This window comes from Agrobacterium larrymoorei (genome assembly GCF_037722385.1).
Lineage (GTDB): Bacteria > Pseudomonadota > Alphaproteobacteria > Rhizobiales > Rhizobiaceae > Agrobacterium > Agrobacterium larrymoorei_C.
The window spans coordinates 1-57,181 of the sequence record NZ_JBBKAQ010000002.1 but is presented as its reverse complement, the minus strand read 5'-3'; the positions used below and the strand labels follow the sequence as shown (position 1 = coordinate 57,181).

Annotated in this window: 54 protein-coding genes and 1 tRNA gene (1 of these 55 cut by a window edge); 43 read left to right on the top strand and 12 right to left on the bottom strand. The window is 58.3% G+C overall.

Annotation, left to right across the window (positions count from 1 at the left end; genetic code table 11):
- Window positions 1-114, top strand: partial view of a styrene monooxygenase/indole monooxygenase family protein gene (locus WKI41_RS04715; protein WP_340192368.1) — the final stretch only. The gene continues 1,119 nt to the left of window position 1, outside the view; the window shows 114 of its 1,233 coding nt (coding positions 1,120-1,233); its start codon lies beyond the left edge, outside the window; it ends in the stop codon at window positions 112-114.
- Between the two features lie 41 nt (window positions 115-155).
- Here WKI41_RS04715 and WKI41_RS04710 read toward each other — a convergent pair whose 3' ends face one another.
- On the bottom strand, window positions 156-737 hold the full coding sequence (locus WKI41_RS04710) for a winged helix DNA-binding protein (protein WP_340192367.1): 582 nt from the start codon (window positions 735-737) through the stop codon (window positions 156-158).
- Window positions 738-856: 119 nt separating this feature from the next.
- Here WKI41_RS04710 and WKI41_RS04705 point away from each other — a divergent pair, with 119 nt between their 5' ends.
- The 13 genes from WKI41_RS04705 (at window position 857) to WKI41_RS04645 (ending at window position 13,404) form a co-directional block, all read left to right on the top strand.
- Window positions 857-1,981 carry an LLM class flavin-dependent oxidoreductase gene (locus WKI41_RS04705; protein ID WP_340192366.1) on the top strand — a complete coding sequence of 375 codons (1,125 nt, stop codon included), beginning with the start codon at window positions 857-859 and terminating at the stop codon, window positions 1,979-1,981.
- Between the two features lie 240 nt (window positions 1,982-2,221).
- Window positions 2,222-4,534, top strand: a complete 2,313-nt coding sequence (locus WKI41_RS04700; protein WP_340192365.1) for a bifunctional salicylyl-CoA 5-hydroxylase/oxidoreductase — start codon at window positions 2,222-2,224, stop codon at window positions 4,532-4,534.
- A gap of 7 nt (window positions 4,535-4,541) precedes the next feature.
- Window positions 4,542-5,330 (top strand): 3-oxoacyl-ACP reductase FabG, encoded by a 789-nt coding sequence (locus WKI41_RS04695; RefSeq protein ID WP_340192364.1) that lies wholly within the window; start codon window positions 4,542-4,544, stop codon window positions 5,328-5,330.
- Window positions 5,331-5,348: 18 nt separating this feature from the next.
- Window positions 5,349-5,768 (top strand): acyl-CoA thioesterase, encoded by a 420-nt coding sequence (locus WKI41_RS04690; protein WP_296022326.1) that lies wholly within the window; start codon window positions 5,349-5,351, stop codon window positions 5,766-5,768.
- A complete protein-coding gene (locus tag WKI41_RS04685; RefSeq protein WP_162723217.1) occupies window positions 5,761-6,156 on the top strand; it encodes a RidA family protein in 396 nt (131 codons plus the stop codon). The genes WKI41_RS04690 and WKI41_RS04685 overlap by 8 nt, the downstream gene beginning before the upstream one ends.
- A 43-nt stretch (window positions 6,157-6,199) precedes the next feature.
- Window positions 6,200-6,625, top strand: a complete 426-nt coding sequence (locus WKI41_RS04680; protein ID WP_296022329.1) for a cupin domain-containing protein — start codon at window positions 6,200-6,202, stop codon at window positions 6,623-6,625.
- A complete protein-coding gene (locus WKI41_RS04675; protein WP_340192363.1) occupies window positions 6,625-7,473 on the top strand; it encodes a fumarylacetoacetate hydrolase family protein in 849 nt (282 codons plus the stop codon). The genes WKI41_RS04680 and WKI41_RS04675 overlap by 1 nt, the downstream gene beginning before the upstream one ends.
- A gap of 2 nt (window positions 7,474-7,475) precedes the next feature.
- Window positions 7,476-8,258: a glucose 1-dehydrogenase gene (locus WKI41_RS04670; protein WP_340192362.1), complete on the top strand. Its 783-nt coding sequence runs from the start codon at window positions 7,476-7,478 to the stop codon at window positions 8,256-8,258.
- 212 nt (window positions 8,259-8,470) lie between these two features.
- Window positions 8,471-9,112, top strand: coding sequence for an HAD-IA family hydrolase (locus WKI41_RS04665; RefSeq protein WP_340192361.1), 642 nt, complete (start codon window positions 8,471-8,473; stop codon window positions 9,110-9,112).
- A gap of 19 nt (window positions 9,113-9,131) precedes the next feature.
- Window positions 9,132-10,202, top strand: a complete 1,071-nt coding sequence (locus WKI41_RS04660) for a sn-glycerol-3-phosphate ABC transporter ATP-binding protein UgpC (RefSeq protein WP_340192360.1) — start codon at window positions 9,132-9,134, stop codon at window positions 10,200-10,202.
- Between the two features lie 41 nt (window positions 10,203-10,243).
- Window positions 10,244-11,482, top strand: a complete 1,239-nt coding sequence (locus WKI41_RS04655; protein WP_279872987.1) for an extracellular solute-binding protein — start codon at window positions 10,244-10,246, stop codon at window positions 11,480-11,482.
- Between the two features lie 156 nt (window positions 11,483-11,638).
- A complete protein-coding gene (locus WKI41_RS04650; protein ID WP_340192359.1) occupies window positions 11,639-12,559 on the top strand; it encodes a carbohydrate ABC transporter permease in 921 nt (306 codons plus the stop codon).
- On the top strand, window positions 12,556-13,404 hold the full coding sequence (locus WKI41_RS04645; RefSeq protein WP_062445176.1) for a carbohydrate ABC transporter permease: 849 nt from the start codon (window positions 12,556-12,558) through the stop codon (window positions 13,402-13,404). The genes WKI41_RS04650 and WKI41_RS04645 overlap by 4 nt, the downstream gene beginning before the upstream one ends.
- A gap of 6 nt (window positions 13,405-13,410) precedes the next feature.
- On the opposite strand, the gene WKI41_RS04640 is transcribed toward WKI41_RS04645, so the two are convergent.
- Window positions 13,411-14,259: a MurR/RpiR family transcriptional regulator gene (locus tag WKI41_RS04640; protein WP_340192358.1), complete on the bottom strand. Its 849-nt coding sequence runs from the start codon at window positions 14,257-14,259 to the stop codon at window positions 13,411-13,413.
- Between the two features lie 119 nt (window positions 14,260-14,378).
- Between WKI41_RS04640 and murA the strand changes: the two genes are divergently transcribed.
- The 9 genes from murA to WKI41_RS04595 all read left to right on the top strand — a co-directional run bounded on the left by murA (window position 14,379) and on the right by WKI41_RS04595 (window position 24,870).
- The gene (murA, locus tag WKI41_RS04635; protein WP_340192357.1) at window positions 14,379-15,635 is read left to right on the top strand and encodes a UDP-N-acetylglucosamine 1-carboxyvinyltransferase; all 1,257 of its coding nucleotides are present in this window, start codon (window positions 14,379-14,381) and stop codon (window positions 15,633-15,635) included.
- The gene (locus WKI41_RS04630) at window positions 15,635-16,516 is read left to right on the top strand and encodes a BadF/BadG/BcrA/BcrD ATPase family protein (RefSeq protein WP_340192426.1); all 882 of its coding nucleotides are present in this window, start codon (window positions 15,635-15,637) and stop codon (window positions 16,514-16,516) included. The genes murA and WKI41_RS04630 overlap by 1 nt, the downstream gene beginning before the upstream one ends.
- A 108-nt stretch (window positions 16,517-16,624) precedes the next feature.
- On the top strand, window positions 16,625-17,548 hold the full coding sequence (gene murQ / locus WKI41_RS04625; protein ID WP_340192356.1) for an N-acetylmuramic acid 6-phosphate etherase: 924 nt from the start codon (window positions 16,625-16,627) through the stop codon (window positions 17,546-17,548).
- Between the two features lie 67 nt (window positions 17,549-17,615).
- Window positions 17,616-19,130, top strand: a complete 1,515-nt coding sequence (locus WKI41_RS04620; protein ID WP_340192355.1) for an ABC transporter substrate-binding protein — start codon at window positions 17,616-17,618, stop codon at window positions 19,128-19,130.
- 24 nt (window positions 19,131-19,154) lie between these two features.
- A complete protein-coding gene (locus WKI41_RS04615; RefSeq protein WP_340192354.1) occupies window positions 19,155-20,117 on the top strand; it encodes an ABC transporter permease in 963 nt (320 codons plus the stop codon).
- A complete protein-coding gene (locus WKI41_RS04610) occupies window positions 20,114-20,956 on the top strand; it encodes an ABC transporter permease (RefSeq protein WP_340192353.1) in 843 nt (280 codons plus the stop codon). The genes WKI41_RS04615 and WKI41_RS04610 overlap by 4 nt, the downstream gene beginning before the upstream one ends.
- Window positions 20,953-22,713, top strand: a complete 1,761-nt coding sequence (locus WKI41_RS04605) for a dipeptide ABC transporter ATP-binding protein (protein WP_340192352.1) — start codon at window positions 20,953-20,955, stop codon at window positions 22,711-22,713. Before WKI41_RS04610 ends, WKI41_RS04605 begins: the two co-directional genes overlap by 4 nt.
- Window positions 22,714-22,726: 13 nt before the next feature.
- Window positions 22,727-23,743, top strand: coding sequence for a serine hydrolase domain-containing protein (locus WKI41_RS04600; RefSeq protein ID WP_340192351.1), 1,017 nt, complete (start codon window positions 22,727-22,729; stop codon window positions 23,741-23,743).
- A gap of 11 nt (window positions 23,744-23,754) precedes the next feature.
- Window positions 23,755-24,870: an anhydro-N-acetylmuramic acid kinase gene (locus tag WKI41_RS04595; protein WP_340192350.1), complete on the top strand. Its 1,116-nt coding sequence runs from the start codon at window positions 23,755-23,757 to the stop codon at window positions 24,868-24,870.
- 22 nt (window positions 24,871-24,892) lie between these two features.
- On the opposite strand, the gene WKI41_RS04590 is transcribed toward WKI41_RS04595, so the two are convergent.
- Window positions 24,893-25,312: a GNAT family N-acetyltransferase gene (locus tag WKI41_RS04590; protein WP_340192349.1), complete on the bottom strand. Its 420-nt coding sequence runs from the start codon at window positions 25,310-25,312 to the stop codon at window positions 24,893-24,895.
- 27 nt (window positions 25,313-25,339) lie between these two features.
- Window positions 25,340-26,941 (bottom strand): exodeoxyribonuclease VII large subunit, encoded by a 1,602-nt coding sequence (gene xseA, locus WKI41_RS04585; RefSeq protein WP_340192348.1) that lies wholly within the window; start codon window positions 26,939-26,941, stop codon window positions 25,340-25,342.
- Between the two features lie 184 nt (window positions 26,942-27,125).
- Between xseA and WKI41_RS04580 the strand changes: the two genes are divergently transcribed.
- From WKI41_RS04580 to WKI41_RS04555, 6 genes are all read left to right on the top strand, one after another.
- The gene (locus WKI41_RS04580; RefSeq protein WP_340192347.1) at window positions 27,126-27,341 is read left to right on the top strand and encodes a hypothetical protein; all 216 of its coding nucleotides are present in this window, start codon (window positions 27,126-27,128) and stop codon (window positions 27,339-27,341) included.
- A gap of 63 nt (window positions 27,342-27,404) precedes the next feature.
- On the top strand, window positions 27,405-27,761 hold the full coding sequence (locus WKI41_RS04575; protein ID WP_340192346.1) for a hypothetical protein: 357 nt from the start codon (window positions 27,405-27,407) through the stop codon (window positions 27,759-27,761).
- 183 nt (window positions 27,762-27,944) lie between these two features.
- Window positions 27,945-28,502 (top strand): isochorismatase family protein, encoded by a 558-nt coding sequence (locus tag WKI41_RS04570; protein WP_340192345.1) that lies wholly within the window; start codon window positions 27,945-27,947, stop codon window positions 28,500-28,502.
- Window positions 28,499-29,494 carry a GlxA family transcriptional regulator gene (locus WKI41_RS04565; protein ID WP_340192344.1) on the top strand — a complete coding sequence of 332 codons (996 nt, stop codon included), beginning with the start codon at window positions 28,499-28,501 and terminating at the stop codon, window positions 29,492-29,494. The genes WKI41_RS04570 and WKI41_RS04565 overlap by 4 nt, the downstream gene beginning before the upstream one ends.
- A gap of 107 nt (window positions 29,495-29,601) precedes the next feature.
- A complete protein-coding gene (locus tag WKI41_RS04560; RefSeq protein WP_340192343.1) occupies window positions 29,602-30,552 on the top strand; it encodes an aldo/keto reductase in 951 nt (316 codons plus the stop codon).
- Between the two features lie 8 nt (window positions 30,553-30,560).
- Complete coding sequence (locus tag WKI41_RS04555; protein WP_340192342.1) at window positions 30,561-31,004, top strand: GNAT family N-acetyltransferase; 444 nt, start codon at window positions 30,561-30,563, stop codon at window positions 31,002-31,004.
- 38 nt (window positions 31,005-31,042) lie between these two features.
- Here WKI41_RS04555 and WKI41_RS04550 read toward each other — a convergent pair whose 3' ends face one another.
- The gene (locus WKI41_RS04550; protein ID WP_340192341.1) at window positions 31,043-32,506 is read right to left on the bottom strand and encodes a PAS domain-containing sensor histidine kinase; all 1,464 of its coding nucleotides are present in this window, start codon (window positions 32,504-32,506) and stop codon (window positions 31,043-31,045) included.
- A gap of 493 nt (window positions 32,507-32,999) precedes the next feature.
- On the opposite strand from WKI41_RS04550, the gene WKI41_RS04545 reads away from it, so the two are divergent.
- A tRNA-Ser gene (locus tag WKI41_RS04545) sits at window positions 33,000-33,089 on the top strand.
- 395 nt (window positions 33,090-33,484) lie between these two features.
- Here WKI41_RS04545 and WKI41_RS04540 read toward each other — a convergent pair.
- Window positions 33,485-34,801 carry an MFS transporter gene (locus tag WKI41_RS04540; protein WP_340192340.1) on the bottom strand — a complete coding sequence of 439 codons (1,317 nt, stop codon included), beginning with the start codon at window positions 34,799-34,801 and terminating at the stop codon, window positions 33,485-33,487.
- Between the two features lie 534 nt (window positions 34,802-35,335).
- Window positions 35,336-35,665 carry a DUF2322 family protein gene (locus WKI41_RS04535; RefSeq protein ID WP_340192339.1) on the bottom strand — a complete coding sequence of 110 codons (330 nt, stop codon included), beginning with the start codon at window positions 35,663-35,665 and terminating at the stop codon, window positions 35,336-35,338.
- Window positions 35,666-35,958: 293 nt separating this feature from the next.
- On the opposite strand from WKI41_RS04535, the gene WKI41_RS04530 reads away from it, so the two are divergent.
- Window positions 35,959-36,318 (top strand): hypothetical protein, encoded by a 360-nt coding sequence (locus WKI41_RS04530; protein WP_340192425.1) that lies wholly within the window; start codon window positions 35,959-35,961, stop codon window positions 36,316-36,318.
- A 39-nt stretch (window positions 36,319-36,357) separates the two neighbouring features.
- On the opposite strand, the gene WKI41_RS04525 is transcribed toward WKI41_RS04530, so the two are convergent.
- The gene (locus WKI41_RS04525) at window positions 36,358-38,853 is read right to left on the bottom strand and encodes a methyl-accepting chemotaxis protein (RefSeq protein ID WP_340192338.1); all 2,496 of its coding nucleotides are present in this window, start codon (window positions 38,851-38,853) and stop codon (window positions 36,358-36,360) included.
- Between the two features lie 445 nt (window positions 38,854-39,298).
- Here WKI41_RS04525 and WKI41_RS04520 point away from each other — a divergent pair, with 445 nt between their 5' ends.
- The 7 genes from WKI41_RS04520 (at window position 39,299) to WKI41_RS04490 (ending at window position 47,205) form a co-directional block, all read left to right on the top strand.
- Window positions 39,299-41,164 (top strand): glycoside hydrolase family 15 protein, encoded by a 1,866-nt coding sequence (locus tag WKI41_RS04520; protein ID WP_340192337.1) that lies wholly within the window; start codon window positions 39,299-39,301, stop codon window positions 41,162-41,164.
- A gap of 225 nt (window positions 41,165-41,389) precedes the next feature.
- Window positions 41,390-42,505 carry an ABC transporter ATP-binding protein gene (locus WKI41_RS04515; protein ID WP_340192336.1) on the top strand — a complete coding sequence of 372 codons (1,116 nt, stop codon included), beginning with the start codon at window positions 41,390-41,392 and terminating at the stop codon, window positions 42,503-42,505.
- A complete protein-coding gene (locus tag WKI41_RS04510; RefSeq protein WP_340192335.1) occupies window positions 42,502-43,152 on the top strand; it encodes an ABC transporter permease in 651 nt (216 codons plus the stop codon). The genes WKI41_RS04515 and WKI41_RS04510 overlap by 4 nt, the downstream gene beginning before the upstream one ends.
- Window positions 43,149-43,820 (top strand): ABC transporter permease, encoded by a 672-nt coding sequence (locus WKI41_RS04505; protein WP_340192334.1) that lies wholly within the window; start codon window positions 43,149-43,151, stop codon window positions 43,818-43,820. Before WKI41_RS04510 ends, WKI41_RS04505 begins: the two co-directional genes overlap by 4 nt.
- A gap of 63 nt (window positions 43,821-43,883) precedes the next feature.
- Window positions 43,884-44,798: an ABC transporter substrate-binding protein gene (locus WKI41_RS04500; protein WP_113328057.1), complete on the top strand. Its 915-nt coding sequence runs from the start codon at window positions 43,884-43,886 to the stop codon at window positions 44,796-44,798.
- Window positions 44,799-44,890: 92 nt separating this feature from the next.
- Window positions 44,891-45,631 carry a histidine utilization repressor gene (gene hutC, locus WKI41_RS04495; RefSeq protein WP_340192333.1) on the top strand — a complete coding sequence of 247 codons (741 nt, stop codon included), beginning with the start codon at window positions 44,891-44,893 and terminating at the stop codon, window positions 45,629-45,631.
- A gap of 77 nt (window positions 45,632-45,708) precedes the next feature.
- Window positions 45,709-47,205 (top strand): HAL/PAL/TAL family ammonia-lyase, encoded by a 1,497-nt coding sequence (locus tag WKI41_RS04490; protein WP_340192332.1) that lies wholly within the window; start codon window positions 45,709-45,711, stop codon window positions 47,203-47,205.
- Window positions 47,206-47,219: 14 nt separating this feature from the next.
- Here WKI41_RS04490 and WKI41_RS04485 read toward each other — a convergent pair whose 3' ends face one another.
- Together WKI41_RS04485 and WKI41_RS04480 are read right to left on the bottom strand one after the other, a co-directional pair.
- Window positions 47,220-47,987, bottom strand: coding sequence for a phosphate/phosphite/phosphonate ABC transporter substrate-binding protein (locus WKI41_RS04485; RefSeq protein WP_340192331.1), 768 nt, complete (start codon window positions 47,985-47,987; stop codon window positions 47,220-47,222).
- The gene (locus WKI41_RS04480; protein WP_425340990.1) at window positions 47,984-49,024 is read right to left on the bottom strand and encodes a fatty acid desaturase; all 1,041 of its coding nucleotides are present in this window, start codon (window positions 49,022-49,024) and stop codon (window positions 47,984-47,986) included. Before WKI41_RS04480 ends, WKI41_RS04485 begins: the two co-directional genes overlap by 4 nt.
- A gap of 135 nt (window positions 49,025-49,159) precedes the next feature.
- On the opposite strand from WKI41_RS04480, the gene WKI41_RS04475 reads away from it, so the two are divergent.
- Window positions 49,160-49,996, top strand: coding sequence for a helix-turn-helix domain-containing protein (locus WKI41_RS04475; protein ID WP_340192329.1), 837 nt, complete (start codon window positions 49,160-49,162; stop codon window positions 49,994-49,996).
- Between the two features lie 206 nt (window positions 49,997-50,202).
- Here the strand turns inward: WKI41_RS04475 and WKI41_RS04470 are convergent, their stop codons facing one another.
- Window positions 50,203-51,225, bottom strand: coding sequence for a GGDEF domain-containing protein (locus tag WKI41_RS04470; RefSeq protein WP_340192328.1), 1,023 nt, complete (start codon window positions 51,223-51,225; stop codon window positions 50,203-50,205).
- A 561-nt stretch (window positions 51,226-51,786) separates the two neighbouring features.
- Here WKI41_RS04470 and WKI41_RS04465 point away from each other — a divergent pair.
- The 3 genes from WKI41_RS04465 (at window position 51,787) to WKI41_RS21720 (ending at window position 54,414) form a co-directional block, all read left to right on the top strand.
- Window positions 51,787-52,575, top strand: a complete 789-nt coding sequence (locus WKI41_RS04465) for an alpha/beta fold hydrolase (RefSeq protein ID WP_340192327.1) — start codon at window positions 51,787-51,789, stop codon at window positions 52,573-52,575.
- Window positions 52,576-52,604: 29 nt separating this feature from the next.
- Window positions 52,605-53,828 carry a PAS domain-containing sensor histidine kinase gene (locus tag WKI41_RS04460; protein ID WP_340192326.1) on the top strand — a complete coding sequence of 408 codons (1,224 nt, stop codon included), beginning with the start codon at window positions 52,605-52,607 and terminating at the stop codon, window positions 53,826-53,828.
- 169 nt (window positions 53,829-53,997) lie between these two features.
- Window positions 53,998-54,414, top strand: a complete 417-nt coding sequence (locus tag WKI41_RS21720; protein ID WP_425340989.1) for a DUF4174 domain-containing protein — start codon at window positions 53,998-54,000, stop codon at window positions 54,412-54,414.
- Window positions 54,415-54,806: 392 nt separating this feature from the next.
- Here the strand turns inward: WKI41_RS21720 and WKI41_RS04450 are convergent, their stop codons facing one another.
- Window positions 54,807-55,214, bottom strand: a complete 408-nt coding sequence (locus WKI41_RS04450; RefSeq protein ID WP_340192324.1) for a hypothetical protein — start codon at window positions 55,212-55,214, stop codon at window positions 54,807-54,809.
- Between the two features lie 509 nt (window positions 55,215-55,723).
- Between WKI41_RS04450 and WKI41_RS04445 the strand changes: the two genes are divergently transcribed.
- Window positions 55,724-56,929 (top strand): MFS transporter, encoded by a 1,206-nt coding sequence (locus tag WKI41_RS04445; protein WP_340192323.1) that lies wholly within the window; start codon window positions 55,724-55,726, stop codon window positions 56,927-56,929.
- Window positions 56,930-57,181 lie beyond the last annotated feature (252 nt).

The following is a 57,181-nucleotide window of genomic DNA, read 5'->3' as shown; positions in this document are numbered from 1 at the left end:
TTCCCCGCGTTGGCAAAACGCATTGCCAACGGCTTCAACGATCCGCGCGATTTCTTCCCATGGTTCGCAGTGCCGGAAGAGGCCGATGCCTATCTGACCAAGCTCGCGGCTTAACGACTTTCACGACTTGAGAGGCCGCGCATCCGTGCAGCCTCTCATTCTTCCAAAGGCTCTTTCGGTAAGCGACGGTGGGTCGCGGCGCTGAGCGCCGCATGCTCATAGATGCCGGTCATCAGATCGAGCGTCGTGGTGGCGTCTTCCAGACGATGGCGCAGCTCCGGCACCGATTGAACGGCCTTCGCCAACAGCGAGGCGCGCACATCCGCGTATCGATCGGTAACGAGCTTGCCCTTCTCCGTCACGCTATAGACGACGCCCGACCTTCCACTCCCACTCTTTTGCACCAGCCCGGCGCCGATCAACTTGCGCAGGCTATATTGCATATTGGGAATGTCATCCCGGTTTGCCAGCCGTGCAAGGTCCTTTATCGATTTGGGTCGCTCATTCATGCGGATGATATGGAGCATGGCGTTTTCCGGACCGCTCACCGCAAGATCGACAACCGAGCCCAAACACTCCGCCTGCCAGCGTCCGAAGGCTTCGAAAGCCCGCATCAGCGCGAACTCCGCCTCTGCCAGATCGACTTCCGCAGGCGTGCGGGCCAGATGCCAACGCCGGTCCAATGCCTTATCATTGTCTGGATTGCGGTGATCGTTGCCGTTTTTCTGCCTGCTCATCGGTGTTGTTGCCCTGCTCTCACTTCCGCTTTTGTGATCTCTCGATTGCCCATTGACAAGCTTGAAGTTTAAAATAGACTTTCTATTGTAAATTCTATTAAAAGAATGGGGAACCAACCATGACGGAGAACTCGATGTTCGCCGCCGGGCAGTTTTTGCTTGGCACATTTGCGTCCAATTGCTCGGGCGGCATGTCCGTTACCAAAGTGCCGGAGCGCTGGAAGAACAGCTGGGACAACAATCTGAAACTCGCCCGACTGCTGGATGATGCCGGCATCGACTTCATGCTGCCGATCGCGCGCTGGATTGGATATGGAGGCGAGACGAATTTTCACGGCAACGTGCTGGAAACGATGACCTGGGCTGCCGGATTGCTGGCGAGCACACGCAACATCAACGTCTTTGCCACCATTCACACCGCCGCCAATCATCCGGCTGTCGTGGCAAAGCAGATCGCCACCATCGATCAGATCAGCAATGGCCGCGTCGGTTTGAATATCGTCGCCGGTTGGAATCAGCCGGAATATGAGGCGCTGGGGCTTAATCTTCCCGCCGATCATGAAAGCCGCTATGCCTATGCCGACGAATGGTTCGATGTCGTCAAAGCACTCTGGCAGAAGGAAGAGGCGTTCGATTATAACGGCACCTTCTTCCACCTGAAGAATATTCTTGGCGATCCTCGTCCTTCCCGCAAAGTCCCTATTCTTAACGCCGCAGGCTCTGGCCAGGGCCGCGACTTTGCTCTTCGCAATGCCGACTTCCTGTTTACACCGGCAATCGATCTTGGCCGTTCGGAGGTGGAAATTGCCGAGTTGAAGGCGAAAGGTGCGGAAGCAGGTCGCAACACTGGCGTGCTGACCTTCTCGCATGTCGTCTGCCGCCCGACGGAAAAGGAAGCCACGGATTATCTGCAGAATTTTGGGAAGGACAATGCGGATTGGGACGCCGTGGACAATCTGGTGAAGCTGCAGTTTGCCCATGCCCACTCCTTCCCGCACGATCTTCTCGCTCTCATCAGAGATCGTATGGCCGCGGGCCATGGTGGCTTCCCGTTGGTCGGAACGCCGCAACAGGTGGCAGAGGGCCTGATCTCGCTGCACGAGGCCGGCTTTGCGGGAACGACGCTCTCCTTCGTCGATTACGCCGAGGAATTCCCATATTTCCGCGACACCGTTCTTCCATTGCTGGAGCAGGCAGGCATTCGGTTGCCTGTTGCGCGACAGCAGTCCGCTCTTGCAAGCTGAAGCACTCGTAGATCCCTATCTTCTGATTTCAGACGAGAGAGTGGGGCTGCTGCAACGAACGCCTCTCACTAATATATTTCCATCTGCCGTGATCGCAGGAACCGTACTGCGGCCATTTATTTTAAGTCTAAAATAAAACTCGATATATGCATATGCATACTTGACAGCCCGCCCATCCAAAATTAGTTTAATCTTCAAATAAGAGCACGTGAAGGTGCACCCAAAGCCACGGAGGGTTACATGCGTATCGTTTGTATCGGTGGAGGCCCGGCAGGACTCTATTTCAGCCTGCTGATGAAGAAACTGCATCCCGAGCATCATATCCGCGTCGTCGAACGCAACCGTCCCTATGACACATTCGGCTGGGGCGTCGTGTTCTCCGACCAGACCATGGCCTCGATGCAGAAGTGGGACAAGGAAAGCGCTGACGAAATCCAGCAGGCATTCAACCACTGGGACGATATCAAGGTTCTTTTCAAGGGTACGCGCCAGCGCACAACCGGTCACGGCTTCGTCGGCATCGGCCGCAAGAAGCTCTTGAACATTTTGCAGAGCCGCTGCGAAGCGCTCGGCGTCGAACTGATCTTCGAAACCGACGCTGGCGGCGACCAGGACTTCCCCGATGCCGATCTGGTCATCGCATCGGACGGCTTCAACTCAAAGGTTCGCAACCGTTACCCGGACGTGTTCCAACCGGACCTCGTCAAACGCCCGAACCGCTACATCTGGCTCGGCACCAAAAAGCTGTTCGACGCCTTCACCTTCGATTTCCGCAAGACCGATCACGGATGGTTCCAGGCGCATATCTACAAGTTCGATGAGAACACCTCGACCTTCATCGTCGAAACGACCGAAAAGGCTTATGAAGAGCATGGCCTCGGCCAAATGAGCCAGCAGGAATCGATCGATTTCTGCCAGAACCTCTTCGCCGAGACTCTTGAAGGCGCGGAGCTTATGACCAATGCGCGCCATATGGTCGGCTCTGCCTGGCTGAACTTCAACCGGCTGATCTGCGGCAAATGGAGCCATTTCAACGGCAATTCCCATGTGGTGCTGATGGGCGACGCCGCCCACACGGCTCACTTCGCCATCGGCTCCGGCACGAAGCTTGCCATCGATGACGCGATCGAGCTTGCCAACCAGTTCAACAAGGCTGGCCACGGCAAGGATAGCATTGCCGATGTTCTGAAAACCTACGAAGACATCCGCCGCGTCGACGTGGCACGCATTCAGAATGCCGCCCGTAACGCCATGGAGTGGTTCGAAGTGGTTGGCGATCGCTATGCCGATACGCTGCCGCCCGAACAGTTCATGTATTCGATGTTGACCCGCTCGCAGCGCATCAGCCACGAGAACCTGCGCCTGCGCGACAAGGAATGGCTTGAGGGTTACGAACACTGGTTCGCCCGTCATTCCGGTCTTGCGGTCAAGGAGAACGAGCGCTGCCTGCCGCCGATGTTCACGCCCTACACAGCGCGTGGCACGACGCTGCCCAACCGCATCGTCGTGTCGCCGATGGCGATGTATTCGGCGACCGACGGTCTGCTTGATGATTTCCACATGGTGCATCTTGGCGCCCGCGCGCTTGGCGGTGCCGGTCTGGTCTTTGCTGAAATGACCTGCGTCTCCCCGGATGCCCGTATCACCCCCGGCTGCCTGGGCTTGTGGAACGACGAACAGACAAAGGGCTGGAAGCGCTTTGTCGATTTCGTTCACACCAACAGCGCCGCCAAGGTCGGCATTCAGCTCGGTCATGCCGGACGTAAGGGCGCGACCAAGCGGGCATGGGATGGTATCGACCAGCCGCTTGAGGAAGGCGGATGGCCGCTTCTCTCCGCTTCGGCGATCCCTTACCTCAAGCACAGCGCCGTTCCGAAGGCGATGGATCGGGCCGACATGGACCGCGTCAAGGCCGACTTCGTTGCCGCCAGCCGGCGCGCAGCGGAAGCAGGAGCCGACTGGCTCGAATTTCACGCAGCCCATGGCTATCTGATTTCATCCTTCCTTTCGCCGCTGACCAATCGGCGCGAAGATGAGTATGGCGGGTCTTACGAAAACCGTGCCCGCTACCCGCTGGAAGTCTTCGCCGCAGTGCGCGAAGAATGGCCGGAAGACAAGCCGATCTCCGTTCGCCTCTCCTGTCATGACTGGACGGAAGGCGGCAACACGCCGGAAGATGCCGCGATCTTTGCCAAGATGTTCAAGGATGCAGGCGCAGACCTGATCGACTGCTCGTCCGGCCAGGTCTGGAAGGAAGAAAAGCCGGTCTATGGACGCCTGTTCCAGACGCCCTTCTCCGACAAGATTCGCAACGAGATCGGCATTCCGACCATCGCGGTCGGTGCGATTTCGGAGGCGGATCACGCCAACTCGATCATCTCTGCAGGTCGTGCGGATCTCTGCGCCGTGGCCCGCCCTCATCTGGCCGATCCCGCCTGGGCTCTGCACGAGGCGGCGAAGATCGGCCTGAAGAACGTACCTTGGCCCAAGCAATACATGTCCGGCAAGTTCCAGTATGAGGCCAATCTCGAACGCGCCTCCGCGGGCAAGTGAGAGAGCCATGTTAAACGCTCTCCCCCTTGAAGGACGGCATGCGCTCGTTACCGGTGCCGGGAGCGGCATTGGTGCTGCCATCGCCCGCACGCTGGCGATGGCCGGGGCCAATGTAACGCTCGCCGGTCGCCGCCGCGAGCCGCTGGAAGCGGTGGCTTCCGAGATCGGAAGTCAGGCCTTGGTCCTCGACGGTTTTGACGTGACGAAGCCGGAGGCGATTGCGGACGGACTTGAGACGGCACGCCAATCCTTCGGTGCCATCTCAATCCTCGTCAACAATGCCGGCGAAGCGCCAAGCGCGCCTTTCGAGAAAACATCATCGGAGATGTGGGGCCATGTTCTTTCGGTCGATCTGACGGGCGTGTTCAACGTCACCCAGGCCGTGCTGCCGGACCTGAAAACCCATGGCGAGGGAGCACGCATCATCAATATCGCGTCCACGGCGGGGCTGACGGGTTATGCCTATGTGTCCGCCTATTGCGCAGCCAAGCATGGCGTGATCGGCCTGACACGAGCTTTGGCCCTGGAACTGGCGAAAAAGGGCGTGACGGTAAACGCCGTCTGCCCCGGCTTTACCGACACGCCGATCATCCAGCAGTCGCTCGACACCATCATGCAGAAGACCGGACGCAGTCGCGAAGAGGCGCTTTCGGAATTCACTAAGTCCAACCCGCAGGGCCGGCTGATCCAGCCGCAGGAAGTGGCCGATGCCACGCTGTGGCTCGCCTCACCCTCTGCGGGTTCGGTGACCGGCCAGGCAATTGCGATTGCTGGCGGCGAGGTCATGGCAGGCTAAACGGAGATAGAGAATAAAATGCCCTTCACCCAATCCAAACCCATGCGCTTCGGCGACTGCGACCTGACGGGGATTGCCTATCATCCGGCCTATCTCTCGATGCTCGTCGATGTCAACGAAGCGATGTTCGCCTCCTTCGGTGTCACCTGGAAGGAACTGATGTTCGAGCGCAAGCTCGGCCTGCCGACGGTGACGATGAACCTCGAATTCAAGAAGCCTGCCGTCTACGGCGATACGCTCGATTTTGCAGTTCATGTGCGCGCCATCGGTCGCGCCTCGCTCGATCTCGAAACCATCGTCACCGTTGCCGGCGACATCATCTGGACGGTGCGGCAGCGGATCGTGATGACATCGCTTGAAGACCACAAATCCCATCCATGGCCTGACGACGTGCGCGCGGGCCTCACACGTTATCTGGAGCCAAGACATGATGCATGAAATCATCCAGCCGGACGGCTGGGCAAAGCCTATCGGTTACTCGAACGGGATCAGTGCGCGCGGGCGCATCGTACAAGTCGGCGGCCAAATTGGCTGGGACGAGCATTGCCAGTTTCATTCGGACGACTTTGTCGAACAGGTGCGCCAGACGCTGATCAACATCGTCAGCGTGCTGAAGGCGGCGGATGCAAAGCCTGAGCATCTGATCCAGATGACCTGGTACTTCACCGACCGCGTTTCCTACAAGTCGCGCATGAAGGAAATCGGCGCGATCTACCGCGAGATCATCGGTCGTCATTTTCCACCAATGGCCGCCGTGCAGGTGGTGTCCTTGATGGAAGACCGCGCCAAGATCGAGATCCAGGCGCTCGCCGTCGTTCCCGACTGATTGAAGCCCGACCGACCTAAGATCGAAGAGGAGGAGATATTCCATGACCAGCAGCATCAGACCTTTCATTACCCGCAAGGGTCAGGAAGACACCGGTACCGGCCAGTCCGGCGGCTGCGTGCGCGTGTCGGGCGTCAGCCCGCAGCACACCCCCGCCACCAAGATATGGTTCGGCAAGGTCTCCAATGACCCCGGCTATCGCTCCTATCCGCATCATCATGGCGAGGCTGAGACTGGCGGCTATGTGCTGAAGGGCAAGGCGCGCATCTATTTCGGCGAGGACTGGAAAGAGTATCTCGACATGGAAGAAGGCGACTTCATCTTCGTACCGCCGAACTGGCCGCATATCGAGGTCAACATGTCGACGACGGAAGAGCTGGTGTGGCTCACCACCCGCACACCGGACAACATCGTCGTCAACCTGCCGGACGTGGACGATTCCGTACTCGAAGGTTTCAGGAGAGCCTGATGAAGCTGTTGCGATACGGCCCCGCAGGCGCCGAGAAGCCCGCCCTCGTGGCGAAGGACGGCTCGATCCGCGATCTTTCCGGCGTCATTGCCGACTTCAACGGCGACGCCCTCTCCAACGCCGGTCTCGCGCGGCTTGCTGCAATCGACCCTGCAACGCTACCAGAGGTCTCAGTCGAGCGAATTGGTTCCTGCGTGCCGCGTCCGGGCAAGTTCATCTGCGTCGGTCTCAACTATGCCGACCACGCGAAGGAAACCGGCAAGGCACCGCCGGACGAACCGATCCTGTTCATGAAGGCGACCTCGGCAGTCGTCGGTCCGAACGACGATGTCGAAATCCCGCGCGGATCGCAAAAGGCCGACTGGGAGGTCGAGCTAGGCGTCGTCATCGGCACGCGGGCGAAATATGTGAGCAAGGCCGATGCGCTGAACCACGTCGCTGGCTATTGCGTGGTCAATGATGTGTCCGAGCGCGCTTTCCAATCCGAGCGCGGCGGCCAGTGGACCAAGGGCAAGAGCCACGACACATTCGGCCCGACAGGCCCATGGCTGGTCACACGCGACGAGGTGGCGGACCCGCAGAACCTCGCCCTGTGGCTGGATGTGGACGGCGTCCGCCGACAAACCGGCAATACGAACACCATGATTTTCGGCGTCGCGCATCTGGTCAGCTATATCAGCCAGTTCATGACGCTGGAGCCCGGTGATGTGATCGCCACCGGCACGCCGCCGGGTGTGGGCATGGGTATCAAGCCGGACCCTGTCTTCCTGAAGACTGGCCAGGTCATGACGCTTGGCATCGAGGGTCTGGGCGAGCAGCGGCAGCAAACGGTAGAAGCGAGGGACTGAGCATGACCGATCTTTTAGGGCGTCTCGCCATCATCACCGGCGGCGCGCGCGGCCAGGGAGAGGCCGAAGCCCGCCTGTTTGCCTCCAAAGGTGCCGCCGTCATCATCGCCGACGTACTGGCCGAGGAAGGCCGGGCGCTGGCGGAAAGCCTGCAGAGTGAAGGCCGCGAAGCCCGCTTCATCTATCTCGACGTGACCGATCCAGCGAGCTGGGCAGGTGTTGTGGCGTTTGCCACCGAATGGAAGGGCCGCATCGATATCCTCGTCAACAATGCCGGCATCATCAACCGCACCATCGTCGCAACCACCAGTCTTGACGCGTGGGAGCGGGTGTTGAAGGTGAACCTGACCGGTGCCTTCCTTGGCATTCAGGCGGTGACGGAATTGATGGGCAAGACCGGCGGCGGCTCGATCATCAACATCTCCTCCAATAGCGGCTTCTCCGGCCATTACGACCCGGCCTATACGGCCAGCAAATGGGGCTTGCGTGGCCTGACCCGCAGTGCGGCGATGGAACTGACGCCAAAGGCCATCCGCGTCAACGCCGTCTGCCCAGGTCTTGTCGTGACAGGCCTGAACGCCAACAGCCCGCACCTGAAGCCGATGATCGACATGACGCCGATGAAGCGCAGCGGCAAGCCGGAAGAGATCGCCGAACTGGTCCTGTTCCTCGCCTCTGACGCATCAAGCTTTATTACCGGCGAAGACTTCGTCATCGATGGCGGCTTCACGGCTGGTGCGGCCTATCGCAAGGTCGCGTCGCAGACAGGCATCTTCGATCAATAGATTTGTGCATTCCAGTCATCAATTTGCATCGCCGGCATGGGTAACCCCAATGCCGGCGATGCTGTATTTGCTCATCAGCGGGAAAAATATTTTATTCTGAATTTTAACAAAATAAGGAATTGATAATTCCCGCAGCTTTTGCCAATGTGAAATCCGTAGAAGGGCGTAGCGCGTTTTTCCTTCGCATTATAGGGTTTTCCTGCGGAGAATATGTGGTGATCAAGCCGGAGAGGCACAGCGACGACAAGCTCATCGTCTTCGATGTCGGCGGCGTCTTTATCGAATTGAATGTCGAAAAGCGCAAGGCAGCATTCGCAGCGGGCGGGCGATGGTCTTCGACTGACCAGGCAAACACAAACCTGCTTCACCTCAACATGCAGTTTCGCCTCGGCCAGATCGACGAAGATACCTATCTGCATCGCGCGTCCGAGATGTATGGGCTGACCGCTGAGCAGATATTGCAAGCGGAAACCGCTCTCCTTGAGGGCGTCTTTAACGGCATGGTGGATTACGTCCGTACACTGAAATCCAGCCATCGCGTCGTCTGCCTGTCGAACACCCAGTCCATTCACTGGCGCCACATCATCGAAACCATGCTCGGCGCCGAACTGTTCGATGCGTGCTACCTTTCCCATGAGATGGGAATGGAAAAGCCGGGCGAAGAGATTTATCTCGCGGTTCAGAGCCGCGAACAGGTCTCGCCAGAGCGGATCGTCTTCATCGACGACACGCTGGAAAACATCGCAACATCGCGCCGGCTCGGCTGGCACAGCATTCATCATGTTGATGCTGCGAAGACAATCGCGGCGATAGATGAAGCGATCTCAAGCACGCCGCAGAGCGGCACGTCCTGAGCGAAATGGAGTTCTAACCTTGGCTCAACTGTCACTGCGCGGCATCAAGAAGCGTTTCAAGGCTGTCGAGGTTCTTCATGGCATCGATCTCGATGTGAATGACCGGGAACTGATCGTTTTCGTCGGACCATCCGGCTGCGGAAAATCGACCCTTCTTCGCCTGATCGCCGGTCTCGATCCGATCACCGATGGCGAATTCCGGCTGAACGATAAGCGCATGAACGAGATCGCGCCATCACGACGCGGCATCGCCATGGTGTTCCAGTCCTATGCGCTTTATCCGCATATGAACGTCTATGAGAACATGGCCTTCGGTGCGCGGCTGATGGGTCTCAGCAAGCCTGAGGTCGAAGCGCGGATCGGTGAAGCTGCTCGCATGTTGCGGCTGGAGGCCCTTTTGGAGCGAAAGCCCCGCGAATTGTCCGGCGGGCAGCGTCAGCGCGTCGCAATCGGCCGGGCGCTGGTGCGCAAGCCGCAGCTTCTTTTGCTGGACGAACCTCTTTCCAACCTCGATGCTGCACTTCGCTCCGAGGTGCGACTTGAGATTGCTCGTCTGCACCGGGAGATTGGCGGAACCACGATCTACGTCACCCATGACCAGGTGGAAGCCATGACGCTGGCCGACCGGATCGTTGTGATCAATGGCGGTCGGATCGAGCAGTTCGGGTCGCCGCGCGAGCTTTACGAAACACCAGCCAATGTTTTCGTCGCCAACTTCATCGGCTCTCCACGCATGGCGATGCTGAATGTGGAGCGAGACGGCAACCGGCTCATCGCCCCCGGCATTGGCCAGATCTCGCTGCCACGCCTGCCGTCATCGCCGGAGCGCGCGTTGTTGATGGGTGTGAGACCGGACGCCATGTCGATCTCGTCGGATACGAGCCAGGAGGGCTTTGCTGCACAGGTGGTCTACACCGAATATCTCGGCGATAGCGCCTACGTCTATGTGCGGATGGGTGATGGCGCACCCGTCTCAGTACGTTGCGGGCCGGATACGCAATATGCACCTGACACACCGGTGACGATCAGCGTCGAGCCTGAGAAGGTCCATTACTTCAGCCGTGAAACATCGCAGCGACTTGCGGTGTAATCGGGTAATTCGCATCAACCAAAAAAGAAGGAGAGGAACAGATGAAACGATTTCTAATTGGAGCGGCCATTGCCTGCAGCACCATGCTTTCGGCCAGCGCAACCTTTGCCGCAGACCTGACCTTCTGGACATGGCGCCAGGAAGATAAGGCCGAATATGAAAAGTTCTTCGCCGATTTCAACAAAGCGAACCCGGACATCACAGTGAAGTTCGAGGCCTTCGAGGCAACCAGCTACAATACCGTCCTTTCCACCGCGCTTGCCGGTGGCAAGGGGCCGGATCTGATGATGACCCGTACCTATGGCGGCATTGAAAGCCTGGCGGGAGCTGGCTACCTGATGCCGCTGGACGATACAAAGATCCCGGCACTGAAGGGCTTCTCGGAACCGGCTCTTGCCTCCGCAACGATGCGCTCAGACAAGACGCTCTATGCCGTTCCCGCCGCAAGCCAGACCATGCTCGTCATCTACAACACCGAGATCTTCGAGAAGAACGGCATTACCGAGCCCAAGAGCTGGGACGAGTTCATCGCTGCTTGCGAAAAGCTGAAGGCAGCGGGCGTGATGCCTTTTGCCAATGGCACGGCAACCGGCTGGCAGAATGAGACCATCGTTTCCGCACTCACGTCCTCCATCATGGGCAAGGCTTTCTATGCCGACCTTATGGCCGGCAAGACCGACTTCAACGACAAGCGCTATGTCGAAGCGCTGACCAAGCTCAAGGAAATCTCGCAGTATTTTCCGGATGGCTTTGTCGGTCTGGACTATGCGTCCGCGCAGCAATTGTTCACCTCCGGCATGGCCGGCATGTTCGCTGGCGGCTCCTTCGAGCTTGCCAACTTCGCTAAACAGAACCCGGAGTTGAAGATGGGTGTCTTCGCCGCCCCCGGCCTGAAGGCGGAAGATGAGAAACTGGTTGGCCTCTTCTATGATTCCGGCTTCGGCGGCAACGCCAAACCGAAGGACCCGGAGGCCGTGCTGAAGTTCCTGAACTACGTTTCCAGCAAGGACTTCGGACAGGCCTTCGCCAACGGTCTGAACAACGTTTCAGCCGTTCCCGGCGTTACCTTCGACAACCCTCTGCTCGCCGAGGTTGCCGAGCTCAACAAGGATTCGATCCCCTACATGACGCTCGTCAACTTTCGCTACGGCGAACCGACGGGTTCGAACCTTATCCAAGCGGGCGTTTCGAAGATGCTGAACGGGCAGGCTACACCGGCCGAAGTCGGCAAGTCGATGACCGATGGTCTCTCTGCCTGGTATGCTCCGTTCAAGAAGTGATCGGACATTAGCCGGGCTTTCCAAAAGTTCAGCCTCTCACGTTTCGCAAAGCTCGAGAGCACTGCCGGTGAACCGCCTTCACTGACGATGCTCTCACAGGTCGCTCCTTAACCGGAGCGGCCACTCCACCGATCGATGGCCGTTGGGATAGTGTCGATGATGTCCAGCAAGTTGACAGGCAGAAGACTTTGGATTGCGGCCCTTGTGGTCCCGCCGATCGCCTTCATGTGCCTGTTTCTCGTATATCCGATCCTCTCGGCTTTCGCTTACGCCTTCTATGAATGGCGAGGGCTTGTCCGCGGCGACTTCGTCTGGTTCGATAATTTTTACCGGGTGCTGTTCGAGTATCCGTTCTCTGAGCGCACCATCAACGCCTTCAAGCACAATATCTTCGTCTTCTTCGCCCTGATGGTGCTTCAAAACGGCGTTGGCTTCATCCTCGCCTATTGCCTGTGGCGCGAACTGTGGGGCGCGCGCTTCCACCGGATCGCCGTCTTTTTGCCAGTGGTGCTTTCCACCGTCATCGTTGGCCTTCTGTGGAAGCTCTTCTATCACCCGCTCTTCGGCGCAGTGAACGCGAGTCTCAGGGCCGTCGGGCTTGGCAGCCTGGCACAGCCCTGGCTGGGCCAGGATTCAACCGCCTTGATGGCGATTATCGTTGCCAATGCCTGGCACATGGTCGGCTTCCCGACGCTGGTCTTCCTCGCCGGGATGCAGCGCATCCCGTCGGAGATTCTCGATGCCGTGCGCATGGAGACCGAAAGCGAATGGGTGAAGATGAGCAAGATCGTCTGGCCACTGGTGGCTCCTTCAGCAACAGTTGTGTTCACCCTGCTCTTCGTCGGTGCCTTCAACTGGTTTGAGCTGCCCTTCATCATGGCCGGTGTGGACGGCAATCCGCACGAGGCTACGGATGTGCTCGGGCTTTACTTCTACCGCACCGCCTTCGGCAGCATGTCCGCGTCCGCTGAGAACTTCGGGCCCGGCAGCGCGCTTGCGGTGCTGATCTTCCTGTTCATCGCCGTGGTCTCCAGCGTCATTACAGTCAGACTGCGCAGACGGGAGATCCAGCTATGAGGAAGGGGATCGACCGCGGCAGCTTCCGCACCTATGGCTGGGATGGACTGATCCAGATCCTGCTCATCGGCAACAGCATCGTCATGCTGACACCGATCGTCATCATGTTCTTTTCAGCCTTCAAGACGAACGCACAGATCTTCCAGTCCCCCTTCTCCATTCCCGATTTCACCAATGTCAAAAGCCTTCTCCGCGTCTGGAACGAGACCGACTTCCTGCTCTATATGAGCAATTCGCTGATCGTCACGGCAAGCTCGATTGCGCTGATCCTGATCCTCGGCACGATGGCGGCCTATGCCATCGCCCGTTACGAGTTCCGAGGCTCCGGCTTCATTCTTCTGTTCTTTCTGGCGGGGCTGACCTTGCCGCTGAAACTCGCCATCATTCCGCTCTTTATTCAGATGCGGGATTTCGGGCTGATCGACTCGCGGCTGTCGCTGATCTTCATCTATGTCGCCACCGGTCTGCCGACGACCGTTTTCATCCTCACCGGCTTCATCCGCAGCCTGCCGAACGAGCTGGAGGATGCCGCGCGCATGGATGGCGCCAATGAAGCGCGCATCATGTGGTCCATCATGCTGCCTTTGGTCCGGCCTGCCATGGTGATTGCCGCAATCCAGAATGTCGTGCCAATCTGGAACGACTTCTTCTTCCCACTGATCTTCATTCAGAACAACAATCTGAAGACGTTGCCGCAAGGCCTGACCGCCTTCATGGGCGAGTTCGGTACCGATTGGGGCGTGCTGTTTTCCGGGCTGACGCTTTCGGCCCTACCGATCATCATTCTCTACATCGCGCTGTCGCGGCAGTTCATCAACGGCATGACGGCCGGCGCGATCAAGTAGAGATGGTCACGACTTGAGAATGGAGACCGCAGCCTCGCTGGCATGAATGGCATCATTGGCACCGGGTATCTTGGCGATCAGCAGAAGGAAGACAAGATCGCAGATGGCAAGCTGCGCATCGCGCGAGGTGATGGCAGAGGATCGTACCCGCTCCTCATCTGCCACTGTGTGGAGTGTGATGTCGGCAAGCTGGCTCAAGCGATTGCCGTGGAGACCGGTCAGCGTCACGACCGTGGCGCCGCCCTTTTTTGCCAGTTCCGCCAGCCGGATCGTCTCGTTGGTACTGCCGGAGTGAGAGATAGCAAAGAGCACATCGCGATTGTTGAGCGAGGCGGCATTGGCCATTTGCACATGCGGATCGCGGTCCATCAGCGCCACCAGCCCGAGCTTCAGAAGCTTGTAGGAAAAGTCACGGGCAACGAGCGACGACGCACCGATACCGGCCAGATGAATGCGCCTTGCCGACGCCAGTGCGGAGACCGCCGCGGTGACCGCGTCTTCGGCATTCACCTCCATCGTCTGCTGCATGGCGGAAACCTTGCTTGCCACGAGCTTCTGCTGGATGGTGACAAAATTGTCGCCGGCATCGATCGTGCCGTGGATCATGCCGGATGGAACGCGCCACTCCTGTGCCTTGGCCTTGGTGACCGCGAGTTTCAGCTGCTGATAGCCGTCATAGCCGATCTTCTGCGAGAATTTCACGACGCTGGATTGGCTGCGCCCGGTTGCAGCGGCGAGTTCTGCGGAGGACAGCTGTACCATGCGATCGGGATCATCGACGATGAACTGGCCGATCTGGCGTTCGGCATCCGTCATGAATTCCAACTTCGCCTGGATGACCTTCAAGACGGACATGGCGTTCCCCCGATCGGAATAAGATATTCGTAAATCAAAAATTCTCTGGAATATTATAGCGCTTATCTTATGATTAGCTATCCAGATTTCAGCATCAGTTTTGACCCGGAAGGTCTTTCATGGATGAGCTGCATATCACCGGCAGAACGAGGCTTGATGGCGCGGTTCCGATCGCGGGCGCCAAGAACGCGGCCCTACCGCAAATCGCCGCTTCGCTTCTCTCACCTCATCCGCTTGCGCTGACGAACCTGCCCAAGGTGTCGGATGTAGATAACATGCTGCGCATCATTTCGCTTTATGGTGCGGAGGTTGAACGACATGCGGGCGGCACGACTATCGATGCGCGGAACGTGACTCCAGGCGAAGTCGATTACGAGACGGTGCGCAAGATGCGCGCTTCAATCCTGGTGCTTGGCCCGCTGCTTGCCCGTTTCGGCGCTGCGCGGGTGTCGTTGCCCGGCGGCTGTGCGATCGGTGCGCGCCCTGTCGATATGCATTTGAAAGTTCTATCCGCCCTTGGTGCGACGATTGCTGTGGAAGGCGGCTACATCGTTGCGAGTGCCCCTGATGGGTTGAAGGGCGCGCGCATTGTCCTGCCCGGCCCTTCCGTGGGCGCCAGCGAAACGGCTTTGATGGCGGCGTGTTGCGCGACGGGCGAAACCGAAATCCTCAATGCCGCGCGCGAACCGGAAGTAGTCGATCTTATCGCCTGTCTTTCTGCGATGGGCGCAGAGATCGAAGGCGCTGGCACGCACCGCTTGCTGGTCAAAGGCGACGCCGCGTGGCGCGCCGCAAGCCATCACGCCATTCCGGACCGCGTCGAGGCGGGAACCTATGCGGCAGCGGCGATGATCACCGGCGGCCGCATCGAACTCGTCAACGCCCGAATGGAGCACCTCTCATCGGTTCTGCAGGTGCTGGAAAGTATGGGTGCTACCATCTGGCCCGGTGATCGTGGCGTCGTTGTCGAAGGTACCGGCCGGATCAAGCCTGCCGATTTCACCACCGAACCCTACCCGGGCTTCCCGACGGATCTGCAGGCGCAATTCATGGCGATGGCCTCGATTGCCGAGGGTGCCAGCGTCATCCGCGAAACCATCTTCGAGAACCGCTTCATGCATGTGCCGGAACTCTCACGACTCGGTGCCAATATTGCGCTCAATGGCTCTGTCGCCACGGTCCGGGGGCAGCCATCCCTCAAGGGTGCCCCGGTGATGGCGACCGATCTGCGCGCCTCCGTGTGCCTCGTGCTGGCGGCTCTTGCAGCGGAAGGTGAAACCATCATCAAGCGCGTCTATCATCTTGATCGCGGTTACGAACAACTGGACCGCAAGCTGGCCCAATGCGGCGCCAACATTCGTCGCGTGTCGCTATGATGACGCCGCTTATCGACCAGACACTTTATCTCGGCGTCGATGGCGGCGGCACGGGCTGCCGGGCGAGGATCATCGACGAAGCTGGCCACGTCATCGGCCAAGGATTGTCCGGCCCCGCGACCACGCGTCTTGGCGTTCCAAACGCCTGGGCCTCCGTCTTACGCGCTTGGACAGGCGCGGCACAAGAGGCTGGCCTTGATCCTTCCAGCGCGCCGAATGTTATGGCGGGCATCGGCATTGCCGGGCTGACGCGTGCGGGCTCGCGCGAGCAGTTGGAAGCCCTGCCCCATCCTTTCGGCAATATCTGCTTCACCTCCGACGGCGCGGCCGCCTGCCTTGGCGCGCATTCCGGTCATGATGGCGGCATCGTTATTGCCGGCACCGGCTCGATCGGCCTGGCACTGGTCGGTGGCGAAGAAAAACGCGCCGGAGGCTACGGCTTTCCGATCTCCGATGAAGGAAGCGGTGCGGATATGGGATTGAAGGCAATCCAATCCGCTCTTCTCGCTTTCGACGGCCGGCGGGACAGGACCGCTTTGCTGTCCGAGGTTCTCAACCGCTTCGACAACCTTCCTGCCAATATTGTCGGTTGGATGGACAAGGCAACCGCGACGGACTACGCCACGCTCGCTCCACTGGTCCTGCGTCACGCCGATCAGGGAGACCCTGCCGCCCGCCAGATCGTTCAATCTGGCGCAGGCCATATAGACGGGCTGGTGCGCCGCCTGATTGAATACGGCGCGCCAGCCGTTACTTTGCTCGGTGGCCTCTCCGGACCGCTGGAGCCCTGGCTTGCGCCCGACGTTCGCAAGCGGTTGAAACCGGCCGATGGCGACGCCGTCTCTGGTGCGATCATCCTGGCAAAACGCCTGTCTTCCTGAATGCAACCCTTGCGATATTCTGCCACCACTATCGGAATAATATATTCCAATATTAATTGACATTCGGAATATCCAATCGTAGTCTGTTAAAAAATCGAGTGAGGATCCATGTCGCACCTGCACCTGATGGCGGAACTTGAGCAGCTGGTTTCCGAGGCTCGCAACCCTAATTCCATGACGATCGATCTGCTGCCGACAGAAGAGATCCTGCGGGTTATGAACCGGGACGATGCGCTCGTGCCAGAGGCAGTCGCCAAAGTCATTCCGCAGATTGCAGAGGCCGTGGAGGAGATCGTTCGCGCCTTCCGCAGCGGTGGACGCTTGATTTATATTGGCGCGGGCACCAGTGCTCGTCTTGGCGTCCTTGATGCATCCGAATGCCCTCCCACCTTTTCCGTGCCGGAAGGCATGGTTGTCGGTCTGATTGCCGGTGGCCCACGCGCTATTCTGCATGCGGTCGAAGGCGCGGAGGACGATGTGGAGGAAGGCAAGCGCAATCTTGCGGAGATCGATCTTTCCGCAAACGACGTGGTCGTCGGCATCGCCGTCAGTGGGCGCACCCCTTACGTTGTCGGCGCGCTGACCTATGCGCAATCCATTGGCGCAAAGACCGTGTCTTTGACCTGCAACCCGCATTCAACGCTGGCCGACATGGCAGATATCGCCATCTCGCCGGTCGTCGGCCCTGAAGTGGTCACAGGCTCGACACGGCTGAAATCCGGCACGGCCCAGAAGCTCGTCTTGAACATGCTGACGACCGCCAGCATGATCCGCATCGGCAAGACCTATGAGAACCTGATGGTCGATCTGACCATCAGCAATCAGAAGCTTCGCGCCCGCGCCATCCGCATCATCATGGAGGCAACCGGGTGCTCGGCGGAAATTGCGGAAGAACAACTGACGGTAAGCGGCAACAATGTGAAGCTCGCCATCCTGATGATCCTGAGCGGACTGAACCGGGAAGAGGCCGAGGCCGCACTTGTTCGTCATGACGGCTTTTTACGCAAGGCGCTGAGCGAAAAAACCAATTGAACGCAAGACGTGCTGCATACCCGGCGTTCGAAAAGGACGGGATCAGCCAACCAGAGGGAGAATAAGCATGACGATGATCGCTCGAAAATGGCTGACTTGTGCGGCAATCGCCGGCAGCCTGCTCACGGCCACCGCCGCACCCGGTTTCGCGGCCACCTTGAAGATGGCATGGGCGCAGGACGCTACGGGCCTTGACCCGCACAAGCAGACAGCCTTTTCCTCCATCCGCCTCCTTGAACTGGTCTATGAACCTCTGATCCGCCTGGACGGCGATCTCAAGGTCGTCCCCGCCCTTGCAAAAGAATGGAGCTTCTCGCCTGACGCCAAGACGCTGACCTTCAAGCTGGACCCAGCCGCCAAGTTTCACAATGGCGCAACTGTGACCTCGGCCGATGTGAAAGCGTCCTTCGAGCGCATTCTCGACCAGGCGACGGGTGCCGCCGCACGCGCCAACTATCTCTCGATTGCCAGCATCGATACCCCGGATGCTCAGACCGTCGTCTTCAACCTGTCGCAGCCGGACGTTCCGCTGCTCACGGCCATGGGCAGCATCAATGCAGCCATTGTGCCTGCCTCGGAAATCACGGCTGGCAAGATCGGCACGGCGGCCGTCGGTAGCGGCCCGTTCAAGCTGGAAAGCTGGGAGCCCAACCAAAAAGAAGTGCTGAAAGCCAATGCCGAGTGGGCTGGCGGCAAGGTCGGGGTCGAGGGCATCGACATCAGCGTGCTGCCGGATGAGAACGCCATTCTTGCAGCACTCCGCGCTAAGAAGGTCGATTTCGCCCTGTTGAACGACCCGCTGGTGGCGACCCTCGTGCCTAAAGTTGCCGGGCTGACGCTGAACCGCAAGCCGGTTCTCTCCTACCACGCGCTGCAACTCAACGCGTCGCGCAAGCCGATGACGGAGCTTGCGGTACGGCAGGCGATTTCCTGCGCCATCGATCGCCAGGATGTTCTCGATACCGCTCTGCTCGGCGAAGGCGAAGTCACCGGGCCGCTGACGATGCCGCTCTATCGCTCGGATCCGAACAGCCTCTTCTGCTACAAGAAGGATCTGGAAAAAGCCAAGAAGCTGATGGCCGATGCCGGGCTGAAGGATGGCTTCTCGGCAACCGTGATTGCCGCAACCGGCGAACCGCCGACCGCCGCTGCCGAAGCTCAGGTGATCCAATCGCAGTTGAAGGAAATCGGCATCAATCTCGACATCAAGATGATGGAACTGAATGTCTATGTCGATACCTGGCTCAAGGGCGATTTCGACATGGCCGTGGCGCTGAATGGTGGCCGGGCCGACCCTTACACCATGTATAACCGCTACTGGACGAAGGCCGGAAACCTGCAGAAGGTTGCGCACTATATCGACGATACGCTGGACGACCTGATGCAGAAGGGTCGTGTCGAAACCGATGTCGCCAAGCGCAAGGAAATCTTCGCCGCTTTCGACAAGCATCTCGCCGAAGTCTCGCCATGGATCTGGCTTTATACCGGATACTCCTACACGGCGCAGCAACAGAACGTCGAGAACTTCGTGGCAACCCCGGATGGCTCTCTTTTCGGCCTTTCCAAGGTAACGCTTAAGTAGTGCGTGCATGAGGCGGATGACGAAATGACTTATCTCCTACGACGTCTTGTGACATTCCCGCTTGTGATGCTGGGTGTCTCCGTTCTGGTTTTCGTCGCCATCCGCCTCGTTCCCGGTGACTCCATTACCGCCATGCTCGGCACCGAGGCCGGGCTTCTGACACCAGAGCAGAAGCAGGCGCTCTCCGCCTATTTCGGCCTCGATCAAGGCTGGCTCGTGCAATATGGCCGCTGGCTCTCCGGGGTGATCTCCGGCAATCTCGGCCTATCGGTAACTTACGGAAAGCCGGTGCTCGACGTCATTCTCCAGCGCTTCCCTCTGACGCTGGAACTCGCATGCCTCTCGGTGGCGATTGCGCTTCTTCTCGGCCTGCCACTTGGCGTCTTCGCAGCGACGCGCAATGGACGCGGCTCGGATCTTGGTGTGCGCATCTTTGCCATGATCGGGCAATCCACACCGAGCTTCGTCGTAGGCCTCGGCATCATCTACATTCTGTCCGCAGGTTTCGGCATTCTGCCAGCGATGGGCGATTACGTTCCCTTCACGCAGGATCCGATCGCCAACCTCTCGCAACTGTTTTTTCCAGCGCTGACGCTTGGCCTCTCCTTCACCGCCTCCGTCACCCGCATTTCCCGCTCAGCCATGCTCGATGTCTTGAGCGACGATTATGTGCGAACAGCGCGAAGCAAGGGTGTCGCGCGCCACAACGTCATCTGGCGGCACGCCCTGCCAAACGCCCTCATCCCCGTCATCACGCTCTGCGGTGTCGAGTTTGGCTATCTGCTCGGCGGCGCGGTGCTGGTCGAACAGATTTTTGCGCTTCCCGGTCTTGGACGCATGACGCTGGAAGCCATCCTGCAGCGTGACTATGCGCTGGTGCAAGGCGCGGTGCTGTTCGTCGCATTGAACTTCATGATCGTCAACCTCATCGTCGATCTCGCCTATGTCGCGCTCGATCCACGCATTCGCTTGGGGAGCCGGTCATGACCTCTCTGCTTGCGAGACTTTTACGCCACCCGAGCGGTTGCGTGGGCGCAGCCATCGTCCTTGTCTACATCTTGCTGGCACTCGCCGCATGGCTTGGCTTGACGCCCTACGACCCGCTGCAACAGTTCCGCATCGACCGCCTGCAGGGCCCAAGTGCCGCCCATTGGATGGGAACCGACATGTTCGGGCGCGATGTGCTCAGCCGGTTGATGATCGGCATCGGTCAATCCTTCCTCGTCGCCTTTTCCTCCGTTGGCATCGCCGCCACAATCGGCACCGTCCTGGGGCTGACTGCTGCATGGGTCGGCCGTCTGTGGGATGGCGTAGTCATGCGGCTTATGGATATTCTGCTCGCTTTCCCGGCGATCCTGCTGGCGCTGCTCTTCATCACCGTCGTCGGTCCAGGCACCTTCACCAGCATTCTCGCCATTGCCTTCGTCTATACGCCGATCTTCACCCGTGTTGTGCGCGGACCGGCGCTGTCGATCAAGGCACGTGATTTCGTCGATGCGGCACGCACCTTCGGCAGTTCCACATCCTATATCCTCACGCGGCACCTGATGCTTAATCTGGTCGCGCCACTCACCGTCCAGGTGACACTGGCGCTCGCATGGTCGCTTCTCACCGAATCGGGCTTGAGCTTCCTTGGCCTCGGCACGCAGCCTCCGGATTCCTCGCTTGGCCTGATGCTGGCGGACAGCATCAACCTGATGGAGATGGCGCCCTGGCTGCTGATCTTCCCTGGTCTCGCCGTCATGCTCGGCATCCTCGGCTTCAACCTTCTGGGCGATGCGCTGCGCGATCTGCTCGATCCCCGCATGCGACGGGTGGCCTCATGACACGACTTCTTTCGGTGCAGAACCTCAGCGTCGGCTTCGGTCGCGACAACGCCATCAAGCCGATCGTGGAGGATGTCAGCTTCAACCTCGACGCAGGCGAGACACTGGCCATTGTCGGCGAGAGCGGCTCGGGCAAATCCGTGACCGCGCTCTCGATCAACCGCCTCATCGACTACAGCGGCGGCAGGATCACCAGTGGCCGGATCGACCTGTCACTCGCAGATGGAAAGACGCTGGACCTCGCCACCCTCGACACGCACCGCATGGAGCGCATCCGAGGCTCCGAAATCGGCATGATCTTTCAGGAGCCGATGACCTCGCTCAATCCGGTGCTCACGATCGGCAAGCAGATCGAGGAAGTCTTTCGCCTGCAAGGCAAGGGCGGAACGGAAGCGCGTGCCGAAACCTTGAGAGCGCTGGACCGGATGCGTATTCCCGACGCTGAAAGACGCCTCGGCTATTATCCCCACCAGCTTTCAGGCGGCATGCTCCAGCGGGTGATGATCGCCATGGCGCTCGCGGCCTCTCCTCGCCTTCTTATTGCCGACGAACCGACGACGGCGCTAGACGTTTCTGTCCAGGCACAGATAATGGCGCTTCTTGCCGAGCTTCAGCGCGAGACCGGTACCGGCCTCATCTTCATCACCCACGATCTCGGCCTTGTTGCCGGGATCGCCGACCGCGTGCTCGTCATGCAATCCGGCAAGGTAGTCGAACAGGGAAAGGCGGACGACATTCTCGACCGTCCGCAGCACAGCTATACGCAACATCTGCTTAACGCCGTTCCCCATTTTGCCAACGGCCAGCATGTCCGCGATGATTCACCTCGACTGCAACATGCCGCCGAGCCCGCCGCACTTGCGGTTCAGGAACTTACGGTGCGCTTTCCCACCACGTCCGGGCTTCTTCGCAGACCCGCAGGCGCCATCCATGCAGTAGAAGCTGTCGACTTCGAGATATGCCGGGGCGAGACGCTTGCGGTCGTCGGCGAAAGCGGATCGGGTAAATCGACCACGGCACGGGCTCTGCTTGGTTTGGTCAGGCCGACACGGGGCTCCTTCATCACGCAGTCTTCTCTGTCGTCACACTCGACAAACGCGCAAAAGCCGATGCAGATGGTGTTTCAGAACCCCTATGCATCGCTCAATCCGCGTCTCGATGTGCAAAGCCTTTTGGCCGAACCGGTCATCGCAGCGGGCATCCGTATCGACAGCCAGATCACCTCGCGCATGACCGCGCTTGTCGATCGCGTCGGGCTCCCCGCCGATAGTCTCATCCGCTACCCGCACGAGTTTTCCGGCGGTCAGCGCCAGCGCCTGTGCATTGCCCGCGCCTTGATGCTCGACCCTTCGATTCTTGTGCTCGATGAAGCCGTGTCTGCTCTCGATGTTTCGGTTCAGGCCCGCGTGCTCGATCTTTTGATCGACCTGCAGAAGGAACGCGATCTTGCCTATCTCTTCGTCTCCCACGACATGGCCGTGGTCGAGCGCATCGCCCACCGGGTCGCCGTTCTCTATGCCGGGCAGATTGTCGAAATTGGCGATGCTCGCTCCGTCTTGTCGAATCCACAGCACAGCTATACCAAGAAGCTGATTGCAGCGGTGCCAACCATGGAGCGCCGGCGCGAGAGGTTTGAATTGAACACTGAGGCTGTGCCGACCTTGCTGCGTCCGGAGGGCTTTGAGCCTCAGCCTGCGCGCTGGGAGTATTTTGGCGAAGACCACCGCGTGAAGCTTGAAGTAGCGGCAGCAAATTGAGCAGGAAACCTTCATGGCCGAACCATCTTCGCCGCTTCTGACGCCTTTCGATAGGAGCTTCGAATTGCTGAAAGAGGCTGTCGATGCTGGCCGTATTCCTGGCGGCGTCTTCGGCATGATCGATCGTAACGGCAATCGCCTGACAAGGGCGATCGGTCATGCGCAAAAGGTCGGTGACGAGCGCCCGATGATGCTTGATACCTGGTTCGATCTCGCGTCGCTGACCAAGGTCATCTTCACCACGCGCAAGATTCTCGAACTGGCCGTTTCCTGCGAGATCGATCTCGATAGTCCCATTACGACACTCATTCCCGATTTCCGGCAATACGCACCGGATTGCTGGGAACGGAAAGTGACCTTTCGCCAGTGCCTGGGCCACCAGACCCCTTTTCCAGCGGTAGAGCCGATCTACACTTATGGCGATGACCCTGACCGTCTGCGCGCCTTTGTCCTCCAGCGCGAATGGCGCCACGGCGAGCCCGCCTATTCGGACATCAATTACATCCTGCTCGGCATCGCTCTGGAACGGCTGACGGGCAAGCGCATCCGCGAAATGGATGCCGGCGCGGGCTTTGCTTTTGAGAGCACGCCTGAAAAAACCGCGGCCACGGAATTCTGCACCTGGCGCAACCGGATGATCTGCGGTGAGGTGCATGACGAGAACTGTTACGCGCTCCAAGGCTCTGGCCATGCGGGACTGTTCGGCACTATCGACGCCGTTCTTGGCTACGCCCATTCGCTGTTGGTAGGAAACGAGCGGGGCGATTCCGTTGTCACACTGATGCGCCAACCGCTTTCGGACAAACGCACCCACGGCTGGGAACGCCCCTATGAAGGCTGGTCAGGTGGCGCGCTATGCAACGACAGCATCATCGGCCATACCGGCTTTACCGGTACCGGCCTCTGGATTGATTTCGACAAGGGCCGCGCCTGGACCTTGCTCACCAACCGGGTGCATCCGAGCCGCCATTTTGATAGCGGCATTTTCGCCCTGCGCGCAGCTATCGGCGATATGATCAATACGCATTGAGGAGAGACGATATGGAACCGATCTGGGCCGTGGGTTTGATGACGGGAACCGTCCTGGACGGCAACATCGATGTCGCGCTTCTCAAGACCGATGGCGAACGCGTCGATAGCTTCGGCGCCTATACGCTGGCACCCTATGATCAAGCCGTTCGCGACCTTCTGGAAGAGACACTGGCTGCGGCCCGCAAGTGGAACTTCGACGGACCGGAGCCGGAGATTTTCGCCCGAGCCCAGGACGCGCTTACCCGCGCTCAGTCCGCTGCCGTGGCAGACCTGGTGAAGGATGCCGGGCTGTCGCTCCGCGATATTGGCGTCGTCGGCTTTCACGGCCAAACGGTCCTACACCGCGCCCCGCAGTCGGGTCGCCTTGGCGCCACCCGGCAACTGGGCGACGGCGAACTGATGGCGAAGCTGCTCGGCACCAAGGTCGCCTATGATTTTCGCAGCGCCGACGTTCGCGCCGGTGGCCAAGGCGCGCCGCTGGCTGCCGCCTATCATTCGGCACTGCTGAAGGGCGTGGCACAGGATGGCAGTGCTGCGATCCTCAATCTCGGCGGCGTTGGCAATGTTACCTGGAGCGATGACAAGGGCCATGTCGTTGCCTTCGATACAGGCCCCGCCAATGCGCCGATCAACGATTGGATCAAGCAGCATGGCCGCGGCGAGATGGACCGTGACGGCCTGATCGCTGCATCAGGGCACGTCAATGAAGAGCGCTTGATAAAGCTGCTGCAGCATCCCTATCTCTCCGCTCGCTTCCCGAAATCGCTCGACCGGTTCGATTTCGGTGCCAGCATGGCGGACGGCCTTTCGCTGGAAGATGGTGCGGCAACACTGACCGCGTTTACCGCCTCTGCCGTCGGCAAGGCGCTCGACCTGCTTCCGCAGCGCCCGAAGAGACTGTTCGTCAGCGGTGGCGGTCGACACAATCCGACACTGATGGAAATGCTGGCGGAGCGCGCTAATGTGGATGCACAACCTGCTGAGACGTTGGGCTGGCGTGGCGATGCCGTAGAGGCCGAATGTTTTGCTTTCCTGGCTGTCCGCGTTCTGCGCAATATGCCGATCAGCTTCCCGACGACCACAGGCGCGCCCGAGCCGATGACGGGGGGACGACTAGCCACCTGATAAATATCCGTTCGGCGACCAATCAGAGCGGCTTCTTCAAAAACTTACGAGTACGACCGATCGGAAAATCCGGCAGCTCACCGAAGACCTCATATCCTTGGCGGCGATAGGCTTTCTCCGCCACGGGGTTGAAGGTGTCGATCCAAGCGGAATAACAGCCACGTGCCCGCGCCTCGTCTTCTGCGGCCGCCAACATGCGCCCTGCTATCTGCTGGCCACGAAGGCTTTCGTCAACCCAAAGCCACTGCACGTAAAGCCAGCCCCAAGCCGTGTACCCACTGACCCCGGCGAGCAAGGCACCGTCATCTGCGCGAACCATCACTGCGAGCGGCTTCCTATCCGCAAAGCCGATATCGGCATCGTTGAATGCCGAAAGATTGGCGCCGATAGCCGCAATGTCTTCAGGCGCTGGATGATCGGTCACTGTCAGATCGGGCGTCATGCGAGTTCTCCGAAACTGAAGAGCGCGTTAAAAAAGACTGCCCTGATTTCCCGGGTCGCTCGCGACCGGCTTCACGGGCTTCTTGCGCATCTGAGCGGAAGACGTATCTGCCAAGCGCGGCGCATCGGCACCCGCGACCGCCGAAACGTCGCCATCGGCGAACTCCACCGAGATGACTGCGCCCGGAGCGACGGCTGCGGCGCGCGTGAGTGGCCGGTTCTCCTCATCTCGAATGACCGCATAGCCACGCTTCAAGACGTTTTTGTAGGAAAGCGATTGCAGGATACGCTCATGCGCGGCGAGGCCTGATCTGTTTTGCGCCATGCGATGCAGAACAGCCGTGTCGGCGCGCCGCACCGATGCCAGCAGCCGCTCCTTCTGCCGATCCAACTGGCCCGACAGACGCATGGGCAGAGCCCGCAAGGAGGAATCCGATGAAGACACCCGCGACTTCGCCTGCAACAAGCGCCTCTCGATCAACGCTTCGGCTCGCTGCATGCGTTCATTCACCCGCTGGCGATGCTGGCGCAGGCCGTGGCCGAGAACGTCCGGTCGCAATCCGGAAGCCGTGCGCTCGAAACTGCGGCGCTTGTTCATGGTGTTGAGTTCAAGCCCTCTGCCAAGCCCGGCAGAGACCTCATCGAAGCGGCGGCGTGGAAGTGCCAGCAGCTGGTCGAGCGAGGGAAGAGCGCGCACAAGCGCACGAAGTCCTTGCGCGCGATTATCCATATGCCGGCGCGTGGAGCCGGAAAGACGCGCCGCGAGACCTGCCAATTGTGCTTCAAGATCGGCCCGAACCGGCACTGCCATTTCCGCCGCCCCTGTTGGCGTCGGCGCGCGAACGTCCGCGGCATAGTCGATCAAGGTCGTATCGGTTTCATGACCGACGGCCGATATCAGCGGGATTGCGCTTTCCGCTGCCGCCCGCACGACAATCTCGTCGTTGAAGCTCCACAGGTCCTCAAGACTGCCGCCACCGCGTGCCACGATCAGCACATCCGGGCGAGGTATGGTGCCCCCCTGAGGCAGGGCGTTGAATCCACGAATGGCATTGGCGACCTCTTCGCCCGAACCATCACCCTGAACCTTCACTGGCCAGACGAGCACGTGAACCGGAAAGCGATCCGAAATTCGATGCAAGATATCGCGAATAACGGCACCCGTCGGCGAGGTCACCACACCGATCACCTGCGGCATGTAGGGCAGACGGCGCTTGCGCGCCTGATCGAACAATCCTTCCGCAGCAAGCCTACGGCGGCGTTCTTCCAACAGCGCCATCAGGGCACCGGCGCCTGCCGGCTCCAGGCTTTCGATGACGATCTGGTACTTCGATGATCCTGGAAATGTAGTAATCTTTCCCGTCGCAATGACTTCCATGCCCTCTTCCGGGCGGAACTTCAGCTTTGAAAAGCTTCCCTTCCAGATGACGGCATCGATGCGTGCGCGGTCGTCCTTCAGCGAAAAATAGGCGTGACCGGATGTGTGCTGTCCGCGATAACCGGAAATCTCGCCGCGTACTCGCACCTGATCGAACGCGGTTTCCACCGTCCGTTTGATAGACCCGGAAAGCTCGGATACGGAAAATTCTGTGAGGTTGGTGAGGGCGGGCTGACTGAAAATATCGCTCATGCCCCATCGTAACCGATGCGCCACGATTCGGGAACCGCAGCGACTTCATGACAGTTTGATTAAAAACTGGCAGAATCGTTATACTGTGTTACATTCTGCGTCTTGAAGTGCATGCTATTGAGAAGACATTGCAGCTTTTGAGGAGAAGATGCCATGTCTTGATTGCTTTGGGAGGAGCGGCATCATGGAATTTGTTCTTGGAATAGCGCTGGGCTTGAGTGCTGCGGCAACACGTTCGACCTTCGCTGTCGCGATGGTCGGCATCCTCGTGGTGGCGGTCTTCGCATCTGCTGCCCTAATGGCTGCAAGCGGCGTTTCGCTTCTGACGCTATTGGTCACTCTGGCAGGGCTCAACATCGGCGTTGCGATGGCTTTCTTCGGAGCTTTCGCATTTCGGTAAACAGCTGCTGACAGCAACCGATCGACTACCTATGATGACGCCTGCTCAACATCGAGGTTTGGCGTGACATTCGGTCGGTTTATTTCTGTGCAGACTGCTTGTATAGCGCTCGACGCTTTCACCACTTGGGTTCTCCTGTCCCAAGTTGGCCTTGCGGTTTTGCTGAGCAGAACGATCGGGTTCCTCTCAGCGGCCGCTCTCGCCGCGGTCCGCCTCCGGCAAAACAGTGCCACCCAAGGCGGCGGCGTCCTCTCAACCAGCATCACTCTAATTTCCTTACTCGTCAGCTATGGCATGTTCACACTGCTGGTGCTGCGCAATCCCTTCTTGCACTGGCCATGGGCCTTCGCAGCCGCAGCCCTTGCTGGACTGCTTCTGTCGCTCATCGGCTACTGGCGTACCCGTCACATACGCACTTGACGCTAAAGCGAAGTGGCGATGTTGCGCGTAGCCGTTTGCCACTACACCTTGCGCTGCTCACTGAGAGGACGTTGGCGCGTTTTTCACGATGGCCAGATATGTCCTATCTTCGTCCGAAGATGGCATTTCGCCTTTCCGTACAGGGCTTAGAACGGTATCCAGATCAACACTGGAGAAACAAAAATGTCCCTCAGCACAGCGCTTCTGGTTATCGACGTACAGGAATCCTTTCGGCATGCACCCTACTTCACGGAAAACGACCTACCGAAGTTCCTAGCGGCGCAACAGGCTTTGATCGATGGAGCGGACTCCGCCGGCATTCCCTTCGTACAAATTTTCCATGTCGATGGTGACCGGGCTTTCTCGGCCAGCAGCGGCTTCGTCCGCACATTCGAAGGCCTGTCGATCAACCCGGCCGTCATCTTCCAAAAGAACCGGCACTCGGCTTTCGTCGGCACCGGCCTCGACGTCTGGCTTACGCAAATGGGCATCAACCGGCTGATTGTTTCCGGCATTCGGACCGAGCAATGCTGCGAGACCACGACCCGTCACGCCGCTGATCTCGGCTACAAGGTCGATTATGTAACAGAAGCCACACTGACCTTCCCGATGACGCATGCCTCCGGCGAGGTCTTCTCAGCTGCCGAAATTGCCAAGCGAACCGAACTCGTGCTGGAGGGCCGGTTTGCGCGCATCACAACTGTTGAAGCTGCGATCGACGGCATGGGCAAGGCTGCATGATGAACCAAGTGCCTGGCAACAACTTCGAGATAATTCCTGTGTTTGTGGTGCTGCCGCCGCAAACACTGCTGCTGGATGTTGCCGGGCCTCTCGAAGTGCTGCGATATGCCAATGAACTGCAACAGAAGATGCGGTTCGTTTGCCGCTATATTTCAGCTGAGCCACAGCAGACGACAACGATAGGCCTTGGCCTCTGTGGGCTAGAGCCACTGCCAGAAGCGCTCCCGCCGAACGCCTTGATCCTGATCTCCGGAAGCTCTTCGCTGGCTCAGCAGCAATGGGAGATCGAGAGGGAACGCCGCGCACTCTCGGACTGGCTGCGGCACATTGTGAGGCCCGACACGACAATCGTCAGCATTTGCTCCGGCGCGTTGATCGCCGCACAGGCCGGGCTTTTCGATGGACATTCCTGTACCACCCATGCCCATTGCATCGCCGATCTGAAGCGCATCGCGCCACTCGCACTCGTGCATGAGAACAGGCTATTCGTCGACGATCGCAAGCGGTTTTCAAGCGCTGGCATCTCCACCGGCATCGATCTCACTCTGCATCTGGTCTCAGCACTTGTAGGCCCAGAGATTGCTGCCCGCATCGCCCAGATCATGGTTGTCTATCTACGCCGCACAGCGCACGACCCACAGATCTCGCCTTGGCTCTCGGGCCGCAATCACATCCATCCCTCCATTCACAGGGCTCAGGATGCCATCGTTGAGAATCCTGCAGACGATTGGACGCTGGCGCGCCTCGCGGACATCGCCCATCTCAGCCAGCGACATCTCTCCCGTCTGTTTCGAGAGCAAACGGGATTGAGCGTCGTGGACTACGTCAATCTGATCCGGGTGACGCTGGCGCGCGATATCATCTCTCAATCCAGGCTCGATATCGAGGCCGTAGCCGAACGCTCGGGCTTTGCCTCCGCGCGTCACTTACGCCGCATATGGCAGCAACATCATGAGAAGCCGCCGACTGCGTTTCGAAACCTCTCCTCGTGACCGGCGTTTGCCTCTGTGGCGAGATGATTGGATCACGCAAATTCAATAGTCATCGCCTGGCAGCAACGCTAAATCACTGGTTCGAGACAGAATAGAGGAGAAACTCCATGCAGAACCGAACGCTTGGCCGCACCGGCCTTTCCGTCGCGCCTATCGTCTTCGGTGGCAACGTCTTCGGCTGGACCGCAGACGAGAAAACTTCCTTTCAACTCCTGGACGCTTTCTTCGATGCCGGCTTCAACGCCATCGACACCGCTGATGTCTACTCGGCCTGGGTGCCCGGCCATCAAGGCGGCGAATCCGAAACGATTATCGGCAAGTGGCTGAAGAGTGGCTCAGTAAAGCGTGAGGATGCGGTTATCGTCACCAAGGTCGGCTTTGACAACAATGAGCGCAAGACGGGTCTGAGCGCCGACTGGATTGTTAGGGCGGTCGACGATTCGCTTCGCCGTCTGCAGACTGACTACATCGATCTCTATCTTGCCCATAAGCCGGATGACGCCGTTCCTCTGGAGGAAACACTTGGCGCTTTTGCCCGCCTGAAAGAGGCTGGCAAGGTCAAGGCCATCGGCTGCTCGAACTACAATGCTGATCAACTCCAGGCCTCACTTGATGTCGCGCAAGAGACCGGACTTGGACGTTTCGACGTTCTTCAGCCGGAATACAATCTCTACACCCGCAACAAGTTCGAGGGGCCACTCGCTGACCTCTGTGCGCGTGAAGAGATCGGCGTCATCAACTATTATAGCCTTGCCGCTGGCTTCCTGACCGGCAAGTATCGCACCAAAGCCGATACAGAAGGCGCGGCTCGCTCCTACCGCGTGGCCGATTACCTCGAGCCGCGTGGTCTCGCCATTTTGGGAGCGATGGATACGATCGCAGCCGAGACCGGTGCGCGCCATGCCGACATTGCCTTGGCCTGGTTGCTGGCAAAACCGTCCGTCACCGCGCCAATCGCCAGCGCCACCAGCCTTTCTCAATTGGAAAGTTTCAAACGCGCAGTCGATCTCCGCTTGAGCGATGAAATGATACATCTCCTGGACAAAGCAGGAGCCTGACCGCGACAATGACACTGACGATCCGCGATGCCACCAGCAGTGACCGGGATGACTGGCTTCGGCTATGGAAGGCCTATCTCGCCTTTTACAAAGTCGACTTACCGGACGACGTGTCCGACAACACCTGGAGACGGCTGCTCGACCCGGCGTCGCGGCTTTCAGTACGACTTGCCGTTTTGGAGGGCGACGTCGTTGGCTTCGCCATCCATCATTTTCATGAGTCCACCTGGGCCAAAACCCCGGACTGTTATCTTGAAGATCTTTTCGTCGATGGCACGATCCGCGGCAAAGGTATCGGCCGAGCCTTGATCGAGGATCTCATCCGCATCTGTCGCGAAAACGGATGGTCACGGCTCTATTGGCACACGGATGAAGCCAATCATCGGGCACAGGCGCTCTATGATAGCTACGTCAAAAGCGATGGCCATATTCGCTATAGGCTCAAATTCTAGAGCAGTCGGTTATACGCGGTTCAGATCCGAAGTGACGATCAATGGTCTTGCTGGAAGGTCAGAAGATCAGCCAAGACGTGGCACTGGAGACCGCTCGGCTCGTAGTGAACCGTGACCTTGCTGCTCGACACGCCGGAAACTCCAGCTTTGATCAACCGGGACCCAGCCCCCTCGCGGTCGGGCGCGCAAACAGGCGGACCGCTTCTTTCCTGCCACGCAAATTCGAAGCTCTCCCGGCTCCCGCCGACCACGCGCCAGGAAATTTCGATCTGGCCATCCGGCGTTGAGAGCGCGCCATATTTCACCGCATTTGTTGCAAGCTCATGCAGAATAAGGGAGAGCGACAACGCTGGGCGCGAGCCGACATGGATTTCCGGTCCGTCGACGATAAAGCGCGGCTCGTTCGGATCGTCATGCACCGCCAGCATCTGACCGACGAGATTGCGAACCGTTGAGGAGCCGAGCCCTCCCTGGATCACCGTATCGTGGGCACGGCTCAAGATATTGATGCGCTCGGCGAGCGTCTGCCGCGCCACGTGCATGTCCGGCGCCGAACGCAAGGTTTGCGACGCGATGGCCTGGACCATTGCCAACTGGTTCTTCAAGCGATGCCCAAGTTCGTGCGCCACCAGTTCCTTGTGCCGCTCTTCGGCCAAGCGCTCGGTCACATCCTGCGCCTGGACGAGTATCCCGAAGATTTCGCCCACGGCGTCGCGCATCGGCTGATAGACAAGATCGATCAACCGGTCCTGCTTCTCGCCGCCGGGCCCGCGGTTCAGTTCGATCGGCTGGCCTCGCGCAACGAAGGGTTTGCCCGTCCTATAAACTTCATCGATCTTTTCAATATGCCCTTGCTGCGCCACTTCCGAAAGCGCCTCGGCGATTGGCTTTCCGATGATTTCCCGACCGGCGCCGATGATCGAATAGCATTCTTCATTGGCAAATTCGAAAATGTGGTCAGGACCGATCAATGTGGCGATACCGCCAGGCGATAGTTCGAAGACCTGCCTTAGACGTTCCTGCTGCAGCTTCTGCTCGCGCCGCATCAGCACTTCGCCGGTAATTTCGGAGCACGCACAGAACATGCCAAGCACCGTGCCGGAATGATCGCGAACCGGCGTGTAGGAAAAGGCAAAATGAGTCTCTTCCGGATAGCCCTTCCGGTACATCGTGAATTCGATATCGTCCATCGAGGTGCCCTGGCCGGAATAGGCAGCACTGATGATTGGCTCCACCTTGTCCCAGATGTCGAACCAGAGATCCTGAAAAGGTTTGCCAAAAGCCTCCGGATGACGGTTGCCGCACATGAGTGCGTAGCCATCATTATAAAGGGTGATCTGCTGCGGCCCCCAAACAATCAGCATCGGCTGAAGCGAGCCAAGCATGACGTTGACAAGAACCTTCAGTTCGACAGGCCACGCGTCCTTCGGTCCGAGCGGATTGCTATCCCAGTCAAACTCCCGAAAAATCCGCCCACATTCGCCGCCGCTGACATAGTGCAAAGCCATCCCCTTGGAGCAAGCGCATCAAGGCAGCATCGTTTTACAAACACGCCGCCGCATCCAATATTCTAAGTACGGAAAATAACAATCAATCCCAAACAAAGTTGCCTTGCCTCAACGGCACCGACCACTCCAAGCCGTGACCATTCAAATCAGAAGCACCATAGCGGAATAAAAATGAACGTGCCAGAGAGCGTGCTTATCGCAAAGAGTGGCAAGTAGCTCCAGTTGCCAACGCCTTAGCTGAGCACCACCGGGATCAGGTCTTTTCAACTGCCTGAAGAGATAGTGCAACGCGCTGACACGCTGTTGCTCGACATCGAAGTCTTAAAGCCAAAGTGCCCAGCGACCGTTACAACTCGTTAGCCGGGCCTCCTCGAGACCCCCACATCCAAACGATCGCAATTCGCATAGTTTTCAAGACAAAACAGAATTTTACGCTTGCATGGCGCCATAGCTGTGGCTATGAACGGCGCGCTTACCACAGCGCGCCGGAGAGGTGGCAGAGTGGTCGAATGCACCGCACTCGAAATGCGGCATACCTGCAAGGGTATCGTGGGTTCGAATCCCACCCTCTCCGCCATCACGTTCAGAGCAGCTCGCTCATGGCTAAAGCTCTTATGCAAACAGCCTCGTGAACGCCTACTCCGATTTACACAGATCCTTTCTCCGCCAAATCCGCTGATTTCGAGGTGTTGATCGGATGAGCGATTAGACTTTCCGGTATCGCCACTCCTCTGAGCCCCACTCAAAAATTTTCAAGGCTTGATGCTTGTCGTGATGCGTCATCCAGACCAAAGCGAACAAAGCATTGCCGATCTTGTCGCTATCGATCTCCATTCCTGGCAGCTAACGACAGCTGAATTCAAGAAACACCGCGGATATTACAGTATCAGCCGATCAAGGCCTCCTCATGGGCGGAGCAGGTGACATGACGACCTGAGAGGCCGTCATGCTGTTTTCTGACCGTAGAACCCGTCACGACCTTGGCGGCAGGATCGGAAGTGGTTCTGCACGACCGACGATGAAGGCGTAGGAGAAGGCGCCGACGAGTGCCATGCCCGCCGCCATCATGAAGGATGGCGTGTAGCTTCCGCCGAACATGTCCAGCAGGAAGCCGAAAAGCAATGGGCTGATGATGCCGGCGATGTTGGAGGCGAAGTTCTGGATGCCGCCGATCGAGGCGACGTGGCGCGAGCTTGGGGCCACGTCCGCTGGCAGCGACCAGATGCCTGTCGCGGCAATGGCAAGGCTGCTGTAGGAAATCGCCAGGAAGAACAACGCCATGTAGAGTGACTGGGTCAACGATGCCGGCAGGATGGCTGCGCCACCCAGCATGCCGCCGACCATGATGATCTTGCGCACCGTGGTGACATTGGCACCATTTCTGATCGCCCTGTCGGCCAGCGCGCCGGCAATCCAAGCCGTGACGACGGCAGACAGACCTGGCAGCATTCCATAGAGGCCAAGCTCGGCGAGGTTCAGACCGCGTGCGGTCTTCAAATAGCTCGGGAACCAGGTGAGGAAGAAGTAGATCACGAAATTGAGGCAGAAGAAGCCGATCATCATGCCCCAGATGGTGCGGTACCTGAAGAGGTCGACCCACTTGATCTTTGCCGCTTCGGGATCATCGTTCTCGACGGTTCGTCCACCGTTCTCGATGATGTAGCGCCGCTCCAGGTCGTTTGCGCGCTCATGCTCGGTAGGATCGCGGTAGCTCACGTACCAGAAGAAGGCCCAGATGATACCAACCGCACCAAGGATAATGAAGGAATAATGCCAGGTTGCCACGGCAATGATTGCTGTGACGATGGGGAGCGCCAAAACGGTGCCGACGCGGGAGCCGGAATCGATCACCGCCGTCGCGAAAGCGCGCTCGCTTTTGGGGAACCAGCGGGAGGCGGCTTTGGTGGCCGATGGATAGGCGGGGGCTTCACCGGCACCGAGCGCAAAACGAACGGCGAAGAAGGTCCAGAAGCTGTTTGCAAGCGGCGTCAATGCGGTGAAGACCGACCACCAGATGGCAGCGAGCGAAAAGGTTTTGCGCGCGCCAAGCTTGTCGGTGATCCAGCCGGCAAACAGCATCATGCCGTCGTAGGCCCAGAAAAATGCGCCGAGGATCAAGCCCTTCTCGGTGTTGGTGAGGTTCAGCCCGAGTTCGGAGTCGATGAAGGGAAGGGCAACGCTCATATTGGCGCGATCAAGGTAGTTGATCGAGATCCCGACAAAACACATAAATAGAATGAAATAGCGAACCTTGGTGGCGCCAGCAGGCGCGCTCTTTGGGTTTATCACGACATTGACCTCCCTGGTATGATGAACTGACCGCAGGCCGCGGGATTGCTCTGCTTCTAAGGGTCGAGCAGATGGCACCGGTCTCTTCAGAACGATGGAAGGCCTTTGGCGCGCCGGACAGCATCAAGGGAAAAACAAGCGCTATCGAATGATGGCCAGCATCATTCATTTATCAATCAAACTTCCACCAGTAAATAGCAGAAAAGGATGGCGCCATGATGCGAACGATAGGGGACGTTTGCCGATAAGATGCATTGCTTCTTCCTATCGAAAGGTCTGACCTATACCCGATACGGGCAGTCTGCGTTGAATCGATTGAGACTGCGGGTAAAGGTTTGACGCTCGGCGATCTACCTGTGATCGCCTTTTCTGCCATAAAACGCGCGTCGGTGATGCAACCCAAGTGCGTTGACGCAATTGATCGCCGCTTTCTTTAAAAGGCAGATACGCGTGCAGCACTATTCCCCGCGCCACATTGCCCCCGATCGCTGAGAACGATCGGATAAGGACTAGCTACGCGGCGACAGGCAAAAATCAGCGCGCCACGAGTTCGATCTTCAATGGCGCAGCACCGGCCACGATCTCCAGCAAGCGATCGATATTGGGATGAGCGCCGGGGCGGTTCTTTGCGTCTGCTGTGTGCTCGGCGAAAATGTCGAGCCCGTGGATAGCGGCCTCCTTGGTCAACGCGCCAAAAGATTGTTGCAGATATTGATAGACCGCAAGAGAGCCCTGCTTACCCGGCTTGTTTTCGATGGTGGCGACGATCTTGCCATCTGCGTCGACGAGATTGACCTGAGCCAGCCCTTCGATAGAAGACAGGAGTTGCAGGTTATCCTTGAAGGAAGGTGTAGGCTCGATCATCACCGGGTTCTCCTATAGCTTCGGCCCGAAAATCAGACTCGATTTTCAAAAAGCGCGATACGTTGTTTTCAAAAAGATAAAGCGTCCTTTGTGCGTCCAGTAGGACGCACGGCGCTTGTAGCATGTGTTTTGCCAGCGTTTAGCAGCTTCATCCCGCCGTTGCCACAGACATCGGCCCCAGCTCTTGCGCGTTTGTCTGTCTGAAAAAAATCCTCATTGCCTGACGGCACAAAGGCGTTATCATCGCTTTGCTGTAAGTTCATTGTCTTTGGGAGGAGCAATCAATGAGACGCATGTGGCCAGAGGAATTTTCGGCACTACTCGACAATGCCGAAGAGGTAACTCTCTCCATTCCAGCCGCAGAAGGCAGCGGTGGCTCCAAAGAGCCGACCTCGAGAAAGGCTTTGAAAGCCCGCATCACCCAAGACAACTTTGAAAAGATCTGGCACTTGGCAGAAGCGCGTTATCGGTTGGGTGGTAAGCTTACGGGCAAGGCAATCACCTTGATCACCAACAACCCGCACTACCAAAAATGGCATCCGTCAGATGGCGGCAGCGTCGAGGACGTGGCCGATAGCGGTCAAAAACATATGACACGCTATGTCACCGTCCATTTCCTGCTGGATGATGTGCGAGAACCCGTCGAGGCGTGAAGCCGATTGATCGTTCTCAATGAACTCCGAGCGGCAGCGTCAAGCTGCCGCCGCGTGCATGCCGCCTCGCACGGACCGCGTCGTGGCAAACTGACCCACCATCTGCGACAGTCTTTCGGTCTCGTGTACCAGGGTTTGCGCTGCCGCCGTCGTCTCCTCGACCATGGCCGCGTTCTGCTGCGTTACCTTGTCCATCGCGTCGCCGGCAGCAGACACTTCGCGCAGGCTCACTGCCTGTTCGCGTGCCGCAGTCGCAATTCTGTCGATGATGGCGCTGATGCCACCGACCTGCTCGCAAATATCCTTCAACGACATGCCTGTTTCATCCACGAGCTGAACGCCAGTCGTCACCTGAGCCGACGATGTGGAAATCAGGCCCTTGATCTCCCGGGCGGCACCGGCCGATCTTTGTGCCAGTTCGCGCACTTCCTGGGCAACGACCGCAAAGCCCTTGCCCGCCTCTCCGGCCCGCGCGGCCTCTACACCGGCATTCAGCGCCAGGAGGTTGGTCTGGAACGCGATCTCGTCGATCACGCCGATAATGTTGCCAATCTTTGCCGACGATTCCTGGATTTCACCCATGGCGCTGATGGCGCGCTCCACCACGACGCCGCCGCTTTCCGCATTGGTCTTGGCAAGGGACACCGTCTTCTGGGCGTGGCTTGCACCATCGGCCGTACCGTTAATGCCGCTTGCCACTTCACCAAGTGCCGCGACCGTTTCTTCAAGGGAGGCCGCCTGCTGCTCCGTGCGCCGCGCCAGGTCGTTGGACGCGCTCGAGATTTCAAACAGTCCTGACTGTATGGTACCGACGCTCTGAATCACCGCATCGATCGCCTGCTCAAGCGTGGACACCGCGCTGTTGAAGTGGTCTTTGATGCGGTCGTAGCGTGGATCGACTGCGCCGATACGCGCTGTCAGGTCGCCCTTGGAAAGCGCATCAAGCCCCGTGGATATCTGGCGGAAGGCATGCTCCATCGCCTGCGCTTCCGTCATGCGTTCGGCTTCGCGCTCGCGCCGCAAATGCTCGGCCTGCTGTCTTTCGCGATCGGCTTCTGCCTCGGCGTGAATACGAGCGCGGTCATTTTGCTGGAACACCTGCAGCGCGCCGATCATCTCGCCGATTTCATTGTCGGTCTTTGCGAGCTTCAGCTGCGTGTCCGCCTCGCCCCGTGCAAGACGTGCCATGGCCTGCGCCACCTGCATCATCGGACGAGCCACAGAGCGCACCATGAACAGCGCGATCGCCATTGCCAAGATGAGGCTGAACAGGCCCGCACCCCACATCCAGGACGTACCCTGGCTGCCCTGACGTTCCGATCTAGAAGCGATTTCGCCTGCGATCTTCACGATACCATCGGTGACGCTTTGCAATGTGGAAACGACGAGCGACGCCTGCTGGTCGGACGTGGAAAGGTTGGTCTTCATCGCGTCGAAGGATTGGCCAAGTTGCGCAAGACTGGCGGTCATGTCGGTGCCGGATGTTTTCGACAGCATACCGCCCAGCGCTTGCGCCTTCTTCAGCCCTGCCGCGATCACTTCATCAGATTCTGCCGACGGCTGGACGCGATATCGTTCGACCTGGGCAAGCGTGTCTTTCAGTACGTTGCTGAAATTGCGAGCTGTGCCGGAAATGATACGCGCCTTGGAGCGCGCCTTGTCCTTCTCGCTCTTGGAAGCGAGTTCTGTCTCGGCGGACTTGCGCAGCGCCTCATCGAGCGCCTGGGTGATAGTAGAGATTTTGGAGAAGAGCGCGAAGTCCTGCGTCGAGACCAGGGCCGCGCCATTGTCCTTGGCGATCGCGCCCTGAATATCCGTGAAGGTCGAGGCCAGATTGCTGACGATCGGTTGAATGTCCGGTGTACCGCCGAGCTTCACGACTTCGGTAAGACCGGCCTCGGCGCGCGCCATCGGTGCTGCGAGCTGATCAGCCGAGAGCTGACCGCCCTGCCCCGATGCGCGAACCAGCGAAAGCTCGATCGCATTGATGCCTTCATTGAAGGTACTGGCATTCTGAATGAGGATGCGAATGCTGTTGAGCGTTACCAACGCGTTGTTGGAATTGGTCTCTGCCTGGTTGGCGATTTCCTGAGAGGACTTCTCAGTCTGGTCGGCGAGCGTTACCATGCTGCCCGCAGCATCGCGCAAAGCAACACCGGCCTTCTGCACGGCATCCTGCGAAGCAGCAAGCGCCTTCACCGCATCGGATGTCTTGGCGATACCGCTGGAAAGCTCGGTCTTTTCGCTTGCCGACAGAGCAAGTCCGTTAAGCTTCGACTGCGCGCCATCGAGCGCTCCGACAGCTTCATCGATCCATTTGGGATCCTTGCTGACAAGATATTGGATGATTGCGCCTTCTGCCTTGTTGGCGCCGATCAGCACCTTCGACGTGTCCACCGTCTGAGATACGGCACCCGTCAGGCTTCCCATGCCGCGAATACCGACGACCGCGACCAGCACGACCGAGATGAGCAGCAATGCCATCCCACCCGTCGTTCTGAAACCGATGGACTTCGCCTTTTGGGATATTGCCATGCTCTTACCCTCTTCCCCACAGCGCTCAGCCGCCCGAGCAACCCGCAGACGCTAGTGGAAATGGATAAAAAACATCTTAAACCAGATGATTTGAGGCCACACCGATAGACGGGCGTCTTTGATAATTTGGGTATCGGCGGGAATGGAGCATATCGAACGATCTTTGCTTTTTACGCGCGACACGCTCGAGGGACGATGCCTCATCTCTGAGTTCCGCACCTGGAAATTATGGCTTGATGGTCATCACATCTCCATGCCTCGGCACCATCCGCTTCTGTCAACGGCCACAAACCGTTCGCCACGAGATCATTGGACTTGGAACACAAGGCGAAAGATGACGTTGTGAAGAAGATGTCATGGATGAAGAACGCTGCTCGACCATTTCGACAAAGTGACAGGAGACGCTTCTTGGTCCCACATGCGATCACACCTGATGGATTATCGAATGGACATCTGCACTCCCTCCGACGTTGAAAGCGATAGTCTCTCGAATGATGAGAACGCCAGCCCGCCTATCCCGCGGCCAATCTCTGATCACGGCATCGTCGGCGATCTAGCGACACTGGCGCTTATTGCTAGAGACGGTGCGATCGATTTCATGTGTTGGCCGAATTTCGATAGCCCGACCATCTTTGCTGGTCTGCTCGATCCGGACCGTGGTGGTCTCTTTGAAGTCCGGCCAGATATTCCTGATGTACGGATCGTGCAGCATTATCGGCCAGACACAAATGTGCTGGTCACGCGCTGGATGGGCGACAATGCCAGCGCAGAACTCACGGACTTCATGTCCGTCAGGGAGGACCGCGCCTCAACGTCGACGAAATTGGTGCGGCGACTGAAAGTGACACGCGGGACGGTGGCCCTCACGCTACGCTGTGCGCCTCGGTTCGACTATGCAAGGCAGAAAGAAACCGCCGAGATTGAGGGTCACACTGCCCTTTGGCGGCCGAAGCACTGCGACGCGATCAGGCTCACGTCTACTCTCACGCTTCAGCCGCTCGATGGTGATGTGATCTGCAAGGCGGAGCTGAATGCCGGAGAGACGACCGATTTCATTCTGACCGGCGCGGATGAAGAGCCAATCGACTTGCCGGACGTTGCACAGTTCGAGGAAGCGACAATCCAGTACTGGCAGGACTGGGCTGCGAAATCGTCCTATCGCGGTCGATGGCGTGAAATCGTCACTCGCTCTGCCCTGACGCTGAAACTGCTGACATCACGTCAACACGGATCGATCATCGCTGCCGGAACCTTCGGGCTGCCGGAGGCGCCTGGCGGAATTCGAAACTGGGACTACCGGGCAACCTGGATCCGTGACGCATCCTTTACGGTCTATGCGTTAATGCGGCTTGGCTATCAACAGGAAGCTCAAGACTTCACATCCTGGATCGGTAAACGCGCGATGCGATGCGGTGCGAATGGAAAGCTCGATATCATGTACGCCGTCGACGGAGGCACGGTCGCGGATGAGGTGTCGCTCGATCATTTGAGTGGATATGGCGGAGCCCGACCCGTGCGGATCGGCAACGGTGCGGCAAAACAAGTGCAACTCGATATCTACGGCGAGCTGATGGATGCCGTCTATCTCAGCAACAAATACGGTCATGCCATTTCCCACGATGGCTGGAACGGTGTGCGCGACATCATCAACTATGTCTGCGAACACTGGGAAGAACCTGACGCCGGCATTTGGGAAATGCGGCGCGGGCCGCAGCATTTCCTGCATTCGCGCCTCATGTGCTGGGTTGCAGTCGACCGCGCTATTCGCCTGGCGAGCAAGCGATCGCTCGCAGCACCCTTCAGCCGGTGGATAGACGTTAGAAACAATATCTATGAGGACATCTGGGCAAACTTCTGGAACGAGGAAAAAAGACATTTTGTCCAGACCAAGGGTGGCGACACCCTCGACGCCTCGCTGCTGCTGATGCCGCTTGTGAGGTTTGTGAGCGCCACCGATCCGCGCTGGTTGGCAACTCTGGACGCAATCGGTGAAACGCTCGCCGATGACGGCCTTGTTCATCGCTACAAGAGCGAAGATGGGTTGAGCGGCCAGGAAGGATCGTTCTCGGCCTGCTCGTTCTGGTATGCCGAATGTCTCGCGAGAGCCGGTAATTTGAAGAAGGCGCGTGCGACCTTCGAAGCCCTGTTGAACTATGCCAATCATCTCGGCCTTTACGCCGAAGAGTTCGACCACCGTGGCGAATTGCTCGGAAACTTCCCGCAGGCCTTTACACATCTGGCCCTGATCAGCGCCGCCTTCTATCTGGACAGAGAGCTTGACGGCAAAAGCCCGCAGCAATGGCGCCCTTGATATCTCGCGTTACGGCCACTGTCATGCCAGCTATTTATTCTCGCCTTCCACGTGCGGTCGTCAGCAGCGTGGAAGTACCACCAGCTCAGCACAAGATTTAAGCACAAAAAAAGACGCATTTTCCTTAAGCATCCCCGCTTGCACACCGACTAACTTCGTGCTTGTATAGACAACCAAGGAGACCGGATCGCTGGCGACATCCGGACCAGAAAAGGGAACGCGCCTATGATAACATTCGATCATGTCAGCAAGCACTATCGAGGACCGACCACGGCTGTCGACAGTCTGTCGCTGACAGCCCCGACTGGCAAGCTCACCATCTTCGTCGGGCCCTCGGGTTGCGGCAAGACGACGTCGCTTCGCATGGTCAACCGGCTGATCACGCCATCCTCGGGCAGAATCCTTCTCGATGGTGAGCCGACAGATGCGATGGATGTTGCACTTCTGCGCCGCAAGATCGGTTACGTCATCCAAAATGCCGGCCTTTTTCCACATCGCACCGTCGTGCAGAATATCGCAACGACCGCTCGCCTGAACGGAACGCCCAAGGAGCAGGCGCTTCGCACCGCTCATGATCTTCTGGAGCGCGTCGGCCTTTCCTCCGCCTTTGCCGATCGCTATCCCTGGCAGTTGTCCGGGGGTCAGCAACAGCGTGTCGGCGTTGCGCGCGCGCTGGCGTCAGATCCGAAATTCATGCTGATGGACGAGCCGTTCAGCGCCGTCGATCCGGTGGTCCGCGCCCAGTTGCAGGACGAGTTCCTCCGCCTCCAGCGCGAGATCGGCAAGACCATCATCATGGTCACCCATGACATTGACGAGGCTCTGAAGCTTGGAGATCAGGTCGCGGTGTTGCGCACCGGCGGCACGCTGGCGCAGATCGCCACACCTCAGGAATTGCTGGCCCGACCCGCAGACGAATTCGTCGCCGATTTCATCGGACGCGACAGGGGTTATCGCATTCTGGGTTTTGCCGACTTCAACGATGATGGCGTGCAACTTGGCCATGAACCGACAGCCGCACTCGGTGCCACGCCGGAATCCCTTCGCCAGATTGCGACCGACAGATGGGTGCTGGTCGCCGACGCAGAAAACCGCCCGCTGGGCTGGGCCGATGTGGAAAGCATCAAGGCGCCTTTGAGAGAGGGTGATCTCAATCTCAGCGGCACGCTTGCGGTGGAAGGCAGCAGCCTGCGCAACGTTCTCGACGCCGCCCTCAGTTCACCCTCAGGCCGCGGCGTGATTGTCGCTCCGTCAGGCACATTGGCAGGCACCATCACTCTGTCTCATGTTGTGAGCGCGATCGAGGCCGCACGTACCGGTCGTGTGAGGGCGCAAGCATGAGGTTCGATTGGCTGTACCGCGAGTCCGGCCGTATCGCCGAACTCTTTCTCTGGCACCTCTGGCTTTCCGTGATCCCTGTGGTCATAGGCCTCCTGCTTGCTCTTCCGCTTGGTTGGCTGGCACAACGGGCCGGCTTCTTCCGCTCCACCATGCTGGGTGCGGCTGGTCTGCTTTATACCATCCCGTCTCTCGCCCTCTTCGTCCTGTTGCCGCTGGTTCTCGGCACCCGCATTCTCGATCCGCTCAATGTGGTCGTCGCGCTGACGATTTATGCACTGGCGCTTCTCATCCGAACCGTCAATGACGGCCTGGATTCCGTGCAGCCAGACGTCATTCAGGCTGCCAATGCGATGGGCTACCGCACATTGCCGCGGCTTCTTTTCGTCGAACTTCCGCTCGCGGTGCCGGTTATTGCCGCTGGATTGCGCGTCGCGGTCGTGTCCAATGTCAGCATCGTGTCCGTCGCAGCACTCGTCGGCACGCCGCAGTTGGGCCTTCTGTTCACGCAAGGGCTTCAACTGCGCTTCCTGACGCCGATCATTGCAGGTGTCGTTCTTTGTGTGCTGCTGGCGGCTCTGCTCGATGGGATCGTGCTGTTTGCCACGAAACGCCTGACGCCGTGGCAACCCGGAGGTGCAGAACGATGATCGCATGGTTTTCCGATCCGGCCCACTGGACAGGCACCGACGGCGTTTTCGCCCTCGTCATCCAGCACCTGATTTATAGCGGCGTTGCCCTTTTCTTCTCCTGCCTGATCGGCTTGCCGATCGGTCTTTATGTCGGCCACACCGGTCGCGGCGTGGTTGTCATCGCCGGCCTTGCCAACGCGCTGCGTGCCCTGCCGAGCCTAGGTCTCATCGTGTTGCTCGTCATTGTCTTCGGTCCCGTCTTTGCCTCTGACATGGCATTCATCGTGCCGAGCATCATCGTTCTGGTGCTGCTCGCCGTCCCGCCCATCATGAGCGCGACCTATGCCGGTGTGGCGGCAGTAGACCCGGCAGCGGTGGATGCGGCGCGCGGCATGGGCAAGCGCCCACTCGATATTCTTTTTGATGTCGAACTTCCTTGCGCCCTGCCCCTGATCTTCTCCGGGCTGCGAAGCGCAACGCTGCAGATCATCTCCACGGCAACCATCGCCGCTTACGTTTCGCTTGGCGGGCTTGGACGCCTCATCATCGATGGCCGGGCGCAGAACGACTACTACCAGATGGCAGCTGGCGCCGTTCTCGTCGGTGCGCTCGCCCTTATGGTCGATCTGGTGATCGGCATCATATCGAGGCTCACGGTCTCGCCAGGACTAACCCGCCGGGCATAGGGCGGGCATCAACCAAAACTGCATTTTCATTCTGAAGACGTTGACACAAAAGGAGTAGCTTGCATGGCATTCAATATCTTAAAAGCCGCCGGCGCATTTGCGCTGATTGCGCTTTCCGCCACCACGACGCTTGCCCAGACCGATCCTCTGGGGAATGCTCCGGCTCAGCGTTCGGACACGTCCACGATCATCGTTGGCTCGGCCGATTTTCCCGAAAGCCAGCTTCTGGCCACCATCTATGCCAAGGCTCTTGCCGCAAAGGGCATCAAGACCGAAACCAAGCTCAGCATCGGCAGCCGCGAAGTCTATATGCCGGCACTCCTCGACGGCTCGATCGATCTGCTGCCGGAGTATGCCGGCGCGACCTTGAGCTATCTCGACAAGAACGCTACCGCCCATTCGCCGGCGGACGTCGCTGCAGCATTGACAAAGGCGCTGCCAGAGGGTGTCGTCATGCTGACGCCATCCGCGGCTCAGGATTCCGATGGTGTGGCGGTAACCCGTGCCACTGCCGAGAAATACAAGCTGAAGACGATCGCCGATCTCAAACCCGTCGCATCCGAACTGGTGCTTGGTGGCCCGCCGGAGTGGAAGACCCGCAAGGAAGGCATCATTGGTCTGAAGGAACTCTATGGTCTTGAATTCAAATCATTTAAGTCTCTCGACGTCGGTGGTCCTTTGACGCTGTCGGCACTGCTGAACGACCAGGTTCAGGCCGCGAACCTGTTCTCGACGGACCCGGCGATTGCTGCCAACGACCTGATCATTCTCGAAGACATCAAGAACCTGTTCCCGGCCCAGAACATCGTGCCGGTCATGGCCAAGGCCAAGGTCAACGACACGGTGACCAAGACACTGGATGCGGTTTCGGCCGCTCTGACGACCAAGGACCTGATCGTCATGAACGGTCGCCTTGCCAACCATGACAGCTTCGACGTAGTTGCCGAAGAGTGGCTGACGACGCACAAGTTGAACTGACGGCTGTTTGCGGGTATGGCACGCACCATACCCGCACACGCGCCCATGCCGCGTCAGATGCCGAACCTTCGTCGTTCGCCTTTTGGAGCCCCATGCAAACGGTAGAAAAACAGATCGAAAAAGCGCAGCACGAGCAGGCATCCGACAAGCCGCTTTACGTCACGCTCAAGGATTATGTTCGAAGCCGCGTCGAAACCGGCGAGTGGGTCGTCGGCCATCGCGTGCCGTCCGAAAACGAGCTGGTCGAGTTACTTGGCGTCAGCCGCATGACGGCCAACCGGGCGTTGCGCGAACTGGCCGATGAAGGCTTCGTCGTCCGCGTACAGGGGAAAGGGTCTTTCGTCGCCAGCAAGAAGCGGACGTCGCAGTTTCAAAGCGTTCCCAATATTGCCGACGAGATTACCCGCAATGGCGGTGTCCACACGGCCAATGTCATCGTGTTGCGAATGGAAAGCTGTGACGCCGAGCTGGCCGAGGCGCTCGCGGTCGAGATCGGCAGCCCCGTATCCCATTCAATCATGGTGCATGCGGAAGATTCCGTGCCGATGCAGATCGAGGATCGTTTCGTCAACCACGCCATCGTACCGCACTACATCGATCAGGACTTCGCGAGAACCACGCCGAATGGATACCTCACATCCGTGGCGCCGATCGTCAGAGCAGAGCAGCATATCGAGGCCGTGACAGCGCAGCCTTGGGAATGCAAACTGCTTGCCATTTCCAAGACGGAGCCCTGCCTTTTGGTGCGGCGCCGCACGTGGTCGGAGGCCGGTGTGATTTCATCGGTCCGTCTGCTTTATCCTGGCAGCCGCTATCGCCTCTACAGCACCTGAGCCAGGGTCTGGGAAAGCTGAAACAGCGCGTTCCAGACGAACCCTCTCTTTCCATTGAACATTATCAGGAAAACCGAATGACCGTGTTGCTCGATAGCAGGCTGACTTGGCAGGACGTGGCAAAGGTCGGACAGGGAGAAACACTTGCGCTTTCCAACGCCGCAATTCAGCGGATCGAAAACGCTCAACGGATCGTGGAAAGCATCGTCGAGCGGGGCATTCGTGCCTATGGCATCAATACCGGCGTCGGCGCTCTTTCGGACACCGTGGTTGATCGCACAGCACATGGCAAGCTCTCGCGCAGCATTATCCTGAGCCATGCCTGCGGCGTCGGCCCGCTTCTTCCCGGTCGTCAGGTGCGCGCCATCATCGCTGCACAGATCGCAAACTTCGCCCATGGGTATTCCGGCGTAAGCCGCGAGATCGTCAGTTATCTCACCACCTTTCTCGAACGCGACTGCATTCCGGATGTCCCTTCCCGCGGATCGGCCGGCTACCTGACGCATAATGCGCATACGGCGCTGGTGCTCATTGGAGAAGGCTCCGCCCATATCGGTGGACGTACCTTGAGCGGGCGTGAGGCCTTGGCAGAGCTCGGGCTTGAGCCGCTGGTTCTCGGCGCCAAGGAGGGATTGAGCCTCGTCAACGGCACCGCTTGCGCCACGGGTCTTTCCAGCATCGCGCTGGACCGGGCCGCGCAATTGCTCGACTGGGCCGATGCCATTGCCGCCATGACGCTTGAGGCGGCTGGCTGCCAGATGCCGGCTTTCAGGGAGGCCGTGCTGTCGCTGCGCGTCTCCGATGGTATTGCAAAGGTGGGCGAGGCGCTGCGGGCACGTCTTGCCGGCAGCGGACTAATCGAAGCTGCCGAGGGCCGGCGCACACAGGATGCGCTTAGCCTGCGTTCCATTCCGCACGCCCATGGTGCCGCGCGCGATCTATTCGAGACATGCGCCGCCGTCGTTGATCGTGAACTTGCATCGGTGACCGATAACCCCGCGGTTGCCGGCACGCCGGAGGAGCCGCTTGTCTGGTCGGAAGCCCATGCGGTGGCGCCAGCCCTCGGTCAGGCCGCCGACGCTCTTGCCATTGCTATTTCGCAAATTGCGGCAATGAGCGAGCGGCGGATCGACCGCCTGGTCAACCCGCTGGTGAGCGGACTGCCGCCCTTTCTCGCTTCCGACCCAGGCAGCCATTCCGGCTTCATGATCGCCCAATATACGGCAGCGGCGCTTGCAAACGAGAACCGCAGGCTTGCAGCGCCCGCCTCCACCGATGGCGGTCTCACCTCGGCATTGCAGGAGGATTTCCTTTCGCATCCGACCGCTGCGGCCAACAAGCTACTCACCGTCATCGACAATGCCGAATACATCCTCGCGATCGAGTGGTTGGCCGCAACGCAGGCCCATGATTTTCTGGAAACGGTGGCGCGCAGAGCACCGGGGACGGACGCGCTCTACAGCCTGCTCCGATCGCACGTCAGCCATTATTCAGACGATCGGCCGATCTCATCCGACATGGAGAAGACCAGGGCGCTCCTGTCGAAGACCCTGCCTCCCCATCAAACTGTCTGAGATGCGCGCCGCTTCTACATCAGGAAGTCGAGATGGATGTTTCTGGCGCGGATAAAGGGCAGGCCCTTGCGCCGCCCTGTCCAGCCGACGACATGCAGATCCCTGGCCGCAGGCTCATGGCGCTCAGCCAGCATCCAGGACCGGCAGTCGATTGCCGCGAAGTCCGCCTCTCCCCGTGCGACAGCCGTCACCGACGCCCGATGCGCTCCGGTTTCCACCATTTCGGAAAACAGCTTGAAGCTTTCGCCCATGGCCTCCAGATCGCGCTTTAATGCCAGATGACCGGACATCGAGCGGTGCTCGTTGAAGGCAAGTTTTCTTTCTCGAAGTAACGAGATCGGCAAGATCGGTTCGCCGGTCTCAGGCGCCATCACGCTGGCGCCCTCCCCTCTCCGACCAACAATGGCGCTCGAATAGAATATTCCCGAGCCTCCCGCGACATCATCATACGGGCTTTGCCCGATGACCTGGACATGATCCTGCAAGCCAAGCTCCATCGGCCCCCAACAGGTGCCAGAGACGAGAAGAGCCGGATGGCGCCACAAGATATCGAGATCGAGCGCATCCGGATCGAGCGTTGCCGGGTCTGGCGCGATGATCGAACCATCCTCGCCACGAATGCCGCCCGGAACCGGTGGCATGTCCGCGTTGCGTCGAACGAGGCGCTCAGGCGCATCGATGCCATTTGCGATGAAGCGGGCGCGCATCGTTTGCCAACTGCGATCCACATCGGATCGTACTTCCGGCCAGTCATACATCGGCAGAGCGGCAATCCACCTCATGCAGGAAGATCCGGAATTGCGGTACCGCCCGCGGCTTGATAGCTCGCGACCTCGCCCTGATCCTTTGCAACGATATCGTTCGCCACGACCGGTTCCGCCCGCCGCCAGGCAGGATGCACCACCGGCTCCTTCGCCTTGAAAGCGAATGCACGGAAAACCTCGAAATAGTTGGCGAAGACATATCCCTCGTTCATCCTTTGCCATTCTGCGCGTCCGGCGCGATAGAGCGATGGCAACCTGTACCACGCTACGCTTGGTAGTTTGTGGTGCACGAAGTGCAGGTTGTTATAGAGAAACAGCGGCGCCAGAAGCGAATTTTCGACGATGATCGTGCGCCCGTCCGGCTGCTCCGCCCATTGATGCTCGCAATAGGAGCGGATGGCGATGATGGAAACGCCGAGATAGGCGGAAACGCCAACATAGAGCCAAACCGGAATACCGAACAGCGCCGAGACGATAAGCAAGGTTGGAACGAGCCCGGCGAGGTGGAGGATCCACGCCATGGTGACTTTGCCGTCTCCCTTGAAAATCTTGCGCCATTCGCAGGCGGTGAACCCAACCACCATCAACGGCGGACCAATCACGACGCGCCCGATAAATGTGTTGTTCCATGCAAGCAGACGCTTGAGAAACGCTGGCATCGTCTCCCAATCGCTCATGGCGCGATAGTAGCTCTCGGGATCATCGAAAGGATCAGTAAGACGCTCATCCGCATGGTGCTGAAGATGCGTCCGTTTGTAACTGCGGTAGGGGTAAAACACTCCGAGCGGCGCGAAGACCAGCGCCTCGTTCACCTTGGCACTCCTCGTCGGATGCCCGTGCAGAACCTCATGTTGAAGCGACGAGTGAAGCGCGACCGCGACGCCCATCAGCGCGAGCGCGACGATCGGATAGGCCGGATAAAGACTGTAGCCGGCCATCCCCCACAGGCCGTAGCATGCAAGAAGTAGAGCGACTGTCGGCCACTCTATTCTAGGCGCCCTTGTTCGACGTTGATGGATTCCTCGGTGTAGCGTATCGAATGACGTGTCGCTCATCATGTCCCCTGATGCTTTGCCCCGCATCAGAGTTTCACCGAGCCGCGCCATGCACAATGAGAGTTTGGTGACCGATTGTTGATTTTGATAACAGAAACGATACAATGTTGATAATAGTAAACATTCGGGTGTATTATGGACAAGCGCGCCTTGGCGGAGCTCTTTCGTCTCCGCTTGCTGGAACTGGTCACGCGGTCCGGTGACAGCCATTCGGCTTTTGCAGCTGGGATCGGCATCGACCGCTCGGCGCTATCACAGCTTCTGTCGGGTGATTCGGCGCGTCTTCCGCGCGTGGAAACCCTTCTCAATATCGCCGAGCGCCATGCCGTTTCACTCGATTGGCTCCTGGGGATATCGCACGATCCAGGGCTCACTGGAGAGCTGCGTCCAAGCTTCGAAATCGAAGAAGGTGGCGAAGACTACACCGACACGTTGCTGATGAAATGGCATGCCGAGGCAGCGGGTTCTAAGATCCGCTACGTCCCCGCTCGTATTCCGGACCTGCTGCGCACCCCACAGATCATCGCTTTCGAAGCCGAAAGCGCGCATCAAAGTGTGAAAGCTCAAGCCAGCGAGTCGGCTTTCCGCCTCGACTACAACCGCCAACCGGGCACGGATATGGAAGTCTGCATGCCATGCGAAACGCTGGAAGCGTTTGCGCAGGGGCGCGGTATGTGGAGCGGCTTGAAGAAGGAGATCAGAGCCACACAGCTGCAATACATGTCCGAACTCATCAAGGAGCTATACCCCTCGTTCCGTCTCTTCCTGTTCAACGAGAAAGAACGCTTCTCAGTACCCTATACGATCTTCGGATCGCAACGCGCGGCGATCTTCGTTGGCGGCATGTACCTGGTCCTCAACAATGCTGAGTCCATTCGAAAAATGCAGCGCCATTTCGACGAACTGATCCGGTTCACCCGCATTCATGCTCACGAAAGCGCGGATTTTGTGAGAAGCCTGAAAGTCGAGTAGAGCTCCATGGGATCGTTCTCTAGAGTGACACGCGGTTCCTAATCTGAATGTGATGACGTCAAAGTCTTCTTTTGCGAGGAACTCACAGAGATAGGGAGCCTCAAGCACATCACGACTATAATGCCGAGACAATCGGATACCTTGAGCGTCGCAAGGTCACGTTAAAAGTAGAACCGCCCATCGACCCACGGAGCGCCTGGTTTTACTCAACCGCACATTGCCTGTGGCCCGTCGTTGGGATTGGCACCACATACGCGGTTTCGTCCATTCGCTTTCGCGACGTAAAGCGCCTTGTCCGCTTCTTGAGAGAGATCCCAAATATTGCTTGCGTGGCGACTTGCAGTGGCAACGCCGATGCTAAGTGTCACTGCAATTTCGGCATGCGTATCCGGGAAACGCAAGTCCGCCACAGTCTTTCGAATTCGCTCTGCATGAAGTATCGCGTCGCCTGCACTTTGAGGCAAGAACACGATGAACTCCTCCCCTCCCTGCCGGCCAAACAAAGCCCCTTCTGGCAAGACAGACTGCACCGCCTGCGCCATCGTCGAAAGTACGCGATCTCCTGCCGCGTGGCCAAAGTGATCATTCAACTGCTTGAAGTGATCAATATCGAGAAACAGGACCGCATCGCCTTTGGCCAACTCGCTTGGGCTACGGGCATCGAAGGCGCGACGATTGAACACTCCAGTCAGTGGGTCATGATCCGCAAGTTGCTTGATCCTGAGGTGCTGGCGCTCATTGATGAAAATGACGATTGCGATCGCAAGCACGAACTTCGACACAATCATCAAGAAGAAACCGCTGACCACACTGAGGACTGGAAAGGCGTGCAACCAGAATTCCACCGCTAGGATCAGACAAAGCAGGCTGACAGCAGCAAGCGTTCCAGCGACCAGCTTGCGAACAGGCAGATGTTCGCCATCGGCATCACGGTATACGACCCAAGCGGCGGCCGCCGTGGTAAAGCACCCGAGCAATGTAAAGGTGGTGGCTCTATAAGTGTTATCCAGATGGAAGTTCGTCACCAGCCCAACAAGCACAGTTCCAAGTGCTGGCAGCAGTACAAGCCAAGTATCGAAGTGTCGCCCAGGGTTACTGATCAGTACAAACGCCAGGCCCAGAAGAGAATAGCCAAGGACGCCCATGGCGATATTGACAAGGCTGAGCATCCCGTAAAAGGCGGGATGAAGCTCAGCATATCCTGCCAGTGTCGATCCGGCAGCAAGCATGACGAAGCTCAAAGCCAGAAGCCCCACTCCTCTGCTTTCCGAGGACGTCAATCGGAGATAACAAAGGGTCAATGCACCCGCTATGTATGACGTCTTTTGAAGGAAAAGGATTGTCGGGAGATCCAGCTCAGTAGCCATTTAACACCAGAGGTTGTTCGCAGATTTCTCCGTATCGCCCATTGTTAAATTTTTTGAAAATTTCTGCTCCGTCCTCAGCCTACTTGTTCGGATCTCGAGCACCTTTATTCTTGCATTAGGCGTTACCACCCATCGCGATAGTAAAAAGCTGCTATAGCGTGTGCGCGTACCCGTAACCCCGTCGGCGATCATCGCATCGGTTAAAACGGTCTTCACCGATGCGCTGTATTTACGATCGCTCCTTGAGCTCCTCCGCTCCTGCTCATCAAAAACACGCGGTGAAATCGCATTCCCGCAAACATTCCGCTAAGACCATGCGCGAAAATTTAAGCGACAAGTATCTCCCAGCATCGTATGGTGCTTTGCACCCAACGGATCGTCGCCTTTTGCGGACTGATCGCGGTCAGCAATCGAGGGCCCCGTTTGTCAGCTATTTTGAAAAACAACGTGAAACAGTCGGGCATTGGCAAGCGCCCGATGATTTTTGCGCATGGCTACGGATGCGACCAGCATATGTGGCGACTGGTCGCGCCTGCATTCGAGGATCGCTTCAACGTGGTCACATTCGACCATGTGGGCGCTGGTAATTCCGATGTGTCATCCTATGATCGCAAGAGGTACTCAAGCCTCGATGCCTATGCGGACGATATTGTCGACATTGGTCGCGAACTCGGGTTTAGGGACGCCATCATCGTTGGCCACTCCGTGAGTGCCATGATGGGAGCACTGGCGTCCATCAAAGCCCCGGAGATGTTCTCTGATGTCGTGATGGTAGGCCCTTCACCGCGCTACATCAACGATGGAGAGTATATTGGTGGCTTCGAGCAGGAAGACATCGATGAACTTCTTGCGTCACTCGCCGAAAATCATCTGGCTTGGTCAAATGCGATGGCACCCGTGATCATGGGCAATAGCGACCGCCCAGAGCTTGCCGGCGAACTCGCCGACAGCTTCTGTCGAATGGATCCCGAAATTGCCCGAACTCTCGCACAGGTGACGTTTACCTCCGACAACAGGGCGGATCTGCCGAATGTGACTGCGCGGGTGCTTGTCTTGCAGTGTCGTGACGATATCATTGCTTCCGAAAATGTCGGCCGCTACGTTGCACATGCGATCCCGAATGCGCAATTCTTAATGCTTGACGCTACCGGGCACTGTCCAAACCTCAGCGCACCTCAAGCCGTGATATCGGCGATAAAGGATTTTGTGTAATCGACGCGTCGCTCACCGCTCCCATCGCCATGGATTCCCCCGAGGCTCTGTTTGATAGAGCGCCGTGCGGTTACGTCGTGTTGAACTCCCGAGGTGTGATGGCGAAAGTCAATCAGACGCTCGCGGAATGGGTCGGTGAGAAAAAGGAAGAGCTGATCGGTAAGCGCATGACGATCTTGCTGACCGTCGCGGGCAACGTCTTTTACGAGACAAATTTCGAGCCGACGCTTCGACTGCAAGGATTTTGCGAGGAAATTGCATTCGATCTGAAAACCAAAGGTGGCAAGCGGCTTCCAGTCACGGTCAGCGCGAGAGGCCGGCTTGGCGGGGATGATACGGGCGTCACGCTCGTCACTGTCTTTCGCTCTGTGAAGCGGCGCCAGTTGGAGCGAGACCTTCTGCAAGCCAGGCAGGCGGCGGAAAACGCAAAAGAAGAGCTGGCCGACATGAATGCATCGCTGCGTACCAACATCCGTAGAGCCGTCGGCAAGAAGCGCGAAGCGCAACGCATTCTTCTCGCTGAAAAGGAGACCGGTGAGTTGCGCGAGCAATTCGTCGCCGTCCTCGGCCACGATCTTCGCAATCCGCTTGCGTCCATCTCTGCTGCGGGGCGCGTTCTTGCCCCGGAAGTGACCAGCGAGCGCGGAAAACAAGTTCTCCAATTGATGGCGGGCAGCGTGTCGCGCATGTCGGGATTGATCGATAATGTGCTGGATTTTGCGCGCGGCCGCCTGGGCGGCGGCATCCAGCTGACGAGAGAGCCGAATGCGCCGCTCAGCCCGGTGATCGAGCAAGTGATCGAAGAACTGCGCGCCAGTGCGCCGGGTCGTGAAATTCTCTCCAAGTTGCTGATACCGCGGCCGGTGAATGCCGACCACGCGCGGCTTGGTCAGCTCGTTTCAAACCTCCTTGGCAACGCCATCAGCCATGGCGATGCAAGTCACCCGATCTCCGTCGATGCAACACTGTCGGAGGATGGAACATTCACCTTGTCCGTAACGAACAAAGGCAAAGAAATTCCCAAAGAGAGGATGGAGCGATTGTTCGAACCTTTCGTTCGTGGCGATACAAAGAATGACAAGGGGTTAGGTCTGGGATTGCATATCGCATCTCAAATCGCCAAGGCCCACGGAGGCACACTCCTCGCGACATCCAGTAATGGAGAGACGCGCTTCACATTTGTCATGCCGCCCTCAGCAGCTGGCGACGACGCCGGCCGATCGAGGTCTCCTTCACCTGCAGCTTCGGCATGAAGCGGTAGAGCCTCGCTCATTGCACCTTTCCAGTGGATCCGCGCGGTTCGCGCAGCGTGAGGCTCTCCAGCCCGACCGACTGACTCCCAAAGGATGCTAAGGCATTTTCAGGCGTGGTGAACCATCTGCCATTGGCCACGTTTCTGTAGACAACAATGGAGACCCGGCAATGAAACAGTTGCTCGTCGCCCTGATTTTCGCTCTTGTCTCATCGCAGGTACATGCCATGAATGGCCTCTCAGACCTCACTTGGAAGAAGCGTGTTATCATCGTTTTCGCAGATGCCGGTGATCAACGGGTAGCACGTCAAATAAAGATCCTGACTGATCGACAGCCAGAGCTTGAGGACCGAGACCTTGTCGTGATCAGCGTCGTTGGCGACGAGGTTGCCGCGGCTTTTGGTACGCTCTCCAAACCGGACGCGGCCGCGTTGCGGGATGAGGCGGATGTCAAAGAGGGAAGCTTTCGTGTTGTACTCGTCGGAAAAGACGGAGGCATCAAGTTGCGGAGCGAGACTATCGTCCCTGATGTCGACATGTTCGAAATCATAGACCGAATGCCGATGAGACGCGCCGAACGAGGTTAAGCGAAAGCGATCGGGCATAGAATCTTTGCTGCAAGTGAGACAGTAGAACGCCTATGACTGATGCTTCTACAGAATTGGCTCGAAAATCGGATCCGTTTGTCGGAAAGCACGAGGCGTAGAGCTAAATAGAGAGATCGTCCTTAGGCGTCAAAAAAGACGCACGGCGCCTAGCCAGTCGGCGGAGATAAGCACGGCTAAATCGCAGCTTGGTCTAGTGAACCGGAGTGCGTCAGTGGTGAGCCTACCTTAAAAATCATCTTTGCTTCCCAAAATTTACCCCTCATCGTGTCGACAGAACCAATAAGCTTGATCAAACGATCAGGCTAAGCACATAGAAATCGGGAGCGCTGGCAGTGCCCGCGCTCCCGATGATCGGTGTCTGACTTGGGATGTTAGTTAGCCGGGCAGTTCGTGCTGCTTGTGTTGCCGCTCATCGAACCCTGGCTGCCGGTCGTCCCAGGCGCGCAGTTGGTGTTGTTGGTGTCGTTATTCGGCGTCTGAGACTTGGTGCCGTTCGTGCCGCTGGAACCAGGCGTCGCGGTGCCCGGCGCTGTTGTCGTTCCTGAACCCGAGGTTCCAGAGCCCGAGGTGCCGCTACCGGACGTACCGCCAGAGCCCGCACCTGCGCCTGTGCCAGCACCGCTCCCAGTACCGGTTCCATCCGAACTGGTGCCCGTGCCAGCGCCGCCTGCGCCTGTGCCTGAACCGCCACTGCCACCCGATCCACTACCGGCCCCTTGTGCCATGGCAAAAGATGCAAAACTTAAAGCGAAGACCGTTCCAATGAGAATCTTTTTCATCTGCTTTCCTCCGAGCGTGATTGTCGTTGCAATGGTCCAACAACATCGCAGTGAGGGTGTTCCTAAATATATCTTTTGCATACGAGGGAACAAACAGCCTGATGATGACAAAGCGGAACGATGATGCATGGAGCATGCTAGTCCCACGTCATAAAATGCAACCACCGCAGCAGGCAGAGATCGCCGCATCAAAACGATCAAGAAATATACTCACGTTTGATGGGCCGAAAGCAGCGGTTTTCGCAAAAAGCTCCAAGATTCACCGAGCAATCTGATATGGCGTAGGAATACCCGCCAAGGCTCCGACTTGATTATCAGGAAGCGCCGTCGCGAAACCCGCGGCTGATGGCATGCGGTCTGCAAGACAGACACACAACAACAAACCTTGGAATGTCCGACATCAATTCAATTGGCTTGTTATCATTCGACGAATGCCGGTAAAATGACGCATTTCCTTCCTGCCGTGGAGTCCATCGCCTAACGAACCCGCGGCCTCAGAGAACTGTCCCGTGCTCCATTCCCTGCGCCACATCCGCGCCCATCCCCAACTGTTGCTGCTGACCCTGATGGTCTTCCTCCAGGGCTCCGCCTACGGCTCAACATTGCCGTATTTTTCAATTACCGCCATTCGAGAATTGGGCATGAGCGACCAGGCTTATTCGGTGCTGGTGTTCGTAACATCACTTGGCGCTGTGACCATCAGCGTTTCGCTTGGAATTCTCTCCGATCTGATAGGTAATAGGCGCAGAATCATCATGGTGATGGCAATGATGGGCGTCATTGGTTACGGCTCGATTTTTCTTTTTCCGTCGATCCCGGTGTTCATCGCGGCCACTGCGATCGTTATCCCGTTCTTCCAGTCGGTAAGTTCATTGCTTTTTGTATGCGTGCGCGCTGAAACGGATGGGCTGCCAAGCCGGGACAGCGCTGCGATCAATGCCACCGTCAGGGCTTTCGTATCAGCAGCTTGGGTTGTCATGCCTGCAGCCGTGGGATTTGCGTTCGCAGCCTCCACGAGCATGATGGGCGCCTGGGGCGTCGCAGCAATTTGCGCCCTTCTCATATCTGTCTGTTCTGCATTTCTGCAAGCAAGACCCACGAGTGGTGGAACGATCGGAACGTCGCGTGCGGGTTTCTTCTCTGCATTGCGAGAGCTTGCTACGCCGAATATGCTGTGGCGTGCTATTTTCATGGCGTTGCTCACAGGAACGATCAGGCTTGCCAGTACTGTCTGGCCATTGATCCTGATCTCCGACCTCGGCGGCAAGACGGGGGATGTTGGCATCGTGGCCGGCCTGATCGCTTTATTTGAGATACCCTTCATGCTTCTCTGGGCCAGCCTGCTAAAGCGCCTCGACATTCTGGTCATCCTGGCAATCGGTGGGTTGCTTTATGCCACCTTCATGGCCGCGCTGACTTTCGCTACCGCTCCATGGCAGATCTACGCTCTGACGATCCCTGGCGCAGCAGGTGCCGCTGCCCTCCTCTCTATGCCACTCACCTATTTTCAGGATCTATTCCCGGGCCGACCCGGTCTCGGCACATCGTTCAACCCGATCAATTCCTTCCTCGGTAACGGACTGACGGCAATCGTCTTCGCCGTTGGAGCGCATGTCTTCGGTTATTCAGGCACCGCTTGGCTGGGCGTCGCCATGGCCCTCGCCGGCATCTTCGGCCTCGTGACCCTCGAAAAACCGCGATCGCCTGCCGGATGACGCAAAATGCGGCTTCATCTCAAGCTGAGGCTCAGCTTCTTACGGTAAAGAGGGCTTCACTACTTCGGCATCTAACAAGTTGGACGGATCAAGATTTGATGCTGAGTGGTCAAATCGCGAGCCTAATTATTTGACGGCAATCCGAACCTATAAGTTCTACATCCAACCATTTATCCTAATATCTTGCCCTCTTTCGACAGAGTCGCGGGATAGCATTAGCCGCCTGCACCAGTGATACGGCTTACTGAGCCT

Excerpts from the sequence above, each read along its gene's own strand:
- WKI41_RS04710 (WP_340192367.1), bottom strand. The coding sequence starts at position 737 with ATGAGCAGGCAGAAAAACGGCAACGATCACCGCAATCCAGACAATGAT.
- WKI41_RS04705 (WP_340192366.1), top strand. The coding sequence starts at position 857 with ATGACGGAGAACTCGATGTTCGCCGCCGGGCAGTTTTTGCTTGGCACA.
- WKI41_RS04700 (WP_340192365.1), top strand. The coding sequence starts at position 2,222 with ATGCGTATCGTTTGTATCGGTGGAGGCCCGGCAGGACTCTATTTCAGC.
- WKI41_RS04695 (WP_340192364.1), top strand. The coding sequence starts at position 4,542 with ATGTTAAACGCTCTCCCCCTTGAAGGACGGCATGCGCTCGTTACCGGT.
- WKI41_RS04690 (WP_296022326.1), top strand. The coding sequence starts at position 5,349 with ATGCCCTTCACCCAATCCAAACCCATGCGCTTCGGCGACTGCGACCTG.
- WKI41_RS04685 (WP_162723217.1), top strand. The coding sequence starts at position 5,761 with ATGCATGAAATCATCCAGCCGGACGGCTGGGCAAAGCCTATCGGTTAC.
- WKI41_RS04680 (WP_296022329.1), top strand. The coding sequence starts at position 6,200 with ATGACCAGCAGCATCAGACCTTTCATTACCCGCAAGGGTCAGGAAGAC.
- WKI41_RS04675 (WP_340192363.1), top strand. The coding sequence starts at position 6,625 with ATGAAGCTGTTGCGATACGGCCCCGCAGGCGCCGAGAAGCCCGCCCTC.
- WKI41_RS04670 (WP_340192362.1), top strand. The coding sequence starts at position 7,476 with ATGACCGATCTTTTAGGGCGTCTCGCCATCATCACCGGCGGCGCGCGC.
- WKI41_RS04655 (WP_279872987.1), top strand. The coding sequence starts at position 10,244 with ATGAAACGATTTCTAATTGGAGCGGCCATTGCCTGCAGCACCATGCTT.
- WKI41_RS04650 (WP_340192359.1), top strand. The coding sequence starts at position 11,639 with ATGATGTCCAGCAAGTTGACAGGCAGAAGACTTTGGATTGCGGCCCTT.
- WKI41_RS04645 (WP_062445176.1), top strand. The coding sequence starts at position 12,556 with ATGAGGAAGGGGATCGACCGCGGCAGCTTCCGCACCTATGGCTGGGAT.
- WKI41_RS04640 (WP_340192358.1), bottom strand. The coding sequence starts at position 14,259 with ATGTCCGTCTTGAAGGTCATCCAGGCGAAGTTGGAATTCATGACGGAT.
- murA (WP_340192357.1), top strand. The coding sequence starts at position 14,379 with ATGGATGAGCTGCATATCACCGGCAGAACGAGGCTTGATGGCGCGGTT.
- WKI41_RS04630 (WP_340192426.1), top strand. The coding sequence starts at position 15,635 with ATGACGCCGCTTATCGACCAGACACTTTATCTCGGCGTCGATGGCGGC.
- murQ (WP_340192356.1), top strand. The coding sequence starts at position 16,625 with ATGTCGCACCTGCACCTGATGGCGGAACTTGAGCAGCTGGTTTCCGAG.
- WKI41_RS04620 (WP_340192355.1), top strand. The coding sequence starts at position 17,616 with ATGACGATGATCGCTCGAAAATGGCTGACTTGTGCGGCAATCGCCGGC.
- WKI41_RS04615 (WP_340192354.1), top strand. The coding sequence starts at position 19,155 with ATGACTTATCTCCTACGACGTCTTGTGACATTCCCGCTTGTGATGCTG.
- WKI41_RS04610 (WP_340192353.1), top strand. The coding sequence starts at position 20,114 with ATGACCTCTCTGCTTGCGAGACTTTTACGCCACCCGAGCGGTTGCGTG.
- WKI41_RS04605 (WP_340192352.1), top strand. The coding sequence starts at position 20,953 with ATGACACGACTTCTTTCGGTGCAGAACCTCAGCGTCGGCTTCGGTCGC.
- WKI41_RS04600 (WP_340192351.1), top strand. The coding sequence starts at position 22,727 with ATGGCCGAACCATCTTCGCCGCTTCTGACGCCTTTCGATAGGAGCTTC.
- WKI41_RS04595 (WP_340192350.1), top strand. The coding sequence starts at position 23,755 with ATGGAACCGATCTGGGCCGTGGGTTTGATGACGGGAACCGTCCTGGAC.
- WKI41_RS04590 (WP_340192349.1), bottom strand. The coding sequence starts at position 25,312 with ATGACGCCCGATCTGACAGTGACCGATCATCCAGCGCCTGAAGACATT.
- xseA (WP_340192348.1), bottom strand. The coding sequence starts at position 26,941 with ATGAGCGATATTTTCAGTCAGCCCGCCCTCACCAACCTCACAGAATTT.
- WKI41_RS04580 (WP_340192347.1), top strand. The coding sequence starts at position 27,126 with ATGGAATTTGTTCTTGGAATAGCGCTGGGCTTGAGTGCTGCGGCAACA.
- WKI41_RS04570 (WP_340192345.1), top strand. The coding sequence starts at position 27,945 with ATGTCCCTCAGCACAGCGCTTCTGGTTATCGACGTACAGGAATCCTTT.
- WKI41_RS04565 (WP_340192344.1), top strand. The coding sequence starts at position 28,499 with ATGATGAACCAAGTGCCTGGCAACAACTTCGAGATAATTCCTGTGTTT.
- WKI41_RS04560 (WP_340192343.1), top strand. The coding sequence starts at position 29,602 with ATGCAGAACCGAACGCTTGGCCGCACCGGCCTTTCCGTCGCGCCTATC.
- WKI41_RS04555 (WP_340192342.1), top strand. The coding sequence starts at position 30,561 with ATGACACTGACGATCCGCGATGCCACCAGCAGTGACCGGGATGACTGG.
- WKI41_RS04535 (WP_340192339.1), bottom strand. The coding sequence starts at position 35,665 with ATGATCGAGCCTACACCTTCCTTCAAGGATAACCTGCAACTCCTGTCT.
- WKI41_RS04530 (WP_340192425.1), top strand. The coding sequence starts at position 35,959 with ATGTGGCCAGAGGAATTTTCGGCACTACTCGACAATGCCGAAGAGGTA.
- WKI41_RS04525 (WP_340192338.1), bottom strand. The coding sequence starts at position 38,853 with ATGGCAATATCCCAAAAGGCGAAGTCCATCGGTTTCAGAACGACGGGT.
- WKI41_RS04520 (WP_340192337.1), top strand. The coding sequence starts at position 39,299 with ATGGACATCTGCACTCCCTCCGACGTTGAAAGCGATAGTCTCTCGAAT.
- WKI41_RS04515 (WP_340192336.1), top strand. The coding sequence starts at position 41,390 with ATGATAACATTCGATCATGTCAGCAAGCACTATCGAGGACCGACCACG.
- WKI41_RS04510 (WP_340192335.1), top strand. The coding sequence starts at position 42,502 with ATGAGGTTCGATTGGCTGTACCGCGAGTCCGGCCGTATCGCCGAACTC.
- WKI41_RS04505 (WP_340192334.1), top strand. The coding sequence starts at position 43,149 with ATGATCGCATGGTTTTCCGATCCGGCCCACTGGACAGGCACCGACGGC.
- WKI41_RS04500 (WP_113328057.1), top strand. The coding sequence starts at position 43,884 with ATGGCATTCAATATCTTAAAAGCCGCCGGCGCATTTGCGCTGATTGCG.
- hutC (WP_340192333.1), top strand. The coding sequence starts at position 44,891 with ATGCAAACGGTAGAAAAACAGATCGAAAAAGCGCAGCACGAGCAGGCA.
- WKI41_RS04490 (WP_340192332.1), top strand. The coding sequence starts at position 45,709 with ATGACCGTGTTGCTCGATAGCAGGCTGACTTGGCAGGACGTGGCAAAG.
- WKI41_RS04485 (WP_340192331.1), bottom strand. The coding sequence starts at position 47,987 with ATGAGGTGGATTGCCGCTCTGCCGATGTATGACTGGCCGGAAGTACGA.
- WKI41_RS04480 (WP_425340990.1), bottom strand. The coding sequence starts at position 49,024 with ATGAGCGACACGTCATTCGATACGCTACACCGAGGAATCCATCAACGT.
- WKI41_RS04475 (WP_340192329.1), top strand. The coding sequence starts at position 49,160 with ATGGACAAGCGCGCCTTGGCGGAGCTCTTTCGTCTCCGCTTGCTGGAA.
- WKI41_RS04470 (WP_340192328.1), bottom strand. The coding sequence starts at position 51,225 with ATGCTTGCTGCCGGATCGACACTGGCAGGATATGCTGAGCTTCATCCC.
- WKI41_RS04460 (WP_340192326.1), top strand. The coding sequence starts at position 52,605 with ATGGATTCCCCCGAGGCTCTGTTTGATAGAGCGCCGTGCGGTTACGTC.
- WKI41_RS21720 (WP_425340989.1), top strand. The coding sequence starts at position 53,998 with ATGAAACAGTTGCTCGTCGCCCTGATTTTCGCTCTTGTCTCATCGCAG.
- WKI41_RS04450 (WP_340192324.1), bottom strand. The coding sequence starts at position 55,214 with ATGAAAAAGATTCTCATTGGAACGGTCTTCGCTTTAAGTTTTGCATCT.